This is a genomic window from Streptomyces sp. NPDC087906, from assembly GCF_055584925.1.
The window spans coordinates 854654-910871 of the sequence record NZ_JBVJLC010000002.1 but is presented as its reverse complement, the minus strand read 5'-3'; the positions used below and the strand labels follow the sequence as shown (position 1 = coordinate 910871).

Genomic DNA, 56218 nt, shown 5'->3' with positions numbered 1-56218 from the left:
AGCCGCCCAGCGGATGCGCCCGCATGGCGGCCAGCACCTCGTCTGCGGCCTCGGCGGGCACGACGGCGAGCAGCTTGCCCTCGTTCGCGACCTGGAGCGGATCGAGGCCCAGCAGGCTGCACGCGTCCCGCACGGTCTCCGGGACCGGCAGCTCCTTCTCGACCAGTTCGACGCCGACCTGCGAGGCGCGGGCGATCTCGTTCAGCGAGGCCGACACCCCGCCGCGCGTCGGGTCGCGCAGCACCCGTACGTCGGCGCCCGTGGCGAGCATGCGGGCCACCAGGCCGTGCAGCGGCGCCGTGTCGCTCTCCACGGCCGTACCGAACTCCAGGCCGTCCCGGCAGCTCATGACGGCGACGCCGTGCACCCCGATGTCGCCGCTGACGAGCACCGCGTCCCCGGGCCGCGCGCGGCGCGGGCCGATGTCGACGCCGTCGGCGATCACTCCGATCCCCGAGGTGTTGATGTACACCCCGTCGCCGCTCGCGCTGTCCACGACCTTGGTGTCGCCGGTGACGAGCCTGACCCCGGCCGCCTGCGCCGCCTCGCCCATGTCCCGGGCGATCCGGCCGAGTTCACCGAGCGGGGTGCCCTCCTGGAGGATGAAGGCGGTCGACAGGAACAGCGGGGTCGCGCCCGACATCGCCAGGTCGTTGACCGTGCCGTTCACGGCGAGGTCGCCGATCGAACCGCCGGGGAAGAACATCGGCTTCACCACGAACGAGTCGGTGGAGAAGGCCAGTCGGGCGCCGTCACCTGTGGAGACGACGGCCGAGTCGCCCAACTCGGCGGTGGCGGCGGCCCCGTACCCCGGCAGGAACAGATGCTCGATCAGCTCGCCCGACATCGCGCCGCCGCCGCCGTGGCCCATCACGACGGTCGGGGTGTCCCGCAGCGGCACCGGGCAGACCCAGCTCTCGAAGTCGAGATCGGCTGCGTGTTGCATGGCTTCAGTCACTTCGATTCGACCAGTTCCAGTCGGCGGTAGGCGTGGTAGGCGGCGCAGGCGCCCTCGGAGGAGACCATCGTGGCGCCGAGCGGGCTGCGCGGTGTGCACTCCTTGCCGAAGGCGGCGCACTCGTGCGGCTTGATGTGGCCCTGGAGGACCTCGCCCGACCGGCACAGCGGCGACTCGGCGGTGCGGATGCCCGCCACGTCGAACCGCAGCTCGGCGTCGAACTCCCGGTATTTGTCCGCCAGTCGCCAGCCGCTGCGCGGGATCATGCCGATACCGCGCCAGGTGCGGTCGGTGACCTCGAAGACGTCCCGCAGCATCTCCATCGCCGGGACGTTGCCCTCGTCGCGCACGGCGCGCTCGTAGGCGTTCTCCACCTCGTACCGGCCCGCTTCGAGCTGCACGACGGTCCTGCGGATGCCTTCGAGGATGTCCAGCGGCTCGAAGCCGGTGACCACGACGGGGACGCGGTACTTCGCTGCGAGCGGCGGGTACTCGGCGGTGCCCATCACACTGCACACGTGCCCGGCGGCGAGGAACGCCTGCACCCGGCAGGTCGACGACTCCATGACGGCCGCCATCGCGGGCGGCACCAGTACGTGCGAGACCAGCAGCGAGAAGTTCGGCACGCCGAGCCGCGCGGCCTGATACACCGTCATGGCGTTGGCCGGCGCGGTGGTCTCGAAGCCGATGCCGAAGAAGACGACCTCCCGGTCCGGGTTCTCCCTGGCCAGCTTCAGCGCGTCGAGCGGCGAGTACACCACCCGTACGTCACCGCCCGCGCTCTTGACGGAGAACAGGTCCCGGCCGCTGCCCGGCACCCGCAGCATGTCGCCGAAGGAGCAGAAGATCACCCCGGGGGTCGCAGCGATGGCGAGCGCCCGGTCGATGATCTCCAGCGGGGTCACACAGACGGGGCAGCCGGGGCCGTGGATCATCTCCACGCCCTCGGGCAGCAGTTGGTCGATGCCGTGCCGGATGATCGAGTGGGTCTGGCCCCCGCAGACCTCCATCATGGCCCAGGGCCTGGTGGTGGCCGCGTGGATCTGGTCGAGCAGCCGCTTCGCCAGATCAGGGTCGCTGAACTCGTCGAGATACCTCATCGGCCGGCCCCCTCGGTCTGCGACGGCCCTGCCTGCGACAACTCCGTCTGCGTCAATCCCGCCTGTTCGGCGGCCAGTTCGAAACCGTCACCGAACTCCTCGGCGAGGATGCCCAGTTTCTCGAAGTTGGCCAGCGTCTCCTGCGCGGAGCGTTCGTCGAGCCGCTGGATGGCGAAGCCGACGTGGACGACGACGTATTCACCGACCGCCACGTCGGGGATGTACTGGAGGCACACCTCCTTGCGTACGCCGCCGAAGTCGACGTCGGCCATCAAGGTGCCGTCGACCTCGGCGGTACTGAGGACACGCCCCGGGACTGCCAGACACATGGTCTCTCTTCTCTGTGGTTCCCTCGGTGCTTCGGCGGGCGCCGTGCGCTCAGCCCGAAGCGGCGATCAGAAGTTGCCCGAGCGCGATTCCGCCGTCGTTCGGGGGGAGCAGCCGGGGCCGCAGCACCGTGAACCCCCGTCCGGCCAGGGTCCGTTCGGCGCCTTCGAGCAGCACGGCGTTCTGGAACACACCGCCGCCGAGCGCCACCACGTCCAGGCCCGTCCGGCTCCGGCAGTGCTCGGCGAGGTCGCCGACGAGGGCGACGACGGCGGCGTGGAAACGCGCGGCGACCAGTTCCGTCGCTGTCCCGGCCCGTACGTCGGCGACGACGGCGCGGATCACCGGACCCGGGTCCGCGATCACCGGCTCGTCCGAATCGGCGGGCTCTCCTGAGCCGGAGCCGGAGCCGGAGCCTGAGCCGGAGTCGGCGCCGGAGCCGGTGCAGGCGGTGCGGTCGAGGCCGAAGGCGTACCCCGTCCCCGCCGGGACGTCGACGCCGCGCGCCAGACCCTCCAGCGCGACGGCCGCCTCCGCCTCGTACGCCACCTCGTGCCGTACCCCGGCCAGCGAGGCGACGGCGTCGAAGAGCCGGCCCATGCTCGACGTGGGCACGCAGCCGAAGCCGGTCCCGAACTGGTGGACCAGCACGTCCCGTTCCCTGGCCGGGCAGGCGGCGACCGCCGGGATGTCCTCGGCCCAGTCGACCTCGGCCGCGTGCAGATGCGCGAGCGCCATCCGGTAGGGCCGCAGCACACTCGCGTCGCCGCCCGCGAGCGGCACATAGCGCAGCCGCGCCGCCCGGTGGAACGACTTGTACCCCGCGACCAGCACCTCGCCGCCCCAGGCGGCCCCGTCCGTGCCGTGCCCGGTGCCGTCGAAGGCGATCCCGATGACGCGCTCACCGGCCCCGACGCCGTGCTCACCCATCACGGAGGCGATGTGCGCGTGGTGGTGCTGCACCGTACGGACCGGCCGGCCGGCCGCGTTCGTCCTGGCCCACTCCGCCGAGCGGTAGTCGGGATGCCCGTCCGCCACCAACTGGCCGGGGGCGACCCCGGTGAGCTGTTCCAACTGGCCTTCGGTCGCGGTCAGCGCCTCGACCGTGGCGAGGTCGTCCATGTCGCCGATGTGCTGGCTGACCCACGCGTACCGGCCCTCAGCCAGCGCGCAGGTGTTCTTCAGGTCGGCCCCGACGGCGAGCATCGGCGGCACCCCGAACGGCAGCGCGAGCGGCAGCGGCGCGTAACCGCGTGAGCGGCGCAGCGGCAGCTCGGCCCCGGCGACGAACCGGCTCACCGAGTCGTCGCACGGCATCTGGATCTTCCGGTCGTGCCGCAGCCAGGCGTCGACCAGCGGCGCCAGCTCGGTGAGCGCCCGCGCGTCGTCGGTGACGATCGGCTCGCCGGACCGGTTGGCCGAGGTCATGACCAGCGCGTCGGGCCCCGCGGGGTCGTCGCCGATCCCGAACAGCAGCGTGTGCAGCGGTGTGTACGGGAGCATCAGCCCGAGGTCGGGACTGCCGGGCGCCACTTCCTCGGAGAGCCCGGGTCCCGGCCTGCGCGGCAGTACGACGATCGGCCGCCGTACGCCGGTCAGCAGCGCCTCCTCGTCCCCGCTCAGCGACACGAGCCGGGCGGCGGTCTCCAGGTCGGCGACCATCACGGCGAACGGCTTGCCGCCGCGCTGCTTGCGGCGCCGCAGCTCCGCCACCGCCGCGTCGCTGCGCGCGTCGCAGGCGAGGTGGTAGCCGCCGAGCCCCTTGACCGCGACGATCCGGCCTTCGGCGAGCAACTGCCTGGCCACCCGCAGCGCTTCGGCGCCACCGGCGGGCGAGCCGTCCTTGCGGATCAGTTCGAGCCGCGGCCCGCAGTCGTGGCAGGCGATCGGCTGGGCGTGGAAGCGCCGGTCGCCCGGATCCTCGTACTCCGCCCGGCACGCCTCGCACATCTCGAAGGCGGCCATCGTGGTGGCGGCCCGGTCGTAGGGCGTGCCGGTGACGATCGTGAACCGGGGGCCGCAGTGGGTGCAGGAGACGAAGGGGTGGCGGTGGCGCCGGTCCGCCGGGTCCGCCAGCTCGGCCAGGCAGTCCTGGCAGGTCGCGACGTCGGGGGAGACCAGGGTGCGGGCGCGGTCGCCCCCGGTGGAGTCCTCGATGGTGAATCCGGTGCCGCCGCGCGTCGGCTGCTCGGAGGTGTCGACGGCCTCGACGACGGCGAGCGGCGGCGGCCGCTCGATCAGCCGGCGGCCGAACTCGGCGACCGCGCTCTCGTCGCCCTCGACCTCGGCGACCACGCCGGCCGGGGTGTTGGTCACCCAGCCGGCCAGCATGAGTTCCGAGGCGAGGACATAGACGAACGGCCGGAAGCCCACGCCCTGGACGACGCCGTGCACCTCGTACCGCCGCCGGACGCGGGCAGCGGCGCCGCTGCCCATCATGGCCAGACCCGCCAGCGCCTCGCGCGCCTTGGCCCGGTCGATCAGCTCCACGGCGAAGCCCATGTGCAGCAGCACCCAGTCACCCGGCGCGGGCGGTGCGTCGAGCATGCCGATGTTGACGCGCCGCCGGGCGCCTTCGACGTCGACGAGCGCGAGCTGGCCCGCGTACCCCTCGACGATCTCCACGACCTGACCGGGAATGCCAAGGCACATGTTCAAGGGCTCCTGGGCTCGGCGGGTTCGGCCGGCACGAGCCGCCGGACCAAGGTGCGTACCGCGTCGAGCGCTTCGGGTACGGCGGCGGAGACGGCATCGCTCAGTCCGATGCCCTCCTCCACCCCGGCCGGGGTGCAGCCCACGACGTAGGTGACCGGAAGAGTACCGCCCAGTTGGCCCAGATTTGCCAGTACAGCGACCGGATTCATCCCGTGTGCATCGAATTCACCCGTACCGAGGTCGTCGGGCCCGACTTCGAGCACGGTCACCTCACCGGCGGCGCCGCCGCCCGGATACGCGTCGACCAGCACCAGCGCGCCGTACCCGTCGAGCAGGTCGTACGCGAGGTGCATGCCGCGGATCCCGTAGTCGGTGACCTGGACCGACGGCGGCAGGCCGCCTTCGCCCGCCAGCCGCCGGACGACCTCGGGCCCGAAGCCGTCGTCACCGAGGAAGAGGTTGCCGATACCGGCGACGAGTACGCCGTCGGCCACCGTCAGCCTCCGCCGGACTGCAGGTCGGGCGCGTCCGGGTCGTTCGGTGACTGCGGGTCGACGGACGTGTCGGACTTCTCGTCCGAGCCGCCCTCGGGCCGGTCGGCGGGTCCGCCGCCCGGCTTGTCGGAGCCGGTGTCGCGTGAGCCCTTCGGACCGCGCTCCTCCTGGGGCTCCTCGGCCCGGTCCTCCGCTGGTGTGCCGTTCATCGGATCCACGTCCTCACATCGCGCGCATGCGCAGGTAGCGGCGGACGTCGGGGATCGACATCACGCCGACGACAACGGCCACGGCGGCGGCGGTCGCCGCGACGCCTGTGGTGATGATTCCCAGGGTCTTCACGATCGGCTCTCCTCTCGGTGTTCCGGCTCCGGTTCCGGTGCCGGGTGGCTCCCGGCGGGCAGCGGTTCCAGCTCGTCGGGGGCGAAGTAGAAATACCGGCCGTACCAGTCGTGCATGTCGGCCGCCGGATCGTCGACGAGTACGAGCGCGACATGCACCCCGCCGTCGACGTCCGAGAGCACGGCGGTCACCCGCGCCACCTGCCCCGCGAAGAACAGGTCCTGCGCGTCGGCGCGGCGGGCGGGATGCACCCGTACGAGGCTGCCCTTCGCGACGCTGACGCCGTTGATGACGACCGCGTCGGTCGCGGGCTGGAAACCGGCGTCGGCCGCAGGGTCCCACCAGGGCGCGCCGCCGGTGTCGAAGGACGCGGGCTCGGCGTCCCGCAGATCGGCGGGCGCGCCCGGCAGTTCGGCGGACGCGCCCGGCAGTTCGGCGGGCGCGTCGTGCGGGGCGCGGGCCTCGGCGTGCGGGTCGCGGAGCAGGCCGTGGAGCTGCTGGAGGTCGGCCGGTGACATGCCGTCGCAGCGGTCGATGATCTCCCGCGCGCGCGGATCGGTGGCCCGCGCCTCCGCCTTCTCCTCGTCCGTCATGGTCATGACCCGCAGGGTCAGGATCTCGTCGATCTCGGTGGAGTCGAAGAGGGCTCCCGCGCTCTGCTCGGCCACCTCGGGGTGGTCGTACAGGATGATCGGCGCGCCGAGCACGGTGTCGGTGCTGCCCTTCGCCCCCGCCAGCACCGGCCAGCAGCGCCGCTGCCGGCAGCGCTTCGCCGCCGCCTCCGCCGCCACCGGCGGCTCCAGCAGGGAGACGAACTCCGCGCCCTCCGCCTGGAGCAGCAGATGCGTGCCGATCAGCGAGGCGCGGATCGCCGCGTCCTTGTCGGCGGCCGTCGCCGCGTGCTCGTTGCCGACCGAGACCGTCAGCCGGACGAACCCGTCGTCGGCGGCCGGCTCCGTACGGACCCGGGCGGCCAGCTCCTCGCGGCGGCGGACGATACGGCCCACCGGCGCGCCCCGCTCGTCGGTGAGCGGTTCGACCTCCTCGCCGCCGGGCACGGTGACCAGGTGATCGGTCGGCGCGTCCAACGGGACGGTGCCGAGGGCGATTTCCCGCTCGACCGCCTCGTCCCAGCTCAGCACCGACACTCCGGCCACGGTGAGTTCCGGTACGGGGGAGTGGCTGCCGTCCGCCTCCAGCCGCTGCACCTCGCGTACTTGGAGCTGCAGGAAGCGCAGATGGACGGTGACCCGGGCAGCGGCGTCGCCGGGGTCAGTCAGCAGGCACTGCATCGCCATGCCCGGGTCCTCGCCGAAGCTGGCGGGCGCCGCCGACGGCGGGCCGAGCACCCCGAACTGCCAGCGCGACTGGTTCTTGTGCGAGCTGGCGCGGTACGGGTAGAGCAAGTACCCCTCGTACAGCACCGCGTCGGCGACCGTCCGCACATGGTCGAGACCCAGGACGCTCATGCGACCACCTCGTCGGCCTCGGCCAGCAGCATCCGCACGGTCTCGTCCCAACTGATGAGGCCGCGCCGGGCGCGGAAGTCCGCGATCCGGTCCAGCACGTCCTGGTCCAGCCTGATCCAGCCGGAGTTCGGGAAGTGCGCGGCGATCATCTGCCGCCACACCGCGACCGGCAGTTGGTAGCGGGCCTCGCAGTCCCAGGGCACCTGCCGCACCCCGAACCCCGCGGCGCCCTTGGTGAAGACCGTTCCGGAGAACAGCAGCGTCAGCGGTACGGTGCCGTCGCCCAGCGCGTGCAGATAGCGCGAGCCGATCACGTCGAAGTCGTATGTGCACGGCAGCGGCAGATCGACCTCGGTGGCGCCGGTGAACCCCTGCACCGTGGTGTTGCACTGCATCCACAGGAACGGCCGCAGCGTGTCGGACCAGCGCTCACGCTCCCCGAACAGACCGAGCAGCCCGTCCTGTTCGGCCGCGTCGTAGTGCCGGCGCTGCGGTTCGATACGGACCTGGCAGCGCAGCACGATCGCGTGGATCCGCTCGCCCGCCGCGTCCTCGATCCGCAGCCGCGCCGTCAACTGCGGCGCGACGCTGTACGGCTCGGCGACGACGTCGAGCACGGAGAACTCCATCCCGCTCATCCGCGACCGCCGTCCAGGACCACGGGCCGGCTGCGCTCCGCGACCTGCGCGAAGAACGCGTCCATCGCGTCGTGCGCCTCACGGCCGCCGTCGAAGCCGCGCCACAACGTGCGCAGCCTGCCGACCAGTTCGTAGCAGGCGTCGATCGGCACCAGATGGCAGGAGGACCCCTCGGGCCCCTTCGAGCGGCGCACCAGCAGGGCCTCCACATCGGGGCGCAGCACGGCCAGCTCCGGGTTGGCCCCGACGATGGTGTCCCAGGCGTCCAGCGGCAGTTCGGACTCCGTGGCCCCGGCGGGCCCGGGGTAGAAGGCGATCGTGCGCTCCTGGAGCGAGTTGCGGAACAGGAACGCGAGCCCGACCGGGATCTGCAGCTCGTCCCAGGTCCGCTCGTCCAGCGTCAGTCCGTCGAAGCGCAGATACCGCTCGGGCACCGCGCGGTAGCGGAGCTGCGCCTCCGGGTCGCTGAAGAGCAGGTAGCAGGCCCGGCAACTGCACATCAGGGCGCGGCTGTCGAGGTTCACCACATGGGAGTGCTCGGCGCCGACCGGCTCGGCGCACATCTCGCAGCGCTCGCCTGCCACCGGCTGCGGGCGGTTGCGGGTGACCCGCAGCAGCGAGGCGACCGGGGACGGCCGGGAGCCGGCGATCATGTCGCCACCGGCGCTGACACGGCCACCGGCGCGGGGACGGCCACCGACACGCTCGCGCCGTCCGCCAGCAGCGGCAGCGGGTCCAGATGCAGCCCCTCGACATCGAGGCAGGCGCCCGCCCGGCGTACGTCGTAGTGCGCCCGGCAGGCGGGGCAGCGCAGCACCGCGTCGCCCGAGGCGCCGCCGAGCCGGCGGGCCAGCGCGGCGCCCGCCAGCGACGTCTCGCACCGTGCGCACCTGTCCCGGAAGGCGAACAGGTCGGCGCCGATCCGGCAGGCCACGACGGGCACGTCGGCAGCGGTGAGATGCGTGACGGCGCCCGACTCCAGCGCGAGCAGCTCCGGCACCGGCTGCCAGGAAGCCCCGGCCCCGTCGGCGGCCGGCGCGCTCTCGTGCAGCCGGGAGAACAGCGCCTCGACCGGGACCACCGGCCCCGAGGCGCCGGTTGAGGCGTCCTCGTCGGCCGACCGCACCTCGATCGTGGTGATCTCGGGGGCCGCCGCCTCGACGGCGCCCTGCACGGCCAGCTTGAGGGTCGCCGACGACGAGGGGCAGCCGTCGCAACTGCCCAGCAGCCGCAGCCCGACCACCCCGTCGTCGGTGACCCCGAGCAGTTCCACGTCACCGCCGTGCGAGCCCAGATACGGCCGCACGCTCGCCAGGGCCTGCTCGACCCGGGTCTCCACGCTGTACGGGTGCAGCCCGTGCACCAGCAGCAGGCTGGCCACCAGCTCGTCGGCCGCCAGTGCGGCCAGCGTATCGTCGCCCAACTGCCCGTTCTCGTACACGAGATCGAGCAGCCGCTCAAGCCCGGCACCGTAGAAGTCCGTGACGAGCCTGACCAGTTCCTCACTGCGCTCACGGGCGACGGCGCCGCCCGAGGCGCTGGCGGCGATCAGCGTGTCGATGCGCTCACCGGTCGCGCGCCAGTCCTCGGACGGGGCCGCGCGCTCACTCTGTTCTGTGGTCACGTCACTCACTGCCCGCTGACTGGGTGGGGCTGTGCAGCAGTTCGAGCTTCTTGCCCTCGCCGAGGTACATGTGCACCCCGCACGGCAGACAGGGGTCGAAGCTGCGCACCGTGCGCATGATGTCGATGCCCTTGAAGTTCTCCCGGTCGTTCTCCTCGAAGATGGGCTGGCCCTGCACCGCGTCCTCGTAGGGTCCCGGGGTGCCGTAGGTGTCACGCGGGCTCGCGTTCCACGGAGTCGGCGGGTACGGGTGGTAGTTGGCGATCTTGCCGTCCCTGATCACCATGTGGTGCGAGAGGACGCCCCGTACCGCCTCGGTGAAGCCGCAGCCGACGGCCTCCTCCGGGACCTCGAACTTCTCCCAGGTCTTGGTGCGGCCCGCCCGGATCTCCACCAGCGCCTTCTCGGCGAAGTGCAGCGCGCAGGCCGCCGCGTACGCCTGGAAGTAGGTGCGGGCGCGGTTGCGCTCGATGGTGTTGCTCCACTTCGGGACGTGCCACTCCAGCTCGACCGGGCCCTTGAGCGCGGTCTTGGGGAGGTTGATCTTCACGCTGTGGCCGGTGGACTGGATGTAGCCGATGTCGACGAGCCCGGCGAGCGCCGTCGTCCACAGCCGGGCGAGCGGGCCGCCGCCGGTGTCGAGGGCGAGGTAGTCCTTGCCGTCGAACCAGCGCGGCGACATGACCCAACTGTATTTGTCGTCCAGATCCCGCTTCTGCGGCTGCGGGTTGGTGTGCTGGTTCCACGGGTGGCGCCGGTCCACCTCGTTGCCCAGCGGGTCGTGCGTCACGAACGTCTCCTGCTCGTCCCAGTCGTTGTAGTACGACGAGCCGAGCAGGATCCGGATACCGAGGTTGATCTTCACCAGGTCGGTGGTGACCAGTTTGCCGTCCACGACGACACCGGGGGTCACGTACATCTTCCGACCCCAGTCGGTCATGTCCTTGTACTGGAAGTTGCAGTGCTCCGGGTCCTGGAAGGAGCCCCAGCAGCCGAGCAGGATGCGCCGGTTGCCGACCTGCTCGTAGCCGGGCAGCGCCTCGTAGAAGAAGTCGAAGAGGTCGTCGTGCATGGGCACGACCTTCTTCATGAATTCCACGTAGCGCTGGAGCCGGGTGATGTAGTCGGTCATGAGCTGGATGGTGGCGACCGTGCCGACCCCGCCCGGGTAGAGCGTGGAGGGGTGCACATGCCTGCCCTCCATCAGGCAGAACATCTCCCGGGTCATCCGGCTGACCTGGAGCGCCTCGCGGTAGAACTCGCCGGTGAACGGGTTCAGCGAGCGCATGATGTCGCCGATGGTCTTGTACCCGTGGGCCTCGGCGTGCGGCGACGGTGTGCGGTTGGCCTGCTCCAGCACCCCGGGGTTGGTCTCGGCGACCATTTTCTCGCAGTAGTCGACCCCGACCAGGTTCTCCTGGAAGATGTTGTGGTCGAACATGTACTCGGCGGCTTCACCGAGGTTGACGATCCATTCCGCGATGTGCGGCGGCTTCACGCCGTACGCCATGTTCTGCGCGTAGCACGAACACGTGGCGTGGTTGTCACCGCAGATGCCGCAGATCCGGCTGGTGATGAAGTGCGCGTCGCGCGGGTCCTTGCCCTTCATGAAGACCGAGTAGCCGCGGAAGATGGAGCTGGTGCTGTGGCACTCGGCCACCACCTTCTGCTTGAAGTCGATCTTCGTGTAGATGCCGAGGCTGCCGACGATACGGGTGATGGGGTCCCAGGCCATCTCCACCAGTTCGTCCTTGCCCTGGCTTCCCGGGCCGCCCTTTTGCCGCGTCGCCGTCATTGCGCCGCCCTCATCTTTCTTTTCTTTGCGGTGAGTTACCAGGTGCGGGTGGCGCCGGACAGGAGCTGCTTTCCGGGTTTGCGCCACTTCGGTTCGCGGTCCAGCGTGTGCGTGGTGATGTGGCGCAGCCGCCGCATCGTGGACCCGTACAGGCCGACCGAGTTCGTGGAGAGCTTGCCGCCGGGCGGCTCGTCCATGAACGGCATGAACTTGTCGGGGAAGCCCGGCATGGTGCAGCCGATGCAGATACCGCCGACATTCGGGCAGCCGCCGATACCGTTCATCCAGCCGCGCTTGGGCACGTTGCACTTGACGGTCGGACCCCAGCAGCCCAGCTTCACGATGCACTTGGGCGAGCCGTACTCCGTCGCGAAGTCGCCCTGCTCGTAGTAGCCGGCCCGGTCGCAGCCCTCGTGCACGGTCTGGCCGAACAGCCAGGTGGGGCGCAGCGCGTCGTCGAGCGGGATCATCGGGGCCTGGTCGGTGGCCATGTAGAGCAGGTAGGTCAGCGTCTCCGACAGGTTGTCCGGCTGGATCGGGCAGCCGGGCACGCACACGATCGGGATGCCGGCCTTGGACTTCCAGTCCCAGCCCAGGTAGTCCGGTACGCCCATGGCGCCGGTCGGGTTGCCCGCCATGGCGTGGATGCCGCCGTACGTCGCGCACGTACCGACGGCGACGACCGCGGTGGCCTTCGGCGCCAGCCGGTCCAGCCACTCGCTGGTGGTCATCGGCTGCCCGGTCGCGGGGTCGTTGCCGAACCCGGACCAGTAGCCCTCCTGGTGCAGTTTCTCGTTGGGGATGGATCCCTCGACGACGAGGACGAACGGTTCGAGTTCGCCCCTGTCCGCCTTGAAGAACCATTCGAGGAAGTCGTCCGCGCCCCCGTTGGGGCCGCATTCGAAATCAATCAGCGGCCAGTGCACGGCCACCTGGGGAAGGCCGGGCAACGCGCCGAGCGCGATTTCCTCGATGCTGGGCTGGGTGGCGGCGGTCAGCGCCACAGAATCGCCGTCACAACTGAGACCCGCGTTGATCCACAGGACATGGATCAGCGTATCTTCCGCTTTTACTGCTGCCTCTGTCGGCATAGCGCTGCCGCCTTCCGGGGGGCATCGGCCCACACGTGTGGTGTCACTCACATTGCTACCATCTAGACTCCGCCCAAGTGCCCTGTCAACACGGAAATGCGGCACCAACAAATAGACCGAACGGGTGATCCGGTGCACGAATTGGCAATCACGCAAAGCGTGGTGGACGCGGTGTGCGAACGTGCCGCCGGGCGGCCTGTGCACACGGTCAGGGTCCGGGTGGGCACGCTCACCGCTGTCGTGGCGGACTCCATGCGGTTCTGCTTCGACCTCATCACCGCGGGCACGGTCGCAGAGGGGGCGGAGCTGGAAATCGACCAGCCGCCCGGCACCGGTCATTGCCGGGCGTGCGCCGCGGATTTCACCCTGACCGATCTGGTGCTGCTGTGCCCGTGCGGCAGCGCCGACGTGAATATCACGTCAGGGCGTGAACTGCAGATCATTTCGATGAAAGTGGGCTGACGTATGTGCGGTACCTGTGGTTGCGACGAGACGGGCGGCGGAGCCGGCGGCGGGGTCGGTACGCGGATCGCCGTCGCGCACGAACATCCCCACCCCCACGACCACCCGCATCCGCACGGGCCCGAGACCGTCACCCTCGAACAGCGGGTCCTCGCGAAGAACGACGACCTGGCGGGGCGCAACAGGGCCTGGCTGGCGGAGCGGGGCAGCGTGGCCGTCAACATGATGAGCTCGCCGGGCGCGGGCAAGACCACCCTGCTGGAGCGGACCGTGGCCGATCTCGCCGGCAGCCGGCCGGTCGCGGTCGTCGAGGGCGACCAGGAGACGATGCTCGACGCCGACCGCATCAAGCGGGCCGGCTGCGCCGTCGTCCAGGTCAACACCGGCGCCGGCTGCCATCTGGACGCCGGGATGATGCGCGGCGCGCTCGACGCGCTGGCGCCCGCGCCGGGCTCGCTGATCCTCGTCGAGAACGTCGGCAATCTCGTCTGCCCGGCCCTCTTCGACCTCGGCGAACGCAGCAAGGTCGTGATCATCTCGGTCACCGAGGGCACCGACAAGCCGCTGAAGTACCCCTACATGTTCGCAGCGGCCGATCTCGTCATCATCAACAAGATCGACCTGCTGCCGTACGTCGACTTCGACGTCGACCGGTGCGTCGCGTACGCCCGCTCGGTCAACCCCGACGTACGCGTCCTGACGGTGTCCGCGACCACCGGCGAGGGCATGGACCGCTGGTACGCCTGGGTGGCCGAGCAGTACTGACCCCGCCGCCCGGCCACCCTCGTCCCTCGGGACGTCGCTCAGACGCGGACGAGCGGCGTGTCCACCAGGTGCTCGGCCAGGAACCAGCACTGCAGCTCGCCCGTCCTGATCACCTGCGAGACCAGCAGGTCGTTGGTGCCGTCGTCGCCCAGGTCCTGGGTGCGGGCCGCCGCGTCGTGCGCGTCGGTGAGGATGATCTCGTGGGCCTCCAGCAGCCGCGAGAGCATGGCCGGCACCTCCTCGACCCCGTCCGGCGGCCGCGGCACCGACGTGATCTCCGCCGCGTGCCGCGGGTCGCCGACCGAGACACCGCCCAGCGTCTGCATGCGCTCGGCGATGGTGTCGACCAGTTCGAGCTGCTCACTCGCGTGCTTGTCGAGCAGCAGATGGAGCTGGTAGAAAGTCGCGCCGCGCATGAGCCAGTGGTGCTTCTTGTAAAGGCTGTACAGCATCTGCGTGTCGGCCAGCACCTGGGCGAGGCGCTGACAGGAATACATCCGCGCGTCGTAGGAAAGCCCGACGGGGAATTGCTTGACGGTGCCGAATTCCTGAATGACACCACTTTGCTGATGGAGCCAGGGCTGACTGCCCGGAGTGGCCTTCGACTGGCCGTTGTGCTGGCCGTTCTGTTTCATCGCTCCTACCTTCTGGGGGCCGCGGTGAATTCGCTCAACTCCCGGCCATGCTAATGAGACGGGTCGAATCCGGCCTGTCGGCGGCCCGCACCCGCCGTACGGCAGGACCGGTGCGGCGACATGGCGGCGTGACTTGGTGCCGCCATGCCACAACCATGTGGATTCCCTGACCAACCATTCATCGCGGGGCCATGCCGCGACCACGCTGCGGGGTGTGCGGCCGACCGACCATATGGCTGTCAAGAATCCGCATATATGGACAGGTGACAGATGCACAGTGCAGACGCCCTGACACGGCAGGACCGCGGGCGGGCGGTACGGGCCGCGGCGCTCACCGCGGCGGTGGCTCTCGTCGCGTTCGGCACCGGGGCCGCCCCCGCCTCCGCCGCCGGCCAGCACAACGCCGGTCAGCACAAGCCCCAGGACAACAGCGCGAAGACGGCCACCCCGATCAAGCACGTGGTGGTCCTCTTCGACGAGAACGAGTCCTTCGACCACTACTTCGCGACGTACCCGAAGGCGGCGAACACCGACGGCACGCCCTTCGCCGCCTCGCCGAAGACGCCCGAGGTGAACAACCTGGCAAACGCGAAGCTGCTGACGAAGAACCCGAACCAGTACGCGCCGAAGCGGCTGACCCCGGCGCAGGCGCTGACCTGCTCGCAGAATCACAACTACAGCCCCGAGCAGCTCGCCTACGACAACGGCAAGTCCGACAAGTTCGTGCAGAACACCGAGACCGACACGTGTTCCGGCGGGCTGTTCGGCGAGCCGGGTCTGGTCATGGACTACTACGACGGGAACACCGTCACGGGGCTGTGGAACTACGCCCAGCACTACACGCTCAACGACAACTCGCACAGCTCGACCTACGGTCCCTCGACGCCCGGCGCGCTCAACCTGATCTCGGGTCAGACGCACGGCGTCATCTCCATGGACCCCGCATCGGGCACGGAGCACCCGAAGCAGACGGCGACACCCAGCTCGTCGGTCATGGTCTCGCCGGACAAGAAGGGCGTGGGCACGGTCATCGCCGACCCCGACCCGGCGTACGACGACTGCTCGGACAGCAACCACACGGCGACCACGCCGCTCGCCGCGCTCCAGGGCAAGAACGTGGGCGACCTGCTCACCGCGCGGCACGTGACCTGGGGCTGGTTCCAGGGCGGCTTCCGGCCGAGCACGGCCTGGGACGGCACGCAGGGCAGCTACGCCACGTGCGCGACCACCCACGCCAACATCGGCGGGGCCCAGGTCGCCGACTACAGCCCGCACCACTCGCCGTTCGAGTACTACAAGTCGACCTCGAACCCGCACCACCTGGCGCCGGCGAGCGTCGAGGAGATCGGCCACGACGGCCGGGCGAACCACAACTACGACCTGACGGACTTCGACGCCGCGCTGGCGGCGCGGCGGCTCCCGGCCGTCAGCTTCCTCAAGGCGCCCGCCTACCAGGACGCCCACCCGGGCAACTCGGACCCGATCGACGAGCAGCACTTCCTGGTCTCGGAGATCAACGCCGTCCAGCAGTCCCCGGAGTGGAGGTCGACCGCGATCGTCGTCGCGTACGACGACTCGGACGGCTGGTACGACCACGCAGCGCCGCCCGTGCTGAACGGGTCGAAGGACACCACCAAAGGCTCCAACGGGCTGCCCACCGACAGCAAGGCCTGCCGGACAGGCCCCCAGGCGCGGTCCGGCTACCAGGACCGCTGCGGTCCCGGCCCCCGCCAGCCGCTGCTGGTGATCTCGCCGTACTCGAAGACCAACCACGTCGACCACACGCTCACCGAGCAGACGTCGATCACGTCGTTCATCGAGTCCAACTGGCGGACCGGCCGGGTGGGTGACGGCTCGTTCGACACCCGGGGCGGCACGCTGCTCAACGCGTTCGACTTCCGCCACCCGAACAACGTCGAGGTGCTGCTGGGCAGGAACGGCGCCGTCTCGAAGATCACGTCGATCCCGAAGCACCCGGCGAAGCCGGTGCAGCAGAAGATCACCGGCCCGGCCGGCGGCACCCCGGACACCTCGGACCTGGCGTCGGCCAGCTCCTCGTCACCGGTACTGCTCCCGACGGCGATCGGAGCGGCGTTGCTAGCCGCGATCGGCGGAGGCACGCTGCTGCACCGCAGGCGCCGCAGCACCGTCTGACCACTTTCACCACGCCCGGCCACCGAGAGGCAGCGCCCCGAAAAGGCGCTGCCTCTCGCCATGTCACACGGACGCCCGCACCCTGAAGCGTCAACGGGCCCGTTGCCGACCCGGTCCGGACGGACGTACAATTTCTTGTACCTGAAGGAGGTGGGCGGCTGTGAAGACCATGACGTACTCCGAGTCGCGGGCGAACTACGCCGAGGTGCTCAACGCCGTGACCGACGACCGCGAAGAGGTCGTCATCACGCGGGCCGGGCACGAGCCGGTCGTCATCGTCTCTCTTGAGGACTACGAGTCCCTGAAGGAAACCGCCTACATGCTGCGCAGCCCCGCCAACGCGCGCCGCCTCCTGGCGTCCATCGAGGAGCTGGAGAGCGGCGGCGGGACGGTCCGAGAGCTTTCGGAGCCGGAGTGAAGATCACCTTCGCCACCCGCGCTTGGGAGGACTACCTCTGGTGGCAGGTCCAGGACCGCAAGATCCTGAAGCGGATCAACACACTCGTCGCGGACGTGGCCCGCAACGGCAACGAGGGGATCGGCAAACCGGAACCCCTGAAGCACGGCTTCCAGGGGTACTGGTCGCGCCGGATCAACGACGAGCACCGGCTGATCTACAAGGTCACGGACGACTCGGTCCTGATCGCCCAGTGCCGCTACCACTACGAGAGCTGACGGCGCCTTCCCTCGGCACTCGATCCGTCAGCACTCGATGATGTTGACCGCCAGGCCGCCGCGGGCTGTCTCCTTGTATTTGACCGACATGTCCGCGCCGGTCTCCTTCATCGTCTTGATGACCTTGTCCAGCGAGACCTTGTGGCTGCCGTCGCCGCGCAGGGCCATCTTCGCCGCCGTGACCGCCTTCACCGCCGCCATGCCGTTGCGTTCGATGCAGGGGATCTGGACCAGGCCGCCGACCGGGTCGCAGGTCAGGCCCAGGTTGTGTTCCATGCCGATCTCCGCCGCGTTCTCGACCTGCTCGGGGGTGCCGCCCAGGACCTCGGCCAGGGCGCCCGCCGCCATGGAGCAGGCCGAGCCGACCTCGCCCTGGCAGCCGACCTCGGCGCCGGAGATGGAGGCGTTCTCCTTGAAGAGCATGCCGATGGCGCCGGCGGCGAGGAGGAAGCGGACCACGTTGTCGTCCTTCTCGCGGTCCGTCGCGCCGCCCGCCGCGAAGTTCATGTAGTAGTGCAGGACCGCCGGGATGATGCCCGCGGCGCCGTTGGTGGGGGCGGTGACGACCCGGCCGCCGGCCGCGTTCTCCTCGTTCACCGCCATCGCGTACAGCGTCAGCCACTCCATGGCGTGCGCCTGGCGGTCGCCCTCGGCGCGCAACTGGCGGGCGGAGTGGGCGGCGCGGCGGCGGACCTTCAGGCCGCCGGGGAGTATCCCCTCGCGGGACATCCCGCGCGCCACGCACGCCTGCATGACCTGCCAGATCTCCAGCAGCCCCGCGCGGATCTCGTCCTCCGTGCGCCAGGCCTTCTCGTTGTCCAGCATCAGCGCCGAGATGGACAGGCCGGTCTCCCGGGAGAGCCGCAGCAGCTCGTCGCCGGTGCGGAAGGGGTGCTTCAGCACGGTGTCGTCCAGCTTGATGCGGTCCTCGGCCGCCGCGTCCTCGTCCACGACGAAGCCGCCGCCCACCGAGTAGTACGTCTTCTCCAGCAGCGTCCCGCCGTCCGCGTCGAAGGCGGAGACCGTCATCCCGTTCGGGTGGTACGGCAGCGCCTTGCGGCGGTGCAGCACGAGGTCGGTGTCCGCGTCGAAGGCGATGTCGTGCATGCCGAGCAGATGGAGCCTGCCGCTGGTGCGGATACGTTCCGCCTCGGCGTCCGCGTTCTCCACGTCGACCGTGCGGGGCGAGTTGCCCTCCAGGCCGAGCAGGACCGCCTTGGGGGTGCCGTGGCCGTGGCCGGTCGCGCCGAGCGAGCCGAAGAGTTCGGCCCGTACTGAGGCGGTGTGGGCGATGAGGCCCTCGTTCTTGAGGCGGCGGGCGAACAGGCCGGCCGCGCGCATCGGGCCGACCGTATGGGAACTCGAAGGGCCGATACCGATCGAGAACAGGTCGAAGACCGAGATGGCCACGGGGGAACTCCTTGCTGGTTGGTAGACGCCGTTGTCTGCCGGGGTGGTGCAGAGAGAGCGAGGTCCACACGGTGCGGGGCACCGCGCGCACGGTCCAGTGTGCGCGGTGCCCCGTGTCCGTACAGGTATGACCGCCTGTGTGACTGCTTACAGACTGGCTCAGAGGGTGGGGTACAGCGGGTGCTTCGCCGCGAGCGCGGAGACCCGGGCCGACAGCGCGGCGCCGTCGAACTCCGGCTTCAGCGCCGCCGCGATGATGTCCGCGACCTCGGTGAAGTCCTCGGCGGTGAAGCCGCGGGTGGCGAGCGCCGGGGTGCCGATCCGCAGACCGGACGTGACCATCGGGGGGCGCGGGTCGTTCGGGACCGCGTTGCGGTTGACCGTGATGCCGACCTCGTGCAGCCGGTCCTCGGCCTGCTGGCCGTCCAGCTCCGAGTTCCGCAGGTCGACGAGGACCAGATGGACGTCGGTGCCGCCGGACAGGACGGACACGCCGTGCTCCGTGACGTCGTCCTGGACCAGCCGATCGGCCAGGATCCGGGCGCCGTCCAGGGTGCGCTGCTGGCGCTCCTTGAACTCGTCCGAGGCCGCGACCTTGAACGAGACGGCCTTCGCCGCGATGACATGCTCCAGCGGACCGCCCTGCTGGCCGGGGAAGACCGCGGAGTTGATCTTCTTGGCCAGCTCCTGCGTCGACAGGATCACCCCGCCGCGCGGGCCGCCCAGGGTCTTGTGCGTGGTCGTGGTCACGACATGCGCGTGCGGCACCGGGTTGGGGTGCAGCCCGGCGGCGACCAGACCGGCGAAGTGCGCCATGTCGACCATCAGGTACGCGCCGACCTCGTCGGCGATCCGCCGGAACGCCGCGAAGTCGAGCTGGCGCGGGTACGCGGACCAGCCGGCCACGATGAGCTGCGGACGCGACTCCTTGGCGAGCCGCTCGACCTCGGCCATGTCGACCTGGCCGCTCGTCGCGTCCACGTGGTACGGCACGACGTTGTAGAGCTTGCCGGAGAAGTTGATCTTCATGCCGTGGGTCAGATGCCCGCCGTGGGCGAGGTTCAGGCCCATGATCGTGTCGCCCGGCTTCAGCAGCGCGAACATCGCCGCCGCGTTCGCCTGCGCGCCCGAGTGCGGCTGCACATTGGCGTGCTCGGCGCCGAACAGCGCCTTGACCCGGTCGATCGCGATCTGCTCGATCACGTCGACGTGCTCGCAGCCGCCGTAGTAGCGGCGGCCCGGGTAGCCCTCGGCGTACTTGTTGGTCAGGACCGAGCCCTGCGCCTCCATGACGGCGACCGGAGCGAAGTTCTCCGACGCGATCATTTCGAGGGTGGACTGCTGGCGGTCCAGCTCGGCGTCGACAGCGGCGGCGACGTCCGGGTCGAGCTCGTGGAGCGAGGAGTTGAGGAGCGACTTCGAAGACATCACAGTCCCTGGGGTGTCAGTTGCCGGAAAATTCCGTGTACTCGTCGGCGCTGAGCAGATCGCCCGGCTCTTGCGCGACGCGCACCTTGAACAGCCAGCCGCCCTCGAAGGGGGCCGTGTTCACCAGCGAGGGGTCGTCCACGACGTTCTGGTTCGTCTCGGTGACCTCGCCGGTCACCGGCGCGTACAGATCGCTGACCGACTTGGTGGACTCCAGCTCGCCGCAGGTCTCGCCCGCGGTCACCGTGTCACCGACGTCAGGGAGCTGGACGTACACGACATCGCCGAGCGCGTTGGCCGCGAACTCGGTGATACCGACTGTCGACACGCCGTCCTCGACGCTCGTCAGCCACTCGTGCTCCTTGCTGTAGCGAAGCTGCTGGGGGTTGCTCATGGTCTGAATTCTCCTGTACGCGGGGGAGTGGTGGGGAACAGTCGTCTTGCGGACTGAGACGCCGGTATCAGCTCTGACGCTCTCGCTATCACTTCTGACGCTTGTAGAACGGCAGCGCCACGACCTCGTACGGCTCGTGCGAGCCGCGGATGTCGACCGCGACGCCCTTGGCGCCCGGCTCTGCGTGGGCCGCGTCGACGTACGCCATGGCGATCGGCCTGCCCAGCGTCGGGGACGGCGCGCCGGACGTGACCTCGCCCACGACCGCGTCGCCGACGACGACCGAGAAGCCGGCCCGCGGCACCCTGCGGCCCTCGGCGATCAGCCCGACCAGCTTGCGCGGCGGCGCGACGGCGGTCAGCTCGGCGGCGGTCGCGAGCGCCATCCGGCCGACGAACTCGCCCCCGTTGGAAGTCTTCTCGAACTTGACGACCCGGCCGAGGCCCGCGTCGAACGGGGTGAGGCTCGCGCTCAGCTCGTTGCCGTACAGCGGCATGCCCGCTTCGAGCCGCAGCGTGTCGCGGCAGGAGAGGCCGCACGGTACGAGACCGGCGCCCGCGCCCGCCTCGGTCAGCGCCTGCCACACCCGCTCGGCGTCGCCGGGGGCCAGGAACAGCTCGAAGCCGTCCTCGCCGGTGTAGCCGGTACGGGCGATCAGCGCGGCCACCCCGGCGACGGTGCCGGGCAGCCCCGCGTAGTACTTCAGCCCGTCGAGGTCGGCGTCGGTGAGCTGCTTGAGGATCCCGGCGGACTCCGGGCCCTGGATCGCGAGCAGCGCGTACGCGTCGCGGTCGTCGCGCACCTCGGCGTCGAACCCGGCGGCGCGCTCGCCCAGCGCGTCGAGGACGGTCTGCGCGTTGGACGCGTTCGCGACGACCAGATACGTCTCGTCGGCGAGCCGGTAGACGATCAGGTCGTCCAGGATGCCGCCGTCCTCCTGGCAGATCATCGTGTAGCGGGCGCGGCCCACGGCCAGGGCGCCGATGTTGCCGACCAGCGCGTAGTCCAGGAGGTCTCCCGCGGCGGGGCCCGCGACGGTGATCTCACCCATGTGGGAGAGGTCGAAGAGGCCGGCCTTCGTGCGGACCGCGGTGTGCTCGTCGCGCTCGCTGCCGTACCGCAGCGGCATGTCCCAGCCGGCGAAGTCGGTCATGGTCGCGCCCAGCGCGCGGTGCGTGGCGTCCAGGGCGGTGCGGCGGGGGGTAGGGCTCATCGATGGGCTCCCAGGGCATGGCTGATGACAGGCGAGGACTCTCCTCCCCATCTGTCATCGGAACCTGAGAGGTTCACCACGACCGCACGTACTACGTACGTGCGCACAGCCGTGGTTTGCACCGTGGGTGGGACCGCAGAGCTGCGGCCCGCTTTTCAGATCTGCCTCATCCGCGCGGTACGGGGCCTGAGAGATTCAAGGGAGGAACTTGCTCCTTCGGCGCCCGGCGCATGTGGTGGCCGGGACTCTCCCGCGCGGATTCAAACGGCCGGTATGCAGTTGGCGCGGACATCATCGCACGCATCCCGGTCGGGCACACCCCGGGAGAGGGTTGTGGGACATTACCTTTTCTTTACACTTCTTGGGCAAGAAGAAGCAAGAGTCGTCGTGGGCCGAGGGATGACCATGACAGGGGGACGGCGATGACGGTGCAGCGCTCAGAGGTGACGGACGGGTACCTGCCCGCGCGGGCACGCGTCCCGGTGGTGCCGGCGCCCACGGGCCCCGCGGCGCCCGCCGGGCCCGCGGCGCCCGCCGGGCCCGCGGCGCCCGCCGGGCCCGCCGCGCCCGCGGCGCCCGCCGGTCGTGTCCGGGATTTACGCGCCAGGGGCGGCCGGCTGCCGGGCGGCCTGGTCTTCGCGCCGGGGGACGTGATCGTGGTGTCCGGGCTGCCCGGCAGCGGCAAGTCGACCCTGATCCGGCGCACGGCGGCGAGCGGCGCCATCGACTCCCAGGACGCCAGGGACCGCTGGGCACGCCGACTGCCCGCCCGGCTGCCGTACGCGCTCTACCGCCCGCTGGTCAGGATCGCCCACTACGCGGGGCTGCGCCGCGCGCTGCGCTCGGGCGAGAGCGTCGTCGTGCACGACTGCGGCACCCAGACCTGGGTACGGCGCTGGCTGGCCCGCGAGGCCCGCAGACGCGGCCGGCGGCTCCATCTCGTCCTGCTGGACGTGCCGCCCGAGGTGGCCCGCGCCGGGCAGCGCGAGCGCGGCCGGGGCGTCTCCGGCTACGCCTTCGCCCGGCACCGCCGCGCGGTGCGCGGGCTGCTGGCGGCCGCCGAGGCGGGCCGACTGCCGCGCGGCTGCGCCACGGCGGTCCTGCTGGACAGGGACGCGGCGGGCGCGCTCCGCACCATCGCGTTCACCGCCCCCGTCCCACCAGGGCAGTCGCGGAGTTAGGGTGCTGCGGCAGCCCCGCACACAGGGGCGGGACAGGGGCGAGGAGAAGCAGTGAACACAGCGTGGCCGGCCAACGAGCTGGAAGAGGTGCTTGCCGCCTCGCTCGGCAATCCGGCGGCCGGCGGCCGGCTGGTCGAAGTGCTCGGACGCAGCGCGCTCTGGGTGCCGCTGCCGAACGGCGGCGGACCCGACAGCCCCGACCTCGACCTGCCGACCATCGAGCTGGAGGGCGCCGCTTACGTGCCGGTGTTCAGCTCGGAGCAGCAGTTCCTGAGCTGCGCGGGCGCCCATATGCCGTTCACCGTCGCGCCCGCCGTCGAGTTCGCCCGCGGGCTGCCGCCGCAGCTCGGGCTCGCGGTCAACCCCGGCGGCACGGTCGGCGCTCCGCTGCCGCCCGTCGCCGTCGCCGAGCTGTGCAGGGCCGGCCGCACCCCGCTCGACGGACCGGCGGGCGGCGGCCGGGTCAAGCTCTTCGAGCCGGACTGGCAGGAAGAGCCCGTCGACTTCCTCGCCGCCGCCGCGGGGGAGTTCGAGGCGTCCGGGCTCGTCCTGTCCGCCCGCCGCACCCTCGCCAGCGTCGAGGGCGGCGCACCGCAGCTCTTCGTCGGCGTGCAGCTCTCCTCGTGGGAGGCCGTTGACCGCGAGGTGCCCATGGACGCGCTCGGCCGGGCGCTCGGCCGGGTCCAGATCGGCTGGCAGGTCAGTCTGATCCTGCTCGACGTGGCGCAGGGCGACCCGGTCGCCGACTGGCTGCTGGAGCGGGTGCGGCCCTTCTACCAACGGACCCGGCCGCACTGATTCCGCACTGATTCCCCCGCCCTCGCAGCGAACTGACGGAGCGGCAGGTGCGCATACGCATCCTGCGGGGCCCGGCGCGCCGCTTATGCGCAGCACACACCCGCCGTCAAGTCTGTGTCAGTACCGCCCCCTAAGCTGGTTTGATGGCGGGGGAGCAGGGCCGGATCGACGAGGGGCGGGACCAGGAGTGAGCGCGTCAGGCACCGCGGCGGCCGGGCAGGTGGAGCAGATGCTGCGCCAGGTGACGCCCGGACGGTACGACGCGTACGAGGCGCTGCTCCAGGCTCTCGCCGACGGCACGACGGGCCAGGTGTGGATGCTGCTCTGGCACGGCCAGACGGGCTCCCCCGACGCCCAGTACGGGAACATGGAAGTGGACGGCCTCGGCTACGCGCCCTGCGTGACCTCCGCCCAGGAGCTGTCCGTCAGCGGCTGGACCCGGGCGCACGAACTGGTCTCGGGCCGCGACATCGCCCGCGCCCTCTACCCCGACCGCTGGGGGATCTGGCTCAATCCGCACGCCCCCGGCGGCGGCGTCGGCATCCCCTGGCTGGATCTGCGCCGGATCGCCACCGGCCTCGACCGGATGCCGGCGGGGCCGCTCCGGCTCTCCGAGCCCGCCCTCGAACTGCCGCAGTTCTACGCGCTGCTCACGCAGAACGCGCACCGCACGCCCGCGGTCCGCTCGCTGCGCCGCGCCTGGGTGCAGCCGGCCCTCGGCTCCCCGTATCTGACCATCGGGCTCGATCTCTACGACACGAGCCCGGCGTCGGTCGGCGCCGTCCGGACGATGATGCAGCAGTCCGTCGCCGCCGTCCCGGACGGGCTGCCGGTCTCGACGGTCGCGATGTCGGACGAGTACGACCCGGTCACGATGTGGCTGCGCGCCAACTCCCGGCCCTTCTACGACCGGGACGCACACGCCGGAGCACCGGCCACCGGGTACGGGTACCCCCCGCCCGCTCCGCGCCCGTACTGAGCAGTCATACTAATTTCCGGAGTTCGCGAACACCCCCACTTTGGCATGGCCTGAGGCTTACCGGCCTCATGTCCAATATGGGGGATTAGTGACCCAGTTGGTCCGCTGAGGCGATGCCCGTGTTCGGATAACGGAAACCCTCTCGGCGCATCACGGTTGAGTCACCATTCCCCGTCAGGGCTGGCGGGTGATCGCAAAGTGGCAGAAGACTCCGTGCAGCACGTGGTCCGGCCCTGTGTCCGAGACGCTCACAGGAGCAGCTTCCGACGCCGTAGGCGGGCCACGCGTAACCAGTGATCTGTAAGAGCCGCTACAGCGGCGGTCATGGGCCGGCCACCGTCGGCCGAGAGGGGTCTCCAGCGCAATGACGGCACCTATCGAGACCACCGGGTCGGCGGCGACAGTGCAGCCGGAAGCGGTCCTGGAGGGCGCCGGGAAGCAGATCGAGGGCCGTTCGCTCGGCCGGATCGCCTGGACGCGCTTCAAACGGGACAAGGTCGCCCTGGCCGGCGGCGTCGTCGTCATCCTGCTGATCCTTGTCGCCGTGCTGTCCAAGCCGATCCAGTCGGTGTTCGGTCTCGACCCGAACGTCTTCAACCAGAGCCTGGTCGATCCCACCCTGCTGGCGCCGAAGGGCAGTTTCGGCGGCATGAGCTGGGACCACCCGCTCGGCGTCGAGCCGCAGACCGGCCGGGACATCCTGGCCCGGATCATCGAGGGCTCCTGGGTCTCGCTGGTGGTCGCGGCGGGATCCACCCTGCTGTCCGTCGTCATCGGCGTCGTGATGGGTGTGGTGGCCGGCTTCTACGGCGGCTGGGTCGACAGCGCCATCAGCAGGCTGATGGACACCTTCCTCGCTTTCCCGCTGCTGCTCTTCGCGATCTCCATCTCGGCCTCACTCCAGGGCAGTGCCTTCGGACTGAGCGGCCTCACGCTGCGGATCGCGGTGCTGATCTTCGTGATCGGCTTCTTCAACTGGCCGTACATCGGCCGCATCGTCCGCGCCCAGACGCTCTCGCTGCGTGAGCGCGAGTTCGTCGAGGCGTCCCGATCGCTGGGCGCCCGCGGACCCTTCATCCTGTTCCGGGAACTGCTGCCGAACCTTGTCGCGCCGATCCTCGTGTACTCGACGCTGCTGATTCCCACGAACATCCTCTTCGAGGCCTCGCTGAGCTTCCTCAGCGTCGGCATCGAACCGCCGCAGGCTTCATGGGGCGGCATGCTCACCCAGGCGGTGGACCTCTACCAGGTCGATCCGATGTTCATGGTCATTCCCGGGCTGGCGATCTTCATCACCGTGCTGGCCTTCAATCTGCTGGGGGACGGGCTGCGTGACGCACTCGACCCCCGTGGCAAGTAATCGCGGCCGTGCCGCACCGGACAACCGAGGGGGCTTTCCTCAGGATGAACAGCAGAAAGACGGCGGCGGCTATCGCCGCGGCGGTAGCGCTCGCGCTGGGCGCTTCTGCGTGCAGCAGCAGTGACTCCGGCGACAACAACAGCGGCGGCGGTGGCGGTGGCACCGCCAAGACCGACGCCGGTCTGACCAGCATCGTCAACAAGTCGGACAAGAAGGGGGGGACGGTCACCTACGAGCACTCCAGTGGTCCCGACTCCCTGGACCCCGGCAACACGTACTACGGCTGGGTGCAGAACTTCTCCCGGCTGTACGGTCGTTCGCTGGTCACCTTCAACCCGGCCCCGGGCAAGGACAGCCTGAAGATAGTCCCCGACCTGGCGACAGGTCTCGGCAAGGCCAGCCCGGACGCGAAGACCTGGACGTACACGCTCCGCAAGGGCGTGAAGTTCGACGACGGCACGGTCATCACGTCGAAGGACGTCAAGTACGCCATCGAGCGCAGCAACTTCGCGCCCGAGGCCCTGTCCAACGGCCCGACCTACTTCAAGGCCTACCTTGAGGGCGGCGACAAGTACAAGGGTCCGTACAAGGACAAGAGCCCCGACGGTCTCAAGTCCATCGAGACCCCGGACGACTCGACGATCGTCTTCCACCTGAACAAGCCGTTCGCCGACATGGACTACCTGGCGGCGTTCTCGCAGACGGCCCCGGTGCCGCAGGCGAAGGACACGGGCGCCTCGTACGTCCAGCACATGGTCTCGTCGGGCCCGTACAAGGTCACGAACTACAGCGAGAGCAGCGGCGCGACGCTGGTCCGCAACCCGGAGTGGGACCCGAAGACGGACCCGATCCGCAAGGCGCTGCCGGACAAGATCGTCCTCAAGCTCAACGTGAACGCGACGACGATCGACGATCACCTGCTGAACGACTCGATCACCGCTGACATCGCCGGTACCGGTCTGCAGTCGAAGACGCAGCCCAAGGTCCTCGTGAAGCCGGCCGAGAAGGCGAAGACGGACAACCCGTACGCGGGCGCGCTGCAGTACCTGGCGCTGAACGTCAACGTGAAGCCGTTCGACAACGTCGAGTGCCGCAAGGCCGTCCAGTACGCCACCGACAAGGCCGGCATGGTCGACTCCATCGGTGGTTCGGTCAAGGGCGACCCCGCGACCACGGTGATCCCGCCGAGCGTCGCCGGTTACAAGAAGTTCGACCTGTACCCGTCGGCCGGCAACAAGGGCGACATCGCCAAGGCGAAGGCCGCGCTGGCCGCCTGCGGCAAGCCCAACGGCTTCTCCACCACGCTGACCGCGCGGTCCGACCGTCCCGACGAGGTCACGGCCGCCACGCAGCTCCAGCAGAGCCTGAAGAAGATCAACATCACCGCGAACATCAAGACGTTCCCGGCTGACAAGTACTTCACGGACTTCGCTGGTGTCCCGGCCTGGGTGCACAAGAACAACGCCGGCATGATGATGATGGCGTGGGGTGCCGACTGGCCGACCGGCTACGGCTTCCTCGACCAGATCGTGGACGGTACGGCGATCAAGCCGTCGGGTGGCACGAACCTGATGGAGCTGAACGACCCGAAGATCAACGCCGCCCTGGTCAAGGCCATCGGCACGGTCGACACCACGGAGCGCAACGCCGCGTGGGGCGACATCGACCAGATGGTCATGGAGAACGCCTCGGTCGTTCCGCTGTTCTACCGCAAGAACCTGCTCTACCGCCCGGACTCCGCGACCAACGTCACGGTGACCGACGCGTACCTCGGCATGTACGACTACGTGCTGATGAGCTCTAGCAAGTAGCAACACCTGTCAATCGACAGCACCCCCCTGAAAGGCAGGTGAAGGCGTCGGGTCGGTCTGGCGTAACCCGCTGGACCGACCCGGCGCCGCACGGCTGTGGCTGCGTACATCATCCGACGCGTCTTCGCCGCGGTGTTGCTGCTGCTGGTGGTCAGCGCAGTCACATTCGCGATCTTCTTCCTGGTGCCCCGGCTCGGTGGCCAGACGACCGACTCGATGGCCGCCCAGTACGTGGGCAAGAGCCCCGACCCCGACGTCATCCGCGCGGTCAAGAAGAACCTGGGGCTCGACCTCCCGCTCTACGAGCAGTACTGGCACTTCATCAAGGGCATCGTCGTCGGCGCCAACTACAACTTCGGCCCCGACCCGGTGAGCTGCAACGCCCCCTGCTTCGGCTACTCCTTCAAGTCCCATGTGGCGGTCTGGCCCGAGCTGACCGCGCGTATCCCGATCACCCTGTCGCTGGCCGTCGGTGCCGCTGTCATCTGGGTGATCTCGGGTGTCGCGACCGGTGTGCTCTCGGCTCTCAAGCCGGGCTCGATCTTCGACCGGCTCGCCATGACCATCGCCCTCGCCGGCGTCTCCCTGCCGATGTTCTTCACCGGCCTGGTCTCGCTGTCGCTGTTCACCTTCCACTGGGCGATCTTCCCGAACAACGGCTACGTCCCGTTCGCGGACAACCCGGGGCAGTGGTTCATGTCCCTGGTCCTGCCCTGGTGCACGCTCGCCTTCCTGTACTCCGCGCTCTACGCGAGGCTCACCCGGGCCGGGATGCTGGAGACGATGGGCGAGGACTACATCAGGACGGCGCGGGCCAAGGGCCTGCGGGAGCGCAGTGTGGTCGTCAAGCACGGCCTGCGCGCCGCGCTGACCCCGCTCATCACCATCTTCGGTATGGACTTCGCGCTGCTCATCGGCGGCGCCGTCATCACCGAGAACGTCTTCTCCTTCCAGGGGCTCGGCGCCTACGCCATCAACGGCGTCAGAAGCGCCGACCTGCCCAAGGTCATGGGTGTGACCCTGGTCGCCGCCTTCTTCATCGTTCTCTGCAATCTGCTGGTGGACCTCGTGTACGCCGCGATCGACCCCCGGGTGAGGCTCTCATGAGCGACGCGCACAAGGAGTTCCTCTCGGTACGGGACCTCAAGATCCACTTCGACACCGACGACGGCCTGGTCAAGTCCGTCGACGGCGTCAGCTTCGATCTGAAGGCCGGCGAGACCCTCGGCATCGTCGGCGAGTCCGGTTCGGGCAAGTCCGTGACGTCCCTCGGGATCATGGGTCTGCACACCTCGGACCGGGCCCGGATCTCCGGTGAGATCTGGCTCGACGGCGAGGAGCTGATCGGCGCGGGCCGCGAGCGGGTGCGCGCCCTGCGCGGCCAGAAGATGGCGATGATCTTCCAGGATCCGCTGTCCGCGCTGCACCCCTACTACAGCATCGGCGCGCAGATCGTCGAGGCGTACCGCGTCCACAACAAGGTGGACAAGAAGACCGCGAAGAAGCGGGCGGTCGAGATGCTCGACCGGGTCGGCATCCCCGAGCCCGCCCGGCGCTACGACGACTACCCGCACCAGTTCTCCGGCGGTATGCGCCAGCGCGCCATGATCGCGATGTCCCTGGTCAACAACCCCCAACTGCTCATCGCCGACGAGCCGACGACCGCCCTCGACGTCACCGTCCAGGCGCAGATCCTCGACCTCATCCGCGATCTGCAGAAGGAGTTCGGCTCCGCGGTCGTCATCATCACCCACGACCTCGGCGTCGTCGCCGAGATCGCCGACAAGCTGCTGGTGATGTACGCGGGCCGCTGCATCGAGCGCGGTTCGGCCGAGAAGGTCTTCTACCAGCCCCAGCACCCCTACACCTGGGGCCTGCTGGGTTCGATGCCCCGTATCGACCGGGAGCAGACCGACCGCCTCATCCCGGTCAAGGGGACCCCGCCCAGCCTGATCAACGTCCCGAGTGGCTGCGCCTTCCATCCGCGCTGCCCGTACGCCGACGTACCCAAGGACAACATCACCCGCATCGAGCGTCCGGAGCTGCGGGAGATCACCGACGGGCACTTCTCCGCCTGCCACATGACGAAGGCGGAGCGGGAAAAGATCTGGACCGAAGAGATTGCGCCGAAGCTGTGACTGATCAGACCGAACAGACCAAGAAGGTTCCGCACCAGCCTGCGGAGCGGTCGGCTGGCGGTTCCGGGCCTGAGCCGCTCCTCAAGGTCTCGGGCCTGGTCAAGCACTTCCCGATCACCAAGGGCGTGCTCAAGCGCAAGGTGGGCGCGGTCCAGGCCGTGGACGGGCTGTCCTTCGACGTACGCCCCGGGGAGACCCTCGGCGTCGTCGGCGAGTCCGGCTGCGGCAAGTCGACCATGGGCCGGCTGATCACCCGGCTGCTGGAACCGACCGGCGGCAAGGTCGAGTTCGAGGGCAGGGACATCACGCACCTGTCCGCGGGCAAGATGCGGCCGATGCGGCGCGACGTCCAGATGATCTTCCAGGACCCGTACGGCTCGCTGAACCCGCGGCACACCGTCGGCGGCATCATCGGCACCCCCTTCCGGCTGCAGAAGGTCGATCCGCAGGGCGGGGTGAAGAAGGAGGTCCAGCGGCTGCTCGAACTGGTCGGCCTCAACCCCGAGCACTACAACCGCTACCCGCACGAGTTCTCCGGCGGCCAGCGCCAGCGCATCGGCATCGCCCGCGCGCTCGCCCTGAACCCGAAGCTCGTCGTCGCCGACGAGCCGGTCTCCGCGCTCGACGTGTCGATCCAGGCGCAGGTGGTGAACCTGCTGGACGACCTGCAGAGCGAACTCGGCCTCACGTACGTGATCATCGCGCACGACCTGTCGGTCATCCGCCATGTCTCGGACCGGATCGCCGTGATGTACCTCGGCAAGATCGTCGAGCTGGCCGACCGCGCCTCGCTGTACTCGACGCCGATGCACCCGTACACCAAGGCGCTGCTCTCCGCCGTGCCGGTGCCGGACCCGAAGCGGCGCAACGCCAAGAGCGACCGGATCCTGATCACCGGCGACGTGCCGTCGCCGATCTCGCCGCCGAGCGGCTGCCGCTTCCACACGCGGTGCTGGAAGGCGACGGACATCTGCAAGACGACCGAGCCGCCGCTGATCCAGCTCGCGCCGGGACACCAGGCGGCCTGCCACCACCCGGAGAACGCGCCGGACCAGCAGCCGCAGGAATCGGTCGAGTCGGTGACGCTGTCGGCGCCGGCGCCGGCCGCCGAGCCGAAGCCGTCCCTGACGAAGCCGGAGTCCCCGGCGGCCCCGGCGGACGGTACGCCCGAGGCACCCGAGGCGAAGTAGCAGGGCAGGAGCGGGGAGCACCGGGCAGGACTGCACAATTGCCCGGTGCTCCCCGAACTGTTCGCCCCCTCCGTCCAGCACACTCTCGATCTCGTCGGCATCTTCGTCTTCGCGATCTCCGGTGCCCTGCTCGCCGTCCGCAAGAACTTCGACGTCTTCGGCATCGCGGTGCTCGCCGAGACCACCGGGCTGGGCGGCGGACTCTTCCGCGACCTGATCATCGGCGCCGTGCCGCCCGCCGCCTTCACCGATCTCGGCTACTTCTCGATGCCGCTGGTCGCCACCGTCCTGGTCTTCTTCCTGCACCCCCAGGTCGAACGGATCCAGGGCGCGGTCAATGTCTTCGACGCGGCCGGGCTCGGCCTCTTCTGCGTCACCGGCACCACCAAGGCGTACGAGTACGGCCTCGGCCTCACCGCCTCCGCCGTACTCGGCCTGGTCACCGCGGTCGGCGGCGGGGTGCTGCGCGACGTACTCGCCAACGAGGTGCCGTCCCTGCTGCGCTGGGACCGCGATCTGTACGCCGTGCCGGCGGTCGTCGGAGCCGTGCTGGCCGCTGTCTGCATCCGCGAGGACGCGCTGAACGGACTGACCGGGACCCTCGCCGCGCTCACCGCCTTCGTACTCCGGCTGCTCGCGATGCGCTTCCACTGGCGGGCGCCGCGCGCCTGGAACCGCCGCTCGGCAGCCGCCGAAGAGGGGTAAGCAAGCGCTCGCTAATCGGCTGTTGTACCGTTCCTCCCATGGCAGATCACTCGGGACAGGCGACCATCGGCGACAGCGAGTTCGACCGGGACACCGCCGTCGTCCCACGCCCGGGGGAGCCGGGCGTCCACGACACGGAACTCTCGGCGGGCTGGACCATCGTGCGCGCGATCAACGGCGGCTATCTGCTGTCCGTCGCCTGCCGCGCGCTCGCCGGCGTACTGCCGCACCCCGATCCGTTCACCGTCACCGCGCACTACCTGACCGCGTCCCAGCCGGGACCGGCCGTCGTGCGCAGCGAGACGGTACGGGCGGGGCGCACGCTCTCCACCGGGCAGGCCTCGGTCCTGCAGTACGCGCAGGACGGCACCGAGGTCGAACGGATCCGGGTGCTCGCCTCGTACGGCGACCTGGCCGCGCTCCCCGACGACGTGCGGACCACGGCGAAGCCGCCGCAGATCCCGCCGTACGAGCAGTGCCTGAACAGCTCGGACGCCGGGTCGCTGTTCGTGGGCGACGCTTCGCTGCTGGACCGGCTGGACGTCAGGGCCGACCCCGCGACCTCGGGCTGGGCCGTGGGCCGGCCGTCCGGCGCCGGTGAGATGCGCGGCTGGTTCGGGCTCGCCGACGGCAGGGACGCCGATCCGCTGTCGCTGCTGCTGACGGTGGACGCGCTGCCGCCGACCGCCTTCGACCTGGGGCTCAGCGGCTGGACCCCGACCGTGGAGCTGACCGTCCACATCCGCTGCCGCCCCGCGCCGGGCCCCCTGCGGGTCGCCATCGCCACCCGCAATCTGGCCGGCGGCTTCATGGAGGAGGACGCGGAGGTCTGGGACAGCGCGGACCGGCTGGTGGCCCAGTCCCGCCAACTGGCCCGCGCACCGCGCGGCTGAGCCGGTCGCTCCCGTACACCCGCGCCCGTACACCCGCTCCCGTACGCGCGCCCCTGTACGCGCGCCCCTGTGCGTGTGCCCCGGTACGGCCCTAGCCGGTCCGCAGATGGCGGCCGAGGGCCGCCGTGAGTGCGGCCGGGGCGTCTTCCTGTACGAGGTGTCCGGCGTCCGGGATCAGCCGTAGCTCCGCGTCCGGGACCAGCGCGGCCAGCTCCTGGCCCTTGGCCGCCGGGATCCAGGTGTCCCGCGCGCCCCAGCAGATCAGCACCGGCAGGTCGAGTTCGCCGTAGCGGCCCTGGATCTCGTCGGTGAAGCGCTGGTCGTTCTGCTCGATCTGCCGGTAGAACGCGGGCTGCCCGGCCTCCCCGCACCACGGCTCCACCAGCCGGTCGAGCACCTCGGGCCGCAGCCCCTGGTGGCTCGCGGACGACACGTACTCGCGTACCAGCGCCCGGTGCAGGGCGGCCGGGAGCTGGTTGAAGACCTCGCCGTGCCGGCCGAGCAGCCGGTACGCGGCGGAGCCCCAGGGGGCCAGCGCCACCGGGTCGACCAGGGCGAGGCTCCGGTAGCGCGCGCCGTGCAGCAGCCGGGCGCGCAGCGCCACGCAGCCGCCGACGTCATGGGCGACGACCTGCGGTCCCGGGCGCCCTTCCAGCCCCCAGTGGCCGAGCAGTTCGGTGAAGACCAGCGCCTGCGCCCGCAGGGACACGTCCTGGCCCGCGCTCCGCTCCGAGGCGCCGAAGCCCGGCATGTCCCAGACGAAGACCTGGTGCTCCTGCGCGAGGGCGCGGGCGACCGCGCGCCAGACGTACGACGAGAAGGGCGTCCCGTGCAGCAGGACGACCGGCGCCCGGCCCGCCGGTCCGAGCGAGGCCCAGCGCACGTCACCCGACGAACTGCGGAACGTACGATCGAGAATCCACTCCGTCATGACCGTAACGCTAATCACTCCTGTCTGGTCCGGACAAGCCGTTCACCCCGCCGGAAGGCCCGGATGCGTGAACGGCCTTGGACGGCTCGTAGAATCGAGCCCACCATGGCTTACCTCGACCACGCCGCGACCACTCCGATGCTGCCGGAGGCGATCGAGGCGATGACCGCCCAGTTCGGCCTCGCCGGCAACGCGTCATCGCTCCACGCCGCCGGCCGCAGGGCCCGCCGTACCGTCGAGGAGGCCCGCGAGGCGCTCGCCGAGGCCCTCGGCGCACGGCCGAGCGAGGTGGTCTTCACCTCGGGCGGCACGGAGGCCGACAACCTGGCGGTGAAGGGGCTGTACTGGGCGCGCAGGGACGCCGACCCGGCCAGGACCCGGGTGCTGGCCAGCCCCGTGGAGCACCACGCGGTCCTCGACACCGTGGACTGGCTCGCTGAGCACGAGGGCGCGACCGTGGAGTACCTGGCCGTCGACAAGTACGGCAGGGTCGATCCGCAGACCCTGCGCGAGGCCGTCGAGCGCAATCCGGACGATGTCGCCCTCGCAACCGTGATGTGGGCCAACAATGAGATCGGCACGCTCCTCCCCGTCCCGGAACTGGCCGAGGTGGCCAGGGAGTTCAGCATCCCGCTGCACTCGGACGCGGTCCAGGCCGTCGGCCAGACCGAGCTGGACTTCGGCCGCTCGGGGCTCGCCGCGATGACGGTGTCCGGCCACAAGATCGGCGGCCCTTACGGCATCGGCGCGCTGCTCCTCGGCCGCGAGTACACCCCCGTACCCGTCCTGCACGGCGGCGGCCAGGAGCGCCAGGTGCGCTCCGGAACCCTGGACGTCCCCGCCATCGCGTCCTTCGCCGTCGCGGCGCGGGCGGCCACGGCGGGCCGCGCGGACTTCGCGCGGGACATCGGCGCGCTGCGGGACGAGCTGATCGACGCCGTGCACAAGGCGGTCCCCGACGCGGTGCTCGGCGGCGACCCGGACAACCGGCTGCCCGCCAACGCGCACTTCAGCTTCCCCGGCTGCGAGGGCGACTCGCTCCTGCTGCTGCTGGACGCCCAGGGCATCGCCTGCTCGACGGGCTCGGCCTGCACGGCGGGGATCGCGCAGCCCAGCCATGTCCTGCTGGCCACCGGTAGCGACCCGGACCTGGCCAGGGGCACGCTGCGCTTCTCCCTCGGCCACACCTCGACCCGGTCGGACGTCGAAGCCGTCGCCGCCGCGATCGGCCCGGCGGTCGAGCGCGCCCGCAGCGCCGGCCTGAGCTGAACTCCCTCGGTTCGGCCCGCGGGTTCAGCCCGCTGCGGAGATCCGCCGCGGCGGGGGCGGCGCCGACGCCTCGCGTACCAGCTTCAGATACCGGTTCCAGTTCCAGTACCGGCCCGGATCGGTGTGGTCCGTGCCGGGGACCTCGACATGGCCGATGATGTGCTCCCGGTCGACGGGTATCCCGTACCGCTTGCAGATGTCCGCAGTCAGCCGGGCCGACGAGCGGTACATGGCGTCCGTGAACGACCGCGGCCGGTCCACCCAGCCCTCGTGCTCGATCCCTATGCTGCGCTCGTTGTACGAGCGGTTGCCCGCGTGGAACGCGACGTCCAGCTCGCGGATCATCTGCGCCACATGGCCGTCCTTGCGCACCACGTAGTGCGCCGCCGCCGCGTGCGCCGGGTCCTTGAAGACCTTCAGCGCGACCGCGTAGCTGCCCTGCACCACATGGATCACCACGCGGTCGACGGTGTAGTCGGCCGGGCGGTCGGCCCGCCGGTAGTTCGCCGGGGAGGCGGAGACCCACTGGGCGCCCGCGAAATCCAGCTCGCCCGGGGTGCGCGGCTTCTCGGCGAGCGGGGTCCGCCACCAGGCGCGGGTCAGTTGCTCATGCGCCAGACCGGCCCCGCCCAGCACGGCGAGCCCGCCGCCGATCAGCAGGCCGCGCCTGCCGATCCGGTGCCCACCCGCGGCTTCGCCGCTCTTCTTCTCGCCCATATGGTCGACAACGCATACTCGCGCGACTGTGGTTCCCGCCGGGCCGTACTCTGGTGGGGCTATGACTCAGAATCCCCAGCGCCCCCTCCGTGTCCTGGCCGCGATGTCGGGCGGCGTGGACTCCGCCGTCGCCGCCGCCCGCGCCGCCGAAGCGGGGCACGACGTGACCGGCGTCCACCTGGCCCTCTCGGCGAATCCGCAGTCGTTCCGTACCGGAGCGCGCGGCTGCTGCACCATCGAGGACTCCCGCGACGCGCGCCGCGCGGCTGACGTCATCGGTATCCCCTTCTACGTCTGGGACCTCGCCGAGCGCTTCCGCGAGGACGTCGTGGACGACTTCGTCGCCGAGTACGAGGCGGGCCGCACGCCCAACCCCTGTCTGCGCTGCAACGAGAAGATCAAGTTCGCGGCGCTGCTCGACAAGGCGCTCGCGCTCGGCTTCGACGCCGTCTGCACGGGCCACTACGCGACGGTCGTCACGGGCGCCGACGGCGCGCGCGAGCTGCACCGCGCGAGCGACATGGCCAAGGACCAGTCGTACGTGCTCGGCGTCCTGGACGAGCGGCAGCTCGCGCACGCCATGTTCCCGCTCGGTGACACGCTCACCACCAAGGGCGAGATCCGCGAGGAGGCGCAGCGGCGCGGGCTCGCCGTGGCGAAGAAGCCCGACAGCCACGACATCTGCTTCATCGCCGACGGCGACACCCAGGGCTTCCTCGCCAAGCGGCTCGGCGCGGCCGAGGGCGACATCGTGGACGAGGCGGGGACGAAGCTCGGCAGCCACGACGGCGCCTTCGGCTTCACCATCGGCCAGCGCAAGGGGCTGCGCATCGGCCACCCGGCCGCCGACGGCAAGCCGCGCTACGTGCTGGACATCTCGCCCGTCGACAACACCGTGACGGTCGGCCCCGTCGACGCCCTCGACGTCCTGGAGCTGACGGCGGTCAAGCCCCGCTGGTGCGGCACGGCGCCGACCGGATCCGCCGCGTACACGGCCCAGTTGCGGGCCCACGGCGGCGAGACGCCGGTGACGGCCGAGCTGGTGGACGGCACCCTGCGGGTCGCGTTCGACGAGCCGGTACGGGGCGTGGCGCCGGGCCAGGCCGTGGTGCTGTACGACGGCACGCGCGTGGTCGGCTCGGCGACGATCGCGACGACGGTCCGGCGCAAGACGGCGCTGGCCGGCTGACCGGGACCGCCGGAGCCCGCCCTTCCCGGCCGGGAAGGGCGGGCGGGGTCCGAAGGCCCAGGCGGGACTTTGCGGACACGACCTAGCTGAGCCGGTGCACGAGCTGGGTGCTCAGCTCGTAGCGTGCGCCGGCGATCGCCAGCTTGCCCTCGGCCACCTTGGCCGCCAGGTCGGGCACCGCCGCGAGCCGTGCACGGACCTGCTTGACCTGGGCGTCGATGGTCGCGTCGACCCGCGCGTCACCCGTCAGGGAGTGGTCGATGACCGGAGCTATCTGGTCGGCCAGGTACTGGATGTGGTCGGGAAGGTGCTCGCCGCTCTCGTCCGCCGCCACGGCCGCCGAGACGGCGCCGCACGACTGGTGCCCGAGGACGAGCACCAGCGGTATCCCCAACTCCAGTACGCCGTAGGCGATGCTGCCGAGGATGGCCTCGTCCAGCACCTCACCCGCGGCGCGTACGGTCAGCAGATCGCCGAGGCCCTGGTCGAAGACCAGCTCGGGCGATACGCGGGAGTCGACGCAGCCGAGTATCACGGCGAACGGCTCCTGACCGCTCACCAGCGCCTGGCGTACGCTCGCGGATTCGTGCGGATGCTGCTCGTGGAGGGTGCGCCAGCGGCGGTTGCCCAGCGCCAGCTCGGCGAGGGCTGCCGCCGGTGTGGCCGGCCGGACGCGTGCTTGTGTCGGCGCGCCGACGGCTGCCACAGCGGGGGACGCTCCGGTGAGGAGTCCGGCGCCGGCCGCGGTGGTCGCTACTGCCGCGGTCGCGGCGGATGCTCGGAACAGGGCGCGGCGTCTGGTGACTGCCGGGGCCTGTGAGGTCTGTGTGATTTTCACGAGCGGAAACTAGCGCTCTTTTTACTAATGTATTTTCATACTGTATGAAGTTTTGGAAGTTTCTTGAACAACCCTTGGCGGTCGTCGCGTTCAGGCGGCGGTCCGGCGGGCGGCGCGTACCAGCAGTCCTGACAGCAGCACTTGGAGCACATCGGTCAGGGTCACCGTGAAGTCCATCCGCAGGGCGCCCAGTTCGGCGTCCCTCTCGTAGACCGTCAGCACGGCGGCCGACGGATGCGCGTGCGACCACACGGTCCCGGTCATCATCACGGCGGCGGTCGTGAAGCGCGTCGCGTCCGCCTCGTCGAGTTCGGGCAGCAGCCGGCCGACCAGCCGCACCAGATCCCGCACGTTCGCCACGGCCGCGCGCTTGTACTCCGCCGTCGCTTCGGGTGACACGTTCCGCTCAAGTACCGCCGCCTGTGCGCCGATCAGATCGCACAGCACCGGATGCTCCGCCAGTGAGGCGGCCAGCGCCGCCGCCAACTGGTCCGCCCGCTCGTACGGTTCGGCCGTCGCGTCGACAGCGGCGGCGACCTCGGTCTCGAAGCCGTCCAGCCAGGTGCGCGTCGCCTCGTTCATGAGGTCCAGCAGGACGGCCTCGCGCGACTCGAAGTAACGCAGCACATTCGACTTCGCCAGTCCCACGCGCCGGCTCAGCTCGTTGAGGCTGAGCTGGGCCGCCGGCATCTCCGTGAGCATCGCGGCGGCCGTGTCGAGGATCGCCTGTCGGCGTACGGCGCGCTGCTCCTCGCTGCGGGCGCGCTGGAAGCTCGTCATGGCCTCATCGTACAGACCTGCGGTCTGTTGTTATCAGACCAGTGGTCTGCTACCTTCGAAGACAACAGACCGGTGGTCTTCTATCTGCCGGACAACCGAAGGGGCCCTCATGTACACCGTTCCCGACCAGCACGGCAGGCTCGCCGTCGTCACGGGCGCCAACAGCGGTACGGGCAAGGAGGCGGCGAAGCGCCTGGCGGGCGCGGGGGCGCGGGTCGTGCTCGCTGTCCGTACCGTCGCCAAGGGGGAGCAGGCGCGCGCCGAGATCCTCGCCGCCCATCCGGACGCACGGCTCGACGTGCGCAGGATCGACCTCGCCGAGCTGGCCTCCGTACGGGAGTTCGCCGACGGGCTCATCGCCGAGGGGACACCGCTCGACCTGCTGGTCAACAACGCCGGGGTGATGTCGCCGCCCAGCCGGATCGGCACGGCCGACGGCTTCGAGCTCCAGATGGGCAGCAACTTCCTCGGCCCGTTCGCCCTCACGCTCAGGCTCCTGCCGCTGCTGCTCGCCGCCGAGGCGCCCCGGGTGGCCACCATGAGCAGCGGCACCGCCAACTACGGCACGATCGACTTCCAGGATCTGCAATGGGAGCGCCGCCGCTACAGCGCCGTCCGCTCCTACGCCCAGTCGAAGCTCGCCGATCTGATCCTGACCCGTCAGCTCGCCGCCGTCGCCGCCGAGCGCGGCTGGCCGCTGCTGAGCACCGCCGCCCACCCCGGCTACACGAAGACCAACCTCCAGACGGCCGGCTCGAGTCTCGGCACGGGCAAGCCGTCCTTCACGTACTCGCTGATGAACCGGTACGACATCCTGCCCACGCAGGGCGTCGAGCAGGGCGCCGAGCCGCTGCTGTACGCGGCGACCAGCCCGGACGCCGTGGCCGCCGGCTACTACGGCCCCGGCGGGCGCTTCGGTCTCGTCGGCCCCACGGCGCCCGCGCGTACGACCCGCAGGGCGCGCGACACCGAGGTCAACGCCAGGCTGTGGCGCGAGGCCGAGCGGCTGACCGGTGTGACCCTGCCCGCCGCCGTGCGCTGAGCGTGCTCGGACCCCGGCCCGCTCCGGCGCTCAGCCCGCGAAGAAGTCGGCCAGCACCGGCGCCAGTACGTGCGGCGCCACGTCGTGGGTCTGGCCGGTCAGCGTGCGATGACGGCCGCGCGGCAGCGCCTCTGCCACCGCGCGCGAGGCGTCGCGCAGGAACGCCGGACTCGCGCCGCCGTCCACGACCATCGACCGCGTCCCGATCCCGGCGAGCCGTTCGGTGGGGATCAGCCCCGAGCCCAGCACCGCGTCGTCGTAGGCGAGCGTGGGGGCGACGGCCGCCAGGGCGGGCCAGCTCGGAGACCGGCGCATCGCGTCGATCATCGCGGGGTCCATGCCCGTCAGCGCCATGAACAGCTCCACGGCCTCGTCCCGCCGGCCCTGCGCGAGCAGCACGCCGAGCTGCCCGGTGTAGGCGGCACTGGCCGGCACATCGGCCGGGTCCAGCAGGTACGGAGGCTCGTACAGCGCCAGTTGGCTCATCTCCACGCCCGCAGCCGCCGCTTCCAGCGCCAGCGCGGCGCCCGACGACATCCCGTACACGGAGGCGCTGCCGCCCGCCTCGGCGACCAGCGCCGCCAGGTCGTCGATCTCGCGCCGCACCTCGTACGGCGCGGTGTCACCGCTCGCGCCGCGGCCGCGCCGGTCGTACGTGATCACGTCGAAGCGCGGGGCCAGCAGCGCCGCGAGCGGCGCCCCCGACTCCGCCGTGCAGAGCGCGCCGACCACGACGACGACCGGCGGGCCCTCGCCCGAGCGCCGGTAGGCAATGCTGGTGCCGTCCGCGGACGTCACCTTGTGCGGGGTGTCCATGGCAGTGCAGACCTGCGGGCCCGGCGGAACTCATCGCCGGGCCCGGAAAAACTTCACGGCGGCGCCGCTCAGTCCGGCAGCAACTCCGTGTCGTAGAAGCAGAAGTGCCCCTTGACCTGGGCGACTTCCGTCTTCGGCGTGGGGTACGCCCAGACCAGGTCCGGGGCGTCCGGCAGCGACCAGTAGGAGGCGTCGCCCTTGAAGGGGCAGTGCGTCGTGGTGTCCGAGGGCGTCAGCAACTCGACGCGTACGTCCTCCGGCGGCAGGTAGTAGCGGACGGGACAGCCGGTCTCGCGCAGCACGAGCGGCCGGCGGCTCTCGGCGAGCACCTGCCCGTCCCGTACGGCGCGTACATGCTCGGTGCCCTGGTCGACGGTGATGGTGTGCCCGGTGGCCATGGCGTGCGTCCCTTCGACGGCTCTGTCGGTTCCCTCCTTACCAACAGCACCGGCGGGCCCCGCTCTCTTCCCTGCCTCTACCGTTGAGCGCATGAATATCTGCGTCTTCCTCTCCGCCGCCGACCTCGACGAGCGCTACACCCGGCCCGCCCGCGAATTCGCCGAGCTGATCGGCAAGGGCGGCCACACCCTCGTCTGGGGCGGGGCCGACCGCGGTCTGATGAAGGTCGTCGCGGACGGCGTGGAGCAGGCGGGCGGCCGGCTGGTCGGGGTCTTGGTGGACTTCCTCGCCGCCTCGGCCCGGCCGGGAGTCGACGAGATGGTGATCGCCAAGGACCTCGCTGAGCGCAAGGCGCTGCTGCTCGCCAAGTCCGACGCGATCGTGATCATGGTGGGCGGCGCCGGCACCCTGGACGAGGCGACCGAGATCCTGGAGCTGAAGAAGCACGGCCTGCACACCAAGCCCGTCGTGCTGCTCAACACGGCCGGTTTCTACGACGGGCTCAAGGAGCAGTTCCAGCGGATGGACGCCGAGGGCTTCCTGCCGCTGCCCCTCACCGAGCTGGTCTTCTTCGTCGAGGACGGCGTGGGCGCCCTCGCCTACCTGGAGGAGTCCGCCGGCGTGCGCTGAGGCCCCCGCGTGATGCGACGATGACGCCATGGCTACCCATCTGATCACCGGCGCCGGCTCGGGCATCGGCGCCGCCGTCGCGCGCCGGCTGCACGAACGCGGCGACGACCTGCTGCTGCTCGCACGCGACATCGGCCGCGCCAAGGAACTCAGCTCCCGCTATCCGGGCGCCGGCACCCTGGTCGGGGATCTCGGCCAACCCGACCGGCTGGCCTGGGCGCTGGGGCAGCAGGCGCTCCCCGACCACCTGGACTCGCTCCTGCACATCGCCGGTGTGGTCGACCTCGGCCCGATCGGCGAACTGACGCCCAAGGTCTGGCACGGCCAGCTCAACGTGAACCTGGTCGCCCCTGCCGAGCTGACCCGGCTTTTCCTGCCGCAGGTGCGGGCCGCCCGCGGCCAGGTCGTGTTCGTCAACTCGGGGGCCGGGCTCAACGCGAACGCCGAGTGGGGCGCGTACGCCGCTTCCAAGCACGGACTGAAGGCGCTCGCCGACGCGCTGCGCCAGGAGGAGAAGCCGAACGGGGTGCGGGTGACCTCCGTCTATCCCGGCAGGACGGCCAGCCCCATGCAGGTCAAGGTCCACCAGCAGGAGGGCAAGGAGTACGTGGCGGACCGGTTCATCGACCCCGGGTCGGTGGCGGCGATGCTGATCGCCGCGCTGGACCTGCCGCGCGACGCGCAGGTGGACGACGTGACCGTACGGCCGGGCCGATGAGCGACGGGACGGCCGGCGACGGGGCCGCGACCCCGGTGAACTGGGGGCCTGCCACCGGCGTCGGGTCCATGCCGGGCGGTGACGCGCGGGAGACGGCCAAGGCCGTCACCGGCACCTTTGAGACGTTCCCCTATCTGGCGGAGCTGCCCGCCCGCGGTCCGGGCGCCGACATGATCGGCAGGACCGCCGGCATGCTGGTCGAGGTCTACGCGCGCGTGGAGCCCAGCGGCTGGCGCATCGGCGACCGGCCGGGCCGCGACACCAAACGGGCCTGGTCCTGGCTGCGGGAGGACCTGGACGCCCTGGAGGAGTTCACCCAGGGCTACACGGGACCGGTCAAGATCCAGGCCGTCGGGCCCTGGACGCTCGCGGCCTCGCTGGAGCTGCGGGGCGGCGAGTCGGCGCTCAGCGACCCGGGTGCCTGCCGGGACCTGACCGGATCGCTGGTGGAGGGGCTCACCGCGCATCTCGCCGAGGTGCGCCGCCGGATCCCCGGCGCCGTACCGGTGCTGCAGCTCGACGAGCCGTCCCTCACCGCCGTACTGCGCGGCCATGTCAGGTCCGCCAGCGGCTACCGCACCTACCGGGCGGTGGACCGGCAGGTGGTCGAGGACGCGCTGCGCGAGGTGACCGCGCTGACGCCGGGCGCCGCCGTGGTGCACTCCTGCGCGCCGGACGTACCGTTCGCGCTGCTGAGGCGGGCGGGCGCGGCCGGAATCTCGTTCGATTTCGATCTCCTCACCGAGCGTGACGAAGACACGATCGGCGAGGCGGTCGAGGGCGGCACCCAACTCTTCGCCGGAGTCGTGCCCGGCACCGACAGCCCATTGTCAGACCCTGCCGGTAGCGTCATGGGTGTCAGAACGCTGTGGCGCAGGTTGGGGCTGGCGCCGGGGACTCTCGCCGGGTCCGTGGTGCTCACCCCGTCGTGCGGTCTCGCGGGCGCTTCACCCGGGTACGCACGGGAGGCGCTCGCCCACTGCGTCCGGGCGGCGAGATCCCTCGCGGACAACCCTGAGTAACGGGAGGACGAAACGGTGGCTGGCGAACAGCAGACGGCAGTGCCCGCGCAGGCGCGGGAGGAGCACGCCCGGATCGCCGAGGAGATCGACGAGCACCGCTACCGGTACTACGCCGAGGACCAGCCCGTCATCACCGACCGGGAGTTCGACGAACTCCTGCGGTCGCTGGAGGAGCTGGAGGAGCGCCATCCCGAGCTGCGCACCCCCGACTCGCCGACCCAGAAGGTCTCCGTCGACTACGAGACGGAACTGGTCAAGGTCGAGCACCGCGAGCGGATGCTCTCCCTGGACAACGCGTTCGACGACGCGGAGCTGACGGCCTGGGCCGACCGGCTCGCCAAGGACGTCGGCACCCCCGACTACCACTTCCTGTGCGAGCTGAAGATCGACGGCCTCGCCGTCAACCTGACGTACGAGAACGGGGTGCTGACCCGCGCGGCGACCCGCGGCACGGGCCGCGTCGGCGAGGACATCACGCCCAACGTCCGCACGATCGCCGAGATCCCGCACCGGCTGAAGGGCCAGCGGATCCCCGCCCTGGTGGAGATCCGCGGCGAGGTCTTCTTCCCGATGGAGGCCTTCCAGGACCTCAACGCGCGGCGGGTCGAGGCGGGCGAGAAGCCGTACGCCAACCCGCGCAACTCCGCCTCGGGATCGCTGCGCCAGAAGGACCCCCGGGTCACCGCCACGCTGCCGCTGCACATGGTGGTCCATGGCATCGGCGCCCGCGAGGGCTTCGACATCGACTGCCTGTCGCACGCGTACGAGCTGCTGCGCGAATGGGGCCTGCCCACCGGCGAGCACAACAGGGTGGTCGACTCCATCGAGGGCGTACGGGAGTTCATCGCCTACTACGGCGAGCACCGGCACTCGGTGGTGCACGAGATCGACGGCGTGGTCGTCAAGCTGGACGAGATCCCGCTCCAGGGCAGGCTCGGCTCCACCTCGCGCGCCCCGCGCTGGGCCATCGCCTGGAAGTACCCGCCGGAAGAGGTCAACACCAAGCTGGTGGACATCCGGGTCGGCGTCGGCCGCACCGGCAGGGTCACGCCGTACGCGGTCGTGGAGCCCGTCACCGTCGCCGGGTCGGAGGTCGAGTTCGCCACCCTGCACAACCAGGACGTGGTGAAGTCCAAGGGCGTCCTCATCGGGGACACGGTGGTGCTGCGCAAGGCCGGCGATGTGATCCCCGAGATCCTCGGCCCGGTCATGGGCCTGCGGCCCGAGGACGCGCGGGAGTTCGTGATGCCCGCCGAGTGCCCCGAGTGCGGGACGGCACTGCGCCCGATGAAGGAGGGCGACATCGACCTCCGCTGCCCCAACGGGCAGTCCTGCCCCGCCCAGTTGCGTGAGCGGCTGTTCTATCTCGCGGGCCGCAAATGCCTGGACATCGAGAACTTCGGCTATGTGGCCGCCGCCGCGCTCACCAAGCCGCTGGAGCCGTCGACCCCGCCCCTGCTGGACGAGGGCGACCTCTTCGACCTGACCGAGGAGAAGCTGCTCCCCATCAAGGCGTACGTCCTCGACCAGGACAGCGGGCTGCCCAAGCGGGACCCGGAGACCGGCGAGGAGAAGATCGTCACGGTCTTCGCCAACCAGGAGGGCAAGCCGAAGAAGAACGCGCTCGCGATGCTGGAGCACATCGCGGCCGCCAAGAGCCGGCCGCTCGCCCGGATCCTGGCCGGGCTCTCCATCCGGCATGTGGGACCCGTCGCCGCCGAGGCGCTGGCCAGGGAGTTCCGCTCCGTCGAGCGGATCGAGCAGGCCACGGAAGAGGAGTTGGCCGCCGTCGAGGGGGTCGGGCCGACCATCGCCGCCTCGCTCAAGCAGTGGTTCGAGGTCGACTGGCACCGCGAGATCCTGCGCAAGTGGCGGGCGGCCGGCGTCCGGATGGAGGAGGAGGGCAGCGGCGAGGACGAGGGCCCGCGCCCGCTCGCCGGGCTGACCGTCGTCGTGACCGGCACGCTGGAGGGATTCACCCGCGACGGAGCGAAGGAGGCGCTGCAGAGCCGGGGCGCCAAGGTCGCGGGGGCCGTCTCGAAGAAGACCGCCTTCGTGGTCGTCGGGGAGAATCCCGGCTCCAAGCACGACAAGGCGATCCAGCTCAAGGTCCCGGTCCTCGACGAACAGGGCTTCACGGTCCTGCTCGCCGAAGGCCAAGAAGCGGCCAGGGAGGTGGCGTTGGCGGCGGCGGGCGCCGAGGAGGAGCCGCCGGGGGAGTCTCCGGCGGAAACGGCCGAAGATGCCTCCGGGCCGAGCACCGGCGAGTAGCGTGACGCAGCGGCGGGGGAGCGGGCGCCAAGCTCGCCCGTTCGTCGCATATCAGATGGATAGGGACGGGCGGGTCGCATTCGGGCAACCGCCGACGAGCGCTGCCCGTTGGGGCGTTCGGCGGCCTACTGTTGAGTCGTGCGCCTGTCGTACACGGCTGAGTGGTCGGGATGCCAGTCGTGATGGCATGACGACGTGCCATCACGTGGCACTGGCTCCGCCGGCTGTGAGAGGGACGGGAATGAAACCGACCGAGAGCGCCGCCCCGGTCCCACCCCCGCGCGGATTCGCGCGATTTGCGAGTGTCGCCACCCTTGTGGCCGCGATGCCCGTCCTGGTGGTGGGACTCGCGGCGGTCGCGCTGGTGACCGGTCTTGGCCTCGCGCTGCGGGACGGCCGCGCGCTGTTCCCCGGCGGCGGGACGGGCTGGGCCATCGCGGTGCTCACCGCGGTCATCGTCGGCCATCTCGTCGCCCTCGGCCGCGACCGCTGGTGGGGCGGCACCGGCTCCGGCGCCGCCCTCACCCTCGCGGTCCTGCTGCTGTACGGCTGGGTGCCGGCCGGACTCGTCAGCTTCGCCGTCGTCGTCCTCGTCGGCGTCTGCCGCAAACACCGCTGGCGCCAGGGCGTGCTGCACGGAGCGGCGGACATCGTCGGCATCGGCGCCGCCGCCCTCGTCCTGCTGCTCTTCGGCGACGTGCCCACCGTCGAGGCGCCCTGGCAGCCGCTCGACTGGGGCATCGGCGCCGTACCGGAGATCGTCCTCGCCGCCGCGGCCCATCTCCTCGTCACCCGGCTGCTGTTGTGGTACGCGCTGGCGCCGCAGGGCGCGGGACTGCCGACCGTCGCCCGTACGGCCCTGCTGCGGCAGGGGCTCATCGCCGTCGCGCTGCTCGGCATAGCCCCGCTGATATGCGTCGTCGCCGTGTCGACCCCGGTCCTGCTGCCGCTCTTCGCCATACCGCTGATCGCCCTCGACTCCACGCTCTGGATCGCCAGGGCGCGCGCCGAGGAGCAGTTGCGCGACCCGCTCACCGGACTGCCCAACCGGCAGTGGCTGCTGGAGCGCACCTGGTCGGCGCTGGAGCACGCCGAGTCCATCGGCGCCCGCTCGGCCCTGGTCCTGATCGACCTCGACCGGTTCCGCTCGGTCAACGACACGCTCGGCCATCTCGCGGGCGACCGGCTGCTGTTGCAGATCGCCGACCGGCTCAAACTCGCCCTGCCGCGCGGCGCGGAGGCCGCGCGGCTCGGCGGCGACGAGTTCGCCGTCCTCCTGCCGACCTGCGACTCGACCACGAGCGCGCAGCGCGTCGCCCGCCATCTCGTCGCCGAACTCTCCTCGCAGCTCGACCTCGACGGCCTCACCCTGGTCCTGGAGGCCAGCGCGGGCGTCGCCGTCTACCCCGAACACGCGCTGGACGCCGAAGGCTTGCTGCGCCGCGCCGACGTCGCGATGTACCAGGCGAAGCGGGACCGTACCGGAGTCGAGGTCTACGAGGTCAAGCGGGACTCCAACACCCCCGACCGGCTGGGGCTGCTGGGCGATCTGCGGCGCGCGCTGGACGCGGGCGAGGTGGAGCTGCACTACCAGCCGAAGGTCCGCTTCGACGGCCAGGTGGCCGGACTTGAGGCGCTGGTGCGCTGGGTGCACCCGGAGCGCGGCCAGGTCCCGCCCGACGAGTTCATCGCCATCGCCGAGTCGTCCGGGCTCATGCCGTACCTCACCGAGTACGTGCTGGAGACCGCGCTCGCCCAGGTCGCCCGCTGGCGGGCGCAGGGCCTGATGGTGCCGGTCGCGGTCAACGTGTCCCCGCGCGACGTGCACACACCGGGCTTCGCGGGCGCCGTGGCGGCGCGGCTGGCCCGGCACGGCGTACCGCCGGCCGCGCTCCAGTTGGAGATCACCGAGCATGTGCTGCTGGAGGACCCGCAGCGGGCCGCCGACACCCTCGCGGGGCTGACCGGGCACGGGGTGAAGATGTCCCTGGACGACTTCGGCACGGGCTACTCGTCCCTGGTGCATCTGCGCCGGCTGCCGGTGAGCGAGCTGAAGATCGACCGGTCGTTCGTGGCCAAGCTCGCCGTCGACAACGAGGACGCGGAGATCGTCCGCTGCACGGTGGACCTGGCGCATTCGCTCGGCCTGGTGGTCGTGGCCGAGGGCGTCGAGGACGACGAGACCTGGGAGCGGCTGCGCGACCTCGGCTGCGACGCGGTCCAGGGCTGGCTGGTGGCGGCCGCGATGCCGCCGCACGAGACGACGGCGTGGCTGCGGGCCAGGGGAGAGCGCGGCTGGCGCCGCCCGGCGGAGCTGGAGGCGGCGAGGCGCCGCGAGCTGCCGGGCCCGGTGGTCCAGTAGCGGTCTGGACGAAAGCCTCCGGAAGCTACCAAAAGACCGTACAGCGGGCGGGCGTCGACCGGTCCCGTACCCGTACGGGACAAAGCGTTTCGCGGGCAGGTGCGCGCGCCCCATAGGATTGGGCGGGTCTCCCGTTCCTTCCGTCGCCGTATCCGTATCCGTACACCCGCCACACTCACCCTTGAGGATCGTTGCATGCCTGGCATCACGCGCGAGGAGGTCGCCCACCTCGCCCGGCTGGCGCGTCTGGAGCTGCAGGACGAAGAGCTTGAACACTTCGCCGGCCAGCTCGACGACATCATCGGCGCGGTCGCCCGCGTATCCGAGGTAGCCGACCAAGACGTACCGCCGACCTCCCACCCGCTGCCGCTGACCAACGTCATGCGCGCGGACGAGGTCCGCCCGTCGCTCACCCCCGCGCAGGCGCTCTCCGGCGCCCCTGCCCAGGAGCAGCAGCGTTTCAAGGTGCCGCAGATCCTGGGGGAGGACTAACAGCCATGACGGACATCAAGTCGGACATCATCACGCTCACCGCCGCCGAGATCGCGGCGAGGATCGCCGCGGGCGATCTCACGGCCGTCGAGGTCACCGAGGCCCATCTGGCCAGGATCGAAGCGGTCGACGAGAAGGTCCACGCCTTCCTGCACGTCGACCGCGAGGGCGCGCTGGCGCAGGCGCGCGCCGTGGACGCGAAGCGGGCGGCGGGCGAGGAGCTGGGCCCGCTGGCCGGCGTGCCGCTCGCGCTCAAGGACATCTTCACCACCGAGGGCATCCCGACCACCGTCGGCTCGAAGATCCTCGAAGGCTGGATCCCGCCGTACGACGCGACGGTCACCAAGCGGCTCAAGGCCGCCGGGGTCGTGATCCTCGGCAAGACCAACATGGACGAGTTCGCCATGGGGTCGTCGACGGAGAACAGCGCGTACGGCCCCACCGGCAACCCCTGGGACCTCACCCGGATCCCCGGCGGCTCGGGCGGCGGCTCGTCCGCCTCGCTCGCCTCGTACCAGGCGCCGCTGGCCATCGGCACGGACACCGGCGGCTCCATCCGCCAGCCGGCCGCCGTCACCGGCACCGTCGGCGTCAAGCCGACGTACGGCGGGGTCTCCCGCTACGGCATGGTCGCGTTCTCCTCCTCGCTCGACCAGGGCGGGCCCTGCGCCCGTACGGTCCTGGACGCGGCGCTGCTGCACGAGGCCATCGCGGGGCACGACCCGCTCGACTCGACCTCCATCGACGCGCCGGTCCCGCCGGTCGTCGAGGCGGCGCGCAACGGCTCGGTGGCCGGGATGCGCGTCGGCGTCGTCAAGCAGTTCGCCGGCGAGGGCTACCAGGCCGGCGTCGTCCAGCGGTTCAACGAGTCGGTCGAGCTGCTGAGCGAGCTGGGCGCCACGATCGTCCCGCTCGACTGCCCCTCCTTCGACCTGGCCCTTTCGGCGTACTACCTGATCGCGCCGTCCGAGTGCTCGTCCAACCTCGCCAGGTTCGACGCCATGCGCTACGGGCTGCGGGTCGGCGACGACGGCACGCGCTCGGCCGAGGACGTCACGGCCCTGACCCGTGAGGCGGGCTTCGGCGACGAGGTCAAGCGCCGCATCATGCTCGGCACGTACGCGCTCAGCTCCGGCTACTACGACGCGTACTACGGCTCGGCGCAGAAGGTCCGCACGCTGATCACCCGGGACTTCGAGAAGGCGTTCGAGCAGGTCGACGTGATCGTCTCCCCGACGACCCCGACCACCGCCTTCCCGATCGGCGAGCGCGCCGACGACCCGATGGCGATGTATCTCGCGGACCTGTGCACCATTCCGACCAACCTGGCGGGCAACGCCGCCATGTCCCTGCCCTGCGGGCTCGCCCCGGAGGACGGACTGCCGGTCGGACTGCAGATCATCGCCCCCGCCATGAAGGACGACCGGCTGTACAGGGTCGGAGCCGCTGTCGAGGCGGCCTTCGTGGAAAGGTGGGGACACCCGCTGCTGGAGGAGGCACCGTCACTATGAGTAGTGCACTGAGCAAGGCCAAGGGCTTCAAAAAGTCCAAGTCAGGGACCTATCTGTCGATGGCCACGACTGCTTTCGGCGCGCTCAGCGTCATCAAGCAGGTCAAGAGAGCCCGCACCGAGGACGACAAGCTCCGGCTGGTCGACGCGGCGGTCTCGGCCGTCTCGATCGTCACCGGACTCGCGATCCTCTACCGCGAGCTGAAGCGCATCGGCGACGACGACGTCCTGTTCGGCTGAGCCGACCGCGCCGGGCGCCCGCCGCAGCGCGGGTGCCCGGCGCACCTCCCCGATGTGAGTAGCGATGAAGGAGTTGTGTTTCCTGTGAGCGTCATCGACCTGGTGCCGTACGAGGAGGCCCTTGCGACCTACGACCCCGTCATGGGCCTTGAGGTCCATGTCGAGCTCGGCACCAGGACCAAGATGTTCTGCGGCTGTTCGACCGAGCTGGGTGCCGAGCCCAACTCGCAGACCTGTCCCACCTGTCTCGGTATGCCCGGCGCGCTGCCGGTCGTCAACGAGATCGGGGTGGAGTCGGCCGTCAAGATCGGGCTCGCGCTGAACTGCGAGATCGCCGAGTGGTGCCGGTTCGCGCGGAAGAACTACTTCTACCCGGACATGCCGAAGAACTTCCAGACCTCCCAGTACGACGAGCCGATCGCCTTCAACGGCTACCTCGACGTCCAGCTCGACGACGGCGAGACCTTCCGGGTGCAGATCGAGCGCGCCCACATGGAGGAGGACACCGGCAAGTCGCTGCATGTCGGCGGTGCCACCGGGCGTATCCACGGCGCCTCGCACTCGCTGCTCGACTACAACCGCGCCGGGATCCCGCTCATCGAGATCGTCACCAAGCCCATCGAGGGCGCCGGTGAGCGCGCCCCCGAGGTCGCCAAGGCGTACGTCGCCGAGCTGCGGGAGCTGATCAAGGCGCTCGGCGTCTCCGATGCCCGGATGGAGATGGGCCAGATGCGGTGCGACGTGAACCTGTCGCTGCGTCCGCACGGCCGGGAGAAGTTCGGCACCCGCTCCGAGACGAAGAACGTCAACTCGCTGCGCAGCGTCGAGCGCGCCGCGCGCTTCGAGATCCAGCGGCACGCCGCCGTGCTGAACTCCGGCGGCACGATCCTGCAGGAGACCCGGCACTTCCACGAGGAGGACGGCTCCACGACGTCCGGCCGGATCAAGGAAGAGGCCGAGGACTACCGGTACTTCCCCGAGCCCGACCTGGTGCCGGTCGCACCGGCCCGCACCTGGGTCGAGGAGCTGCGCGCCGGGCTGCCCGAGCTGCCGCGGGTGCGCCGCACCCGGCTGCGCGAGGAGTGGGGCGTCTCCGAGCACGACATGCAGTCGATCCTCAACGCCGGCGCCATCGACCCGATCGTCGCCACGATCGACGCGGGCGCCCCTGCCGACCAGGCCCGCAAGTGGTGGATGGGCGAGCTGGCCCGCAACGCCAACGAGACGGGCCGGGACCTCGGCGAGCTGCCGATCACCCCGGAGCAGGTCGCCCGGGTGGCCACGCTGGTCGCTTCCGGCGATCTCAACGACAAGCTGGCCCGCCAGGTGATCGACGGGGTGCTCGCCGGTGAGGGCGACCCGGACACCGTCGTCGAGAAGCGCGGTCTCAAGGTCGTCTCCGACGACGGCGCGCTCGGCGCGGCCGTGGACGAGGCCATCGCGGGCAACGCGGCCGTCGCCGACAAGATCCGCGGCGGCAAGGTCGCGGCGGCCGGCGCGCTCGTCGGCGCCGTCATGAAGGCCACCAGAGGACAGGCGGACGCCGCGCGGGTGCGCGAGCTGATTCTGCAGAAGCTGGGAGTCGAGGGCTGACCTCACCGGTCGGTGGGCGACAGTAGGGGCGGCGCACCGCGTGGTGCGCCGCCCCTGGCCGTCCCGGCGCGCCTGGCCGTCCCCCGGAGAGCCTGACCGTCCCTCGGAGAGTTCGTGAACACCGTCACCGCCGAAATCGTCTCCGTCGGGCTGCTGCTCGGGGTGCTGGCCTTCGCCGTCGTACGGCCCCGGGGATGGCCGGAAGCCGTCGCCGCCGTACCGGCAGGGGCGCTGCTCATCGCGTTCGGCGCCGTGTCGCCCGCCGACGCCTGGGAGCAGACCCGCACCCTGCTGCCCGTGGTGGGGTTCCTCGCCGCCGTGCTGGTGGTGTCCCAGCTCTGCGACGAGGAGGGGCTGTTCTCGGCTGCCGGTGATCTCGTCGCGCGGGCCTGCGGCGGCCGGCCGCAGCGGCTGCTCGGCGGGGTGTTCGCCGTCGCCGCCGTCACCACCGCCGTACTGAGCCTGGACGCGACGGTCGTGCTGCTCACGCCGGTGGTGTTCGCGACCGCCGCCCGGGTCGGCGCCCGCCCCCGGCCGCATGTCTACGCCTGCACGCATCTCGCCAACTCCGCGTCCCTGCTGCTGCCGGTCTCCAACCTGACCAATCTGCTGGCGTTCACCGCGAGCGGACTGTCCTTCACCCGGTTCGCCGCGCTGATGGCGGTGCCGTGGCTGGCGGCGATCGCCGTCGAGTACGCCGTCTTCCGCCGCTGGTTCGCCACCGACCTGGCGGCAGGCGCGCATGCCCCGCGGGCCGCCGAGGAGCGTGACCTGCCGGTGTTCACGCTGGTGGTGCTGGGGCTGACGCTGGCCGGCTTCGCCGTCACCTCGTTCGCCGGGATCAATCCCGCGTGGGCCGCGCTCGCCGGGGCGCTCGTCCTGGCCGTACGCGCGCTGCGGCAGCGGCGGACGACCGTCACCGGTCTGGTGCGCGCCGCCTCACCGCTGTTCTGCCTGTTCGTGATCGCGCTCGGCGTGGTCGTCAAGGCCGTCGTCGACAACGGGCTGGGGACGGGAATCGGCCATGTGCTGCCCGCCGGCTCCTCGTTGCCCGCGCTGCTGGCCGTCGCCGCCGTCGCCGCCGTCCTGGCCAACGCGATCAACAACCTGCCCGCGATCCTCGCGCTGCTGCCGGTGGCCGGCCCGATGGGTCCTGGCCCGGTGCTCGCCGCGCTGATCGGCGTCAACCTCGGCCCGAACCTGACGTACGTGGGCTCGCTCGCGACCCTGCTGTGGCGGCGCATCCTGCACGAACACGACACGGCGCCGAAGCTCGGCCAGTTCACCCGGCTGGGTCTGGTGACCGTTCCCGCCACGCTCGCCGTCTCCACGGCGGCGCTCTGGGCGGCGCTGAAGGTCATCGGAAGTTGATTTCTTAACCGTCCAACAAGTAAACGTGCGCAGGGGATTGACCGCGACGTTGGTCTAGTCCTTTACTACCTTTCAGCGTCGGCGGGTTCATGTGGACAAGCTTCGTTCCGCCATATGAACAAGCAGGTCGCGTTCTCCTCGCTGCCTTCGCCGCAACACCCCGCTCCACGGGCATCTGCCTGCGCTTCACCCCCACATCTGTGCATTTGATGCGCCCATGACAGGAGTGTTCCTGTGTTCAAAGCCTGTAAGAGAGCCTTGGCCGTCGCGCCCGCCGTGCTCGCCATGGCCGCCACCGCGGTCGTCGCCACCGGCAGCAGCGCCAGCGCCGCGGCCAACCCGGGACCGGGCTTCCCCGCCCAGTACGCCGCCCCCTACGCGGAGACCTGGGCATCGCCCCAGGCGCTGACCAACGCCCGCAACGCCACCGGGCTCAAGTACTTCACGCTCGCGTTCGTCATCGACGCCGGCGGCTGCAACGCCAAGTTCAACGGCGACACCGAGGTCACCGACGCGGGCTGGACCTCGGCGGTCAACTCGCTGCGCGCGGCCGGCGGCGACGTCATCGTCTCCTTCGGCGGCGCCTCCGGCACCGAGGTCGGCGCCTCCTGCTCGTCGGTCGCCGCGCTGAAGACCCAGTACAAGAAGGTCATCGACGCGCTCAACCTGACCCGGGTCGACTTCGACATCGAGGGCGGGACCGTCGCCGACGACGCGGCCAACGACCGCCGCAACAAGGCCCTCGCCCAGCTCCAGCAGGAGTACGCGTCGGCGGGCAAGAAGTTGGACGTGCAGTACACGCTGGCCACCGACCCCTCGGGGCTGCCGCAGGACCAGCTCGACCTGCTCACCAACGCCAAGAACAACAACCTCACCGTCAACCTCGTCAACCTGATGACGATGGACTACGGCTCGCCGATGGACATGGGCAAGGCGGCCACCGACGCGGCGACGGCCCTGCACGCGCAGCTCGGCAGGATCTGGACGACCAAGACCGACGCGCAGCTCTGGGCGATGGAGGGCAACACCCCGATGATCGGGGTCAACGACACCCAGTCCGAGGTCTTCTCCACGGCGAACGCCAACACCCTCACCGCCTTCGCCAAGTCCAAGGGCATCCAGGAGCTGTCCTTCTGGGCGCTCGGCCGGGACAAGGCGTGCTCCAGCAACGGCCAGCTCTCCGACGTGTGCAGCGGCACCTCGCAGAGCGCCTGGCAGTTCTCCAGCATCATGAACGGGGTCACGGGCGGCGGCGGCACCACACCGCCCCCCACCGGCGGCACGGGACCGATCACCGGCCTCGGCGGCAAGTGCGTCGACGTGAACGCGGCCTCCAGCGCCAACGGCACAGCCGTCCAGCTCTACGACTGCAACGGCTCCAACGCCCAGACGTGGACGGTCGGCTCGGACGGCACCGTGCGCGCGCTCGGCAAGTGCCTGGACGTCGCGTCCGCCGGCACGGCCGACGGCAGCAAGGTCCAGATCTACGACTGCAACGGCACAGCGGCGCAGAAGTGGACCAAGGGCACCGGCAACACCCTCGTGAACTCCGGCTCCGGCAAGTGCCTGGACGTCACGGACAACAGCACGGCCAACCTGACGCGGCTGCAGATCTGGCAGTGCTTCGGCGGCTCGAACCAGCAGTGGCACCTGCCGGCCTGACGGCCGGTCGGCCGGACGACTGACGGGTGGACGACCGTCCGCGTACGGTGGCGGCCCCGGCGGGAAGACATCCGCCGGGGCCGCCACACGCGCGTCAGGACACCGGACCGGCGGGCCCGCCCGTGGCACTGTGGGCACTCCGCATCCGACGGGAGGCCCCCCCCCATGAACGACCGTACGACCGTGCTGGTCTGGATCACCGAAGCGACCTGGACGGCGTGCGTCGACGCCGCCCGCGACCGGGCCCCGCACGACGACGTGGTGATCCTGCACGTGAGCGACGACGACGTGGCCGCAGCCGCGCACCACGCGTACGCCGGACTGCTCGGCCGCGGCCACACCCCCGAGCGCGACCCCGGCGGCCGGCTCGCGGCCCTCAGCGGCGCGGCAGCCGCCGACCTGCTCGAAGCGGCGGCGCACCGGCTCGGCAGGCCCTGCGAACTCCTCGACCACCACGGGGACGTGGAACGCGAGGTCGTCGCCGCCGCTGCCGACGCCGACCTGCTGATCTGCGCCAGGGACGGCGATCCGCACCGGCCGGGACCGCACAGCCTGGGCCGCGCGTCACGGTTCGTGGTCGACCACGCGCCCTGCCCCGTGCTGCTCGTGTGGCCCGCCGACCAGCCGTAACGCTTCCACCGGCCACGTTCATCTCGCGGACGTTCCGGAGCCGCGTCCCTGCCATCCGGCCCCGCTACCGTGCGTACGGTCCCCGCCGATGCACTCACCCCCATGGAGGCCGGGCATGTCACCGGAGATGTCCCGCAGGAAAATGCTCGCCCTCGGCACGGGCGCGCTGGGCGCAGCCGCCACCGGGTCGCTGCTGCCGCCGTCCTTGCAGGCCGCGATGGCGGCGGAGCCCGCCGACGGGGGCATGGGGGCCATCAGACACGTCGTCGTCCTGATGCAGGAGAACCGGTCGTTCGACCACTACTTCGGCACCCTGCGCGGGGTCCGCGGCTTCGGTGACCGCAACGCCGTCGAGCTGCCCTCCGGCAAGCCCGTCTTCGAACAGCCGGCCGCCACCGCGGGGACGCCCGGCACCGTACTGCCCTTCTCCATCCGGGAGGCCGCGCTCGCGCAGCGGCAGGAGCTGCAGTACATCGGCGGGCTCGACCACTCCTGGGAGGGCGGCGGCAAGGCGTGGAACGGCGGCTGGATGGACGGCTGGACCGCCGCCAAGTCGCCCGCCACGATGGCGTACTACGACCGGCGCGACCTGCCCCTCCACTACGAGCTGGCCGACACCTTCACCGTCTGCGACGCCTACCACTCCTCCATCCACTCCTCGACGAGCCCCAACCGCAACCACCTGTGGAGCGGCTGGACCGGGTACGAGGCCGACGGGCGGCGGGCCGTCGGCAACGACGCGTACGACGAGGCGACCCACCCCGGCTACCCGTGGCCGACCTACCCGGAGCGGCTGGAGAAGGCGGGCCGCACCTGGCAGACGTACACGGAGTGGGAGAACTTCACCGACAACAACATCGAGTTCTTCACCACCTTCAAGAACATCGCCCGCAAGGCGCTCGCCCCGGCCCGCGCGCTGGCCGGGGTGCCCGGCGCCGCCGGCTTCACCTACATGGAGGCCTTCTACGCAGCCGTGCGCGGCACCGACGACGCGGGCGAGCGGCAGCGGCTGCTCGACGCGCTGGAGGCCGGCGCCGCCACACTGACCGGCC

Annotated in this window: 55 protein-coding genes and 1 riboswitch (2 of these 56 cut by a window edge); of the genes, 31 read left to right on the top strand and 24 right to left on the bottom strand. The window is 70.7% G+C overall.

Going from position 1 to position 56218, the window contains the following annotated elements; translation table 11 throughout:
* The 13 genes in view from hypE to ACZ63I_RS09350 are tightly spaced (at most 49 nt apart) and all read right to left on the bottom strand, a layout consistent with a single transcriptional unit that may run on beyond the window.
* Positions 1–946 carry the 5' portion of a hydrogenase expression/formation protein HypE gene (gene hypE, locus ACZ63I_RS09410; RefSeq protein WP_469336933.1) on the bottom strand. The gene continues 122 nt to the left of window position 1, outside the view, so only the first 946 of its 1068 coding nucleotides appear in the window; the start codon lies at positions 944–946; its stop codon lies beyond the left edge, outside the window.
* An 8-nt stretch (positions 947–954) separates the two neighbouring features.
* Positions 955–2058 carry a hydrogenase formation protein HypD gene (hypD, locus tag ACZ63I_RS09405; RefSeq protein WP_469336931.1) on the bottom strand — a complete coding sequence of 368 codons (1104 nt, stop codon included), beginning with the start codon at positions 2056–2058 and terminating at the stop codon, positions 955–957.
* Positions 2055–2387: a HypC/HybG/HupF family hydrogenase formation chaperone gene (locus tag ACZ63I_RS09400; RefSeq protein ID WP_469336930.1), complete on the bottom strand. Its 333-nt coding sequence runs from the start codon at positions 2385–2387 to the stop codon at positions 2055–2057. The genes hypD and ACZ63I_RS09400 overlap by 4 nt, the downstream gene beginning before the upstream one ends.
* Before the next feature lie 49 nt (positions 2388–2436).
* Positions 2437–5037, bottom strand: a complete 2601-nt coding sequence (hypF, locus tag ACZ63I_RS09395) for a carbamoyltransferase HypF (protein WP_469336928.1) — start codon at positions 5035–5037, stop codon at positions 2437–2439.
* A 2-nt stretch (positions 5038–5039) separates the two neighbouring features.
* On the bottom strand, positions 5040–5534 hold the full coding sequence (locus ACZ63I_RS09390) for a hydrogenase maturation protease (protein ID WP_469336926.1): 495 nt from the start codon (positions 5532–5534) through the stop codon (positions 5040–5042).
* A gap of 2 nt (positions 5535–5536) precedes the next feature.
* Positions 5537–5743 carry a hypothetical protein gene (locus ACZ63I_RS09385; protein WP_469336924.1) on the bottom strand — a complete coding sequence of 69 codons (207 nt, stop codon included), beginning with the start codon at positions 5741–5743 and terminating at the stop codon, positions 5537–5539.
* Between the two features lie 13 nt (positions 5744–5756).
* Positions 5757–5876 carry a DUF6893 family small protein gene (locus ACZ63I_RS09380; RefSeq protein WP_443042974.1) on the bottom strand — a complete coding sequence of 40 codons (120 nt, stop codon included), beginning with the start codon at positions 5874–5876 and terminating at the stop codon, positions 5757–5759.
* The gene (locus tag ACZ63I_RS09375) at positions 5873–7345 is read right to left on the bottom strand and encodes a hypothetical protein (protein ID WP_469336922.1); all 1473 of its coding nucleotides are present in this window, start codon (positions 7343–7345) and stop codon (positions 5873–5875) included. Before ACZ63I_RS09375 ends, ACZ63I_RS09380 begins: the two co-directional genes overlap by 4 nt.
* On the bottom strand, positions 7342–7983 hold the full coding sequence (locus ACZ63I_RS09370) for a DUF6084 family protein (protein WP_469336920.1): 642 nt from the start codon (positions 7981–7983) through the stop codon (positions 7342–7344). The genes ACZ63I_RS09375 and ACZ63I_RS09370 overlap by 4 nt, the downstream gene beginning before the upstream one ends.
* Complete coding sequence (locus tag ACZ63I_RS09365) at positions 7980–8636, bottom strand: DUF5947 family protein (RefSeq protein WP_469336918.1); 657 nt, start codon at positions 8634–8636, stop codon at positions 7980–7982. The genes ACZ63I_RS09370 and ACZ63I_RS09365 overlap by 4 nt, the downstream gene beginning before the upstream one ends.
* Complete coding sequence (locus tag ACZ63I_RS09360) at positions 8633–9607, bottom strand: NifU family protein (RefSeq protein ID WP_469336916.1); 975 nt, start codon at positions 9605–9607, stop codon at positions 8633–8635. The genes ACZ63I_RS09365 and ACZ63I_RS09360 overlap by 4 nt, the downstream gene beginning before the upstream one ends.
* A 1-nt stretch (position 9608) precedes the next feature.
* Positions 9609–11402, bottom strand: a complete 1794-nt coding sequence (locus ACZ63I_RS09355; protein ID WP_469336914.1) for a nickel-dependent hydrogenase large subunit — start codon at positions 11400–11402, stop codon at positions 9609–9611.
* Positions 11403–11437: 35 nt separating this feature from the next.
* Positions 11438–12493, bottom strand: coding sequence for an NADH-quinone oxidoreductase subunit B family protein (locus tag ACZ63I_RS09350; RefSeq protein ID WP_469336912.1), 1056 nt, complete (start codon positions 12491–12493; stop codon positions 11438–11440).
* Between the two features lie 132 nt (positions 12494–12625).
* Here ACZ63I_RS09350 and ACZ63I_RS09345 point away from each other — a divergent pair, with 132 nt between their 5' ends.
* Together ACZ63I_RS09345 and hypB are read left to right on the top strand one after the other, a co-directional pair.
* Positions 12626–12955: a hydrogenase maturation nickel metallochaperone HypA/HybF gene (locus ACZ63I_RS09345; RefSeq protein WP_469336910.1), complete on the top strand. Its 330-nt coding sequence runs from the start codon at positions 12626–12628 to the stop codon at positions 12953–12955.
* A 3-nt stretch (positions 12956–12958) separates the two neighbouring features.
* A complete protein-coding gene (gene hypB, locus ACZ63I_RS09340; RefSeq protein ID WP_469336908.1) occupies positions 12959–13720 on the top strand; it encodes a hydrogenase nickel incorporation protein HypB in 762 nt (253 codons plus the stop codon).
* Between the two features lie 38 nt (positions 13721–13758).
* Here hypB and ACZ63I_RS09335 read toward each other — a convergent pair whose 3' ends face one another.
* Positions 13759–14355: a Dps family protein gene (locus tag ACZ63I_RS09335; protein WP_469336906.1), complete on the bottom strand. Its 597-nt coding sequence runs from the start codon at positions 14353–14355 to the stop codon at positions 13759–13761.
* A gap of 270 nt (positions 14356–14625) precedes the next feature.
* Between ACZ63I_RS09335 and ACZ63I_RS09330 the strand changes: the two genes are divergently transcribed.
* The 3 genes from ACZ63I_RS09330 to ACZ63I_RS09320 all read left to right on the top strand — a co-directional run bounded on the left by ACZ63I_RS09330 (position 14626) and on the right by ACZ63I_RS09320 (position 17184).
* A complete protein-coding gene (locus ACZ63I_RS09330; RefSeq protein ID WP_469336904.1) occupies positions 14626–16509 on the top strand; it encodes a phospholipase C in 1884 nt (627 codons plus the stop codon).
* A 160-nt stretch (positions 16510–16669) separates the two neighbouring features.
* Positions 16670–16927: a type II toxin-antitoxin system Phd/YefM family antitoxin gene (locus ACZ63I_RS09325; protein ID WP_469336902.1), complete on the top strand. Its 258-nt coding sequence runs from the start codon at positions 16670–16672 to the stop codon at positions 16925–16927.
* Entirely contained in the window at positions 16924–17184 is a 261-nt protein-coding gene (locus tag ACZ63I_RS09320; RefSeq protein WP_469336900.1) for a Txe/YoeB family addiction module toxin, read from the top strand. The genes ACZ63I_RS09325 and ACZ63I_RS09320 overlap by 4 nt, the downstream gene beginning before the upstream one ends.
* A 27-nt stretch (positions 17185–17211) precedes the next feature.
* On the opposite strand, the gene ACZ63I_RS09315 is transcribed toward ACZ63I_RS09320, so the two are convergent.
* From ACZ63I_RS09315 to gcvT, 4 genes are all read right to left on the bottom strand, one after another.
* Positions 17212–18594, bottom strand: coding sequence for an L-serine ammonia-lyase (locus ACZ63I_RS09315; RefSeq protein WP_469336899.1), 1383 nt, complete (start codon positions 18592–18594; stop codon positions 17212–17214).
* A gap of 159 nt (positions 18595–18753) precedes the next feature.
* Entirely contained in the window at positions 18754–20022 is a 1269-nt protein-coding gene (glyA, locus tag ACZ63I_RS09310; RefSeq protein ID WP_469336897.1) for a serine hydroxymethyltransferase, read from the bottom strand.
* Between the two features lie 16 nt (positions 20023–20038).
* On the bottom strand, positions 20039–20416 hold the full coding sequence (gene gcvH, locus ACZ63I_RS09305; RefSeq protein ID WP_469336895.1) for a glycine cleavage system protein GcvH: 378 nt from the start codon (positions 20414–20416) through the stop codon (positions 20039–20041).
* Positions 20417–20504: 88 nt separating this feature from the next.
* A complete protein-coding gene (gcvT, locus tag ACZ63I_RS09300) occupies positions 20505–21629 on the bottom strand; it encodes a glycine cleavage system aminomethyltransferase GcvT (RefSeq protein WP_469336893.1) in 1125 nt (374 codons plus the stop codon).
* 165 nt (positions 21630–21794) lie between these two features.
* A riboswitch (glycine riboswitch) is annotated at positions 21795–21892 on the bottom strand.
* 159 nt (positions 21893–22051) lie between these two features.
* On the opposite strand from gcvT, the gene ACZ63I_RS09295 reads away from it, so the two are divergent.
* The 10 genes from ACZ63I_RS09295 (at position 22052) to ACZ63I_RS09250 (ending at position 32684) form a co-directional block, all read left to right on the top strand.
* Positions 22052–22810 (top strand): AAA family ATPase, encoded by a 759-nt coding sequence (locus tag ACZ63I_RS09295; RefSeq protein ID WP_469336891.1) that lies wholly within the window; start codon positions 22052–22054, stop codon positions 22808–22810.
* 51 nt (positions 22811–22861) lie between these two features.
* On the top strand, positions 22862–23608 hold the full coding sequence (locus ACZ63I_RS09290; RefSeq protein ID WP_469336889.1) for an enhanced serine sensitivity protein SseB: 747 nt from the start codon (positions 22862–22864) through the stop codon (positions 23606–23608).
* 187 nt (positions 23609–23795) lie between these two features.
* A complete protein-coding gene (locus ACZ63I_RS09285; RefSeq protein WP_469336887.1) occupies positions 23796–24587 on the top strand; it encodes an enhanced serine sensitivity protein SseB C-terminal domain-containing protein in 792 nt (263 codons plus the stop codon).
* Between the two features lie 364 nt (positions 24588–24951).
* Complete coding sequence (locus tag ACZ63I_RS09280; RefSeq protein ID WP_469336885.1) at positions 24952–25947, top strand: ABC transporter permease; 996 nt, start codon at positions 24952–24954, stop codon at positions 25945–25947.
* A gap of 44 nt (positions 25948–25991) precedes the next feature.
* Positions 25992–27758: an ABC transporter substrate-binding protein gene (locus ACZ63I_RS09275; RefSeq protein ID WP_469336883.1), complete on the top strand. Its 1767-nt coding sequence runs from the start codon at positions 25992–25994 to the stop codon at positions 27756–27758.
* A 96-nt stretch (positions 27759–27854) separates the two neighbouring features.
* The gene (locus ACZ63I_RS09270) at positions 27855–28865 is read left to right on the top strand and encodes an ABC transporter permease (RefSeq protein WP_469336881.1); all 1011 of its coding nucleotides are present in this window, start codon (positions 27855–27857) and stop codon (positions 28863–28865) included.
* Complete coding sequence (locus ACZ63I_RS09265) at positions 28862–29896, top strand: ABC transporter ATP-binding protein (RefSeq protein WP_469336879.1); 1035 nt, start codon at positions 28862–28864, stop codon at positions 29894–29896. The genes ACZ63I_RS09270 and ACZ63I_RS09265 overlap by 4 nt, the downstream gene beginning before the upstream one ends.
* Positions 29893–31086 carry an ABC transporter ATP-binding protein gene (locus tag ACZ63I_RS09260; protein ID WP_469336877.1) on the top strand — a complete coding sequence of 398 codons (1194 nt, stop codon included), beginning with the start codon at positions 29893–29895 and terminating at the stop codon, positions 31084–31086. Before ACZ63I_RS09265 ends, ACZ63I_RS09260 begins: the two co-directional genes overlap by 4 nt.
* A 45-nt stretch (positions 31087–31131) precedes the next feature.
* Positions 31132–31791: a trimeric intracellular cation channel family protein gene (locus ACZ63I_RS09255; RefSeq protein ID WP_469336875.1), complete on the top strand. Its 660-nt coding sequence runs from the start codon at positions 31132–31134 to the stop codon at positions 31789–31791.
* Positions 31792–31829: 38 nt separating this feature from the next.
* Positions 31830–32684: a thioesterase family protein gene (locus tag ACZ63I_RS09250; protein WP_469336874.1), complete on the top strand. Its 855-nt coding sequence runs from the start codon at positions 31830–31832 to the stop codon at positions 32682–32684.
* Positions 32685–32775: 91 nt separating this feature from the next.
* Here ACZ63I_RS09250 and ACZ63I_RS09245 read toward each other — a convergent pair whose 3' ends face one another.
* Complete coding sequence (locus ACZ63I_RS09245; protein WP_469336872.1) at positions 32776–33615, bottom strand: alpha/beta fold hydrolase; 840 nt, start codon at positions 33613–33615, stop codon at positions 32776–32778.
* A gap of 105 nt (positions 33616–33720) precedes the next feature.
* Between ACZ63I_RS09245 and ACZ63I_RS09240 the strand changes: the two genes are divergently transcribed.
* Positions 33721–34884, top strand: coding sequence for a cysteine desulfurase family protein (locus ACZ63I_RS09240; protein WP_469336870.1), 1164 nt, complete (start codon positions 33721–33723; stop codon positions 34882–34884).
* A 24-nt stretch (positions 34885–34908) separates the two neighbouring features.
* Here the strand turns inward: ACZ63I_RS09240 and ACZ63I_RS09235 are convergent, their stop codons facing one another.
* Entirely contained in the window at positions 34909–35601 is a 693-nt protein-coding gene (locus tag ACZ63I_RS09235) for an N-acetylmuramoyl-L-alanine amidase (protein WP_469336868.1), read from the bottom strand.
* A gap of 61 nt (positions 35602–35662) precedes the next feature.
* Between ACZ63I_RS09235 and mnmA the strand changes: the two genes are divergently transcribed.
* A complete protein-coding gene (gene mnmA / locus ACZ63I_RS09230) occupies positions 35663–36790 on the top strand; it encodes a tRNA 2-thiouridine(34) synthase MnmA (protein ID WP_469336866.1) in 1128 nt (375 codons plus the stop codon).
* A gap of 82 nt (positions 36791–36872) precedes the next feature.
* Here mnmA and ACZ63I_RS09225 read toward each other — a convergent pair whose 3' ends face one another.
* Positions 36873–37628: a carbonic anhydrase gene (locus ACZ63I_RS09225; RefSeq protein WP_469336865.1), complete on the bottom strand. Its 756-nt coding sequence runs from the start codon at positions 37626–37628 to the stop codon at positions 36873–36875.
* A gap of 90 nt (positions 37629–37718) precedes the next feature.
* Complete coding sequence (locus ACZ63I_RS09220; RefSeq protein ID WP_469336863.1) at positions 37719–38408, bottom strand: TetR/AcrR family transcriptional regulator; 690 nt, start codon at positions 38406–38408, stop codon at positions 37719–37721.
* Between the two features lie 109 nt (positions 38409–38517).
* Here ACZ63I_RS09220 and ACZ63I_RS09215 point away from each other — a divergent pair, with 109 nt between their 5' ends.
* The gene (locus ACZ63I_RS09215) at positions 38518–39450 is read left to right on the top strand and encodes an SDR family oxidoreductase (RefSeq protein ID WP_469336861.1); all 933 of its coding nucleotides are present in this window, start codon (positions 38518–38520) and stop codon (positions 39448–39450) included.
* 30 nt (positions 39451–39480) lie between these two features.
* Here ACZ63I_RS09215 and ACZ63I_RS09210 read toward each other — a convergent pair whose 3' ends face one another.
* Both ACZ63I_RS09210 and ACZ63I_RS09205 read right to left on the bottom strand, forming a co-directional pair.
* Positions 39481–40266, bottom strand: coding sequence for an alpha/beta fold hydrolase (locus tag ACZ63I_RS09210; RefSeq protein WP_469336859.1), 786 nt, complete (start codon positions 40264–40266; stop codon positions 39481–39483).
* A 68-nt stretch (positions 40267–40334) separates the two neighbouring features.
* Positions 40335–40664 (bottom strand): DUF427 domain-containing protein, encoded by a 330-nt coding sequence (locus ACZ63I_RS09205; protein ID WP_469336857.1) that lies wholly within the window; start codon positions 40662–40664, stop codon positions 40335–40337.
* 91 nt (positions 40665–40755) lie between these two features.
* Here ACZ63I_RS09205 and ACZ63I_RS09200 point away from each other — a divergent pair, with 91 nt between their 5' ends.
* The 13 genes from ACZ63I_RS09200 to ACZ63I_RS09140 all read left to right on the top strand — a co-directional run.
* Complete coding sequence (locus tag ACZ63I_RS09200) at positions 40756–41295, top strand: LOG family protein (RefSeq protein WP_469336856.1); 540 nt, start codon at positions 40756–40758, stop codon at positions 41293–41295.
* A gap of 28 nt (positions 41296–41323) precedes the next feature.
* A complete protein-coding gene (locus tag ACZ63I_RS09195; RefSeq protein ID WP_469336854.1) occupies positions 41324–42013 on the top strand; it encodes an SDR family oxidoreductase in 690 nt (229 codons plus the stop codon).
* The gene (locus tag ACZ63I_RS09190; protein WP_469336852.1) at positions 42010–43035 is read left to right on the top strand and encodes a methionine synthase; all 1026 of its coding nucleotides are present in this window, start codon (positions 42010–42012) and stop codon (positions 43033–43035) included. The genes ACZ63I_RS09195 and ACZ63I_RS09190 overlap by 4 nt, the downstream gene beginning before the upstream one ends.
* A 15-nt stretch (positions 43036–43050) precedes the next feature.
* The gene (gene ligA, locus ACZ63I_RS09185; protein WP_469336851.1) at positions 43051–45306 is read left to right on the top strand and encodes an NAD-dependent DNA ligase LigA; all 2256 of its coding nucleotides are present in this window, start codon (positions 43051–43053) and stop codon (positions 45304–45306) included.
* Between the two features lie 241 nt (positions 45307–45547).
* Positions 45548–47668, top strand: a complete 2121-nt coding sequence (locus tag ACZ63I_RS09180; protein ID WP_469336849.1) for a putative bifunctional diguanylate cyclase/phosphodiesterase — start codon at positions 45548–45550, stop codon at positions 47666–47668.
* 195 nt (positions 47669–47863) lie between these two features.
* The gene (gene gatC, locus ACZ63I_RS09175) at positions 47864–48160 is read left to right on the top strand and encodes an Asp-tRNA(Asn)/Glu-tRNA(Gln) amidotransferase subunit GatC (RefSeq protein ID WP_040025077.1); all 297 of its coding nucleotides are present in this window, start codon (positions 47864–47866) and stop codon (positions 48158–48160) included.
* A 5-nt stretch (positions 48161–48165) separates the two neighbouring features.
* Entirely contained in the window at positions 48166–49671 is a 1506-nt protein-coding gene (gene gatA, locus ACZ63I_RS09170) for an Asp-tRNA(Asn)/Glu-tRNA(Gln) amidotransferase subunit GatA (protein WP_469336847.1), read from the top strand.
* Positions 49668–49910, top strand: coding sequence for a hypothetical protein (locus tag ACZ63I_RS09165; protein ID WP_041984087.1), 243 nt, complete (start codon positions 49668–49670; stop codon positions 49908–49910). Before gatA ends, ACZ63I_RS09165 begins: the two co-directional genes overlap by 4 nt.
* Positions 49911–49994: 84 nt before the next feature.
* On the top strand, positions 49995–51503 hold the full coding sequence (gatB, locus tag ACZ63I_RS09160; RefSeq protein WP_469336845.1) for an Asp-tRNA(Asn)/Glu-tRNA(Gln) amidotransferase subunit GatB: 1509 nt from the start codon (positions 49995–49997) through the stop codon (positions 51501–51503).
* Between the two features lie 114 nt (positions 51504–51617).
* Complete coding sequence (locus tag ACZ63I_RS09155) at positions 51618–52874, top strand: arsenic transporter (RefSeq protein WP_469336843.1); 1257 nt, start codon at positions 51618–51620, stop codon at positions 52872–52874.
* Between the two features lie 234 nt (positions 52875–53108).
* Positions 53109–54536, top strand: coding sequence for a ricin-type beta-trefoil lectin domain protein (locus tag ACZ63I_RS09150; protein WP_469336841.1), 1428 nt, complete (start codon positions 53109–53111; stop codon positions 54534–54536).
* A 165-nt stretch (positions 54537–54701) separates the two neighbouring features.
* Positions 54702–55166 (top strand): universal stress protein, encoded by a 465-nt coding sequence (locus ACZ63I_RS09145; RefSeq protein WP_469336839.1) that lies wholly within the window; start codon positions 54702–54704, stop codon positions 55164–55166.
* A 115-nt stretch (positions 55167–55281) separates the two neighbouring features.
* A protein-coding gene (locus tag ACZ63I_RS09140) for a phosphocholine-specific phospholipase C (RefSeq protein ID WP_469336837.1) crosses the window boundary here: on the top strand, positions 55282–56218 show its beginning. It continues 1202 nt past the right edge of the window; the window shows 937 of its 2139 coding nt (coding positions 1–937); the start codon lies at positions 55282–55284; its stop codon lies off the right edge, out of view.

Bases quoted from the DNA above. Each gene is read 5' to 3' on its own strand.
- hypD (WP_469336931.1), bottom strand. From the start codon at position 2,058: ATGAGGTATCTCGACGAGTTCAGCGACCCTGATCTGGCGAAGCGGCTG.
- ACZ63I_RS09400 (WP_469336930.1), bottom strand. From the start codon at position 2,387: ATGTGTCTGGCAGTCCCGGGGCGTGTCCTCAGTACCGCCGAGGTCGAC.
- hypF (WP_469336928.1), bottom strand. From the start codon at position 5,037: ATGTGCCTTGGCATTCCCGGTCAGGTCGTGGAGATCGTCGAGGGGTAC.
- ACZ63I_RS09385 (WP_469336924.1), bottom strand. From the start codon at position 5,743: ATGAACGGCACACCAGCGGAGGACCGGGCCGAGGAGCCCCAGGAGGAG.
- ACZ63I_RS09375 (WP_469336922.1), bottom strand. From the start codon at position 7,345: ATGAGCGTCCTGGGTCTCGACCATGTGCGGACGGTCGCCGACGCGGTG.
- ACZ63I_RS09370 (WP_469336920.1), bottom strand. From the start codon at position 7,983: ATGAGCGGGATGGAGTTCTCCGTGCTCGACGTCGTCGCCGAGCCGTAC.
- ACZ63I_RS09365 (WP_469336918.1), bottom strand. From the start codon at position 8,636: ATGATCGCCGGCTCCCGGCCGTCCCCGGTCGCCTCGCTGCTGCGGGTC.
- ACZ63I_RS09355 (WP_469336914.1), bottom strand. From the start codon at position 11,402: ATGACGGCGACGCGGCAAAAGGGCGGCCCGGGAAGCCAGGGCAAGGAC.
- ACZ63I_RS09350 (WP_469336912.1), bottom strand. From the start codon at position 12,493: ATGCCGACAGAGGCAGCAGTAAAAGCGGAAGATACGCTGATCCATGTC.
- hypB (WP_469336908.1), top strand. From the start codon at position 12,959: ATGTGCGGTACCTGTGGTTGCGACGAGACGGGCGGCGGAGCCGGCGGC.
- ACZ63I_RS09335 (WP_469336906.1), bottom strand. From the start codon at position 14,355: ATGAAACAGAACGGCCAGCACAACGGCCAGTCGAAGGCCACTCCGGGC.
- ACZ63I_RS09330 (WP_469336904.1), top strand. From the start codon at position 14,626: ATGCACAGTGCAGACGCCCTGACACGGCAGGACCGCGGGCGGGCGGTA.
- glyA (WP_469336897.1), bottom strand. From the start codon at position 20,022: ATGTCTTCGAAGTCGCTCCTCAACTCCTCGCTCCACGAGCTCGACCCG.
- gcvH (WP_469336895.1), bottom strand. From the start codon at position 20,416: ATGAGCAACCCCCAGCAGCTTCGCTACAGCAAGGAGCACGAGTGGCTG.
- gcvT (WP_469336893.1), bottom strand. From the start codon at position 21,629: ATGAGCCCTACCCCCCGCCGCACCGCCCTGGACGCCACGCACCGCGCG.
- ACZ63I_RS09295 (WP_469336891.1), top strand. From the start codon at position 22,052: ATGACGGTGCAGCGCTCAGAGGTGACGGACGGGTACCTGCCCGCGCGG.
- ACZ63I_RS09280 (WP_469336885.1), top strand. From the start codon at position 24,952: ATGACGGCACCTATCGAGACCACCGGGTCGGCGGCGACAGTGCAGCCG.
- ACZ63I_RS09275 (WP_469336883.1), top strand. From the start codon at position 25,992: ATGAACAGCAGAAAGACGGCGGCGGCTATCGCCGCGGCGGTAGCGCTC.
- ACZ63I_RS09265 (WP_469336879.1), top strand. From the start codon at position 28,862: ATGAGCGACGCGCACAAGGAGTTCCTCTCGGTACGGGACCTCAAGATC.
- ACZ63I_RS09250 (WP_469336874.1), top strand. From the start codon at position 31,830: ATGGCAGATCACTCGGGACAGGCGACCATCGGCGACAGCGAGTTCGAC.
- ACZ63I_RS09245 (WP_469336872.1), bottom strand. From the start codon at position 33,615: ATGACGGAGTGGATTCTCGATCGTACGTTCCGCAGTTCGTCGGGTGAC.
- ACZ63I_RS09240 (WP_469336870.1), top strand. From the start codon at position 33,721: ATGGCTTACCTCGACCACGCCGCGACCACTCCGATGCTGCCGGAGGCG.
- ACZ63I_RS09235 (WP_469336868.1), bottom strand. From the start codon at position 35,601: ATGGGCGAGAAGAAGAGCGGCGAAGCCGCGGGTGGGCACCGGATCGGC.
- mnmA (WP_469336866.1), top strand. From the start codon at position 35,663: ATGACTCAGAATCCCCAGCGCCCCCTCCGTGTCCTGGCCGCGATGTCG.
- ACZ63I_RS09220 (WP_469336863.1), bottom strand. From the start codon at position 38,408: ATGACGAGCTTCCAGCGCGCCCGCAGCGAGGAGCAGCGCGCCGTACGC.
- ACZ63I_RS09215 (WP_469336861.1), top strand. From the start codon at position 38,518: ATGTACACCGTTCCCGACCAGCACGGCAGGCTCGCCGTCGTCACGGGC.
- ACZ63I_RS09210 (WP_469336859.1), bottom strand. From the start codon at position 40,266: ATGGACACCCCGCACAAGGTGACGTCCGCGGACGGCACCAGCATTGCC.
- ACZ63I_RS09205 (WP_469336857.1), bottom strand. From the start codon at position 40,664: ATGGCCACCGGGCACACCATCACCGTCGACCAGGGCACCGAGCATGTA.
- ACZ63I_RS09200 (WP_469336856.1), top strand. From the start codon at position 40,756: ATGAATATCTGCGTCTTCCTCTCCGCCGCCGACCTCGACGAGCGCTAC.
- ACZ63I_RS09195 (WP_469336854.1), top strand. From the start codon at position 41,324: ATGGCTACCCATCTGATCACCGGCGCCGGCTCGGGCATCGGCGCCGCC.
- ACZ63I_RS09190 (WP_469336852.1), top strand. From the start codon at position 42,010: ATGAGCGACGGGACGGCCGGCGACGGGGCCGCGACCCCGGTGAACTGG.
- ACZ63I_RS09180 (WP_469336849.1), top strand. From the start codon at position 45,548: ATGAAACCGACCGAGAGCGCCGCCCCGGTCCCACCCCCGCGCGGATTC.
- gatC (WP_040025077.1), top strand. From the start codon at position 47,864: ATGCCTGGCATCACGCGCGAGGAGGTCGCCCACCTCGCCCGGCTGGCG.
- gatA (WP_469336847.1), top strand. From the start codon at position 48,166: ATGACGGACATCAAGTCGGACATCATCACGCTCACCGCCGCCGAGATC.
- ACZ63I_RS09165 (WP_041984087.1), top strand. From the start codon at position 49,668: ATGAGTAGTGCACTGAGCAAGGCCAAGGGCTTCAAAAAGTCCAAGTCA.
- ACZ63I_RS09145 (WP_469336839.1), top strand. From the start codon at position 54,702: ATGAACGACCGTACGACCGTGCTGGTCTGGATCACCGAAGCGACCTGG.